This is a genomic window from Corynebacterium sp. 32222D000AT, from assembly GCF_053546955.1.
Genome location: NZ_JBPPVW010000009.1, coordinates 1 through 54,923, shown reverse-complemented (window position 1 = coordinate 54,923; position 54,923 = coordinate 1). Strand labels below are relative to the sequence as shown.

Sequence of the window (54,923 nt, the reverse complement as noted above, 5' to 3'; positions counted from 1 at the left end):
ATCGCCGCCGGCCGCCTCCAGCCCTTGGTCGTCGAAAAGGTCAACGGCGTGGCCGCCTTCCAGGCTCCGGAGGCCGAGGCGCTGCGCGCCGCCGGCGCGGGCCTGAGCCCCCGCGGCCTGCGGATCGCCGCCACCGCCGCCGCGCCCCGCACCGGTGCGCCCCGTGGCAGCCGCCGGGCCCAGCAGAGCCCCCGGTCAGGATCCGTGCCGTCGCGGCGGGGCCGGCGGGTGACCGACGTGCTCGCCAGCTTCGACGACGACGCGGTCGAGGCAGACAAGGGGCAAGAGGATTACTAACTTAAGGAGGCGAGATGCCCGAAGGTGATTCCGTCCTGCAGCTATCCAACCGCTTGCAGTTCATGCGCGGCCGGGAGGTCACGCGCAGCTCCCTGCGGGTGCCGCGGTATGCCACCGTGCGCTTTGACGGGGAGACCTGCGAGCGCGTGTGGCCCTACGGCAAGCACCTGTTCATGCAGTTCGGGCAGCGCCTGCTGCACACGCACCTGAAGATGGAGGGGCAGTGGGCCATCCATTATGTGGGGCAGCGTTGGCACAAGCCGGGCCATAGCGCGCGGGTGGTCCTGCAGCTGGCGCACCACCCGCGCGATATCGAGCTCGTCGGCCACTGGCTGGGCCTGGTCGAGGTGATGGCCGCTGATGACTACGCCGGCTGGGTCGCCGGCCTGGGCCCGGATATTTTGGACCCGGATTGGGAGGGGGCCGGCGGGCGCGACGACGCGCTGCGCCGGCTGGCGGCCCGCCCGGAGCGGTCAATCGGGACCGCTCTGCTGGACCAGTCCAACGTGGCGGGCATCGGCAACGAATACCGCGCCGAAATCTGCTTCCTGGCCGGCCTCCACCCGGCCACGCCCGTGGGGCGGGTGGACCTGGAGGCCGTCATCGATATTGCCCGGCGCATCATGTGGGCCAACCGCGACAGCCCCATCCGCGTGACCACCGGCGTGCGCCGGGCGGGCGAGACCACCTACGTCTTCGGCCGCAACCGGGCGCGCTGCCGGCGGTGCGGCACCCGCATCGAGAAAGGATTCCTGGGCGGGCCGGACCAGGGCGGCGACGAGGGGGAGCTCGAACGGGTCATCTGGTTCTGCCCGCACTGCCAGCCGAAATACTAGGGCAAGCGGCGCGCGGTGCGGGGCCGGCGCGGCGGCCGCGAGCGCGCTAGGATCGCGGGTATGCGTTTGCTACTCAATATCATCTGGTTCTTGTTCGGCGGCCTGTGGCTCGCACTGGCCTATTTCATCTTCGGCGTTCTGGCCTGCATCTTCATCATCACCATCCCGGCTGGCGTGGCCAGCTTCCGCATGGCGGCCTACGCGATTTGGCCGTTCGGCCGGGCCGTGGTCCAGCCGGTGGGCGGATCCAGCGGCATGTCGACGTTTTCCAACGTCGTCTGGTTCATCGTCGCCGGCGTGTGGCTGGCGCTGAGCCACCTGACCACGGCCGCGGCCCAGGCGATCACCATCATCGGCATCCCGCTGGCTATCGCCAACCTCAAGCTCATCCCGATCACCTGCTTCCCGTTCGGCAAGCAGATCGTGCCGAACGACCGCATCCCCGCCGGCTTCGAGCCGATGATCCGGATGTAGTTAGCGGTCTAGCCGCGGTGGGCGCGGTACCACTGAATGAGCGCGTCGGTGGACGCGTCGCCCGAGGCGGCGGGGTCCTCGCCGCGCACGGCGGCGGCCAGGTCGTTGGCTTGCTGCTTGCCGAGCTCCACGCCCCACTGGTCGAAGGAATTCAGCCCCAGGATGACGCCCTGGGTAAAGACGATGTGCTCGTAAAGCGCGATGAGCGCACCGAGCGCGTGCGGGGTGAGCTTCTCGGCCAGGATGGTGGTGCTCGGGCGGTTGCCGGGCATGACCTTGTGAGGGATAAGCTCGGTAGCGACGCCCTCCGCGGCGAGCTCCTCGGCGGTCTTGCCGAAGGCCAGCACCTTGGTCTGGGCGAAGAAGTTGCTCATCAGCAGATCGTGCATGGAGCCGGTGCCGTTAGCCGTCGGGAAATCCCGGTGCGGCTGGGCGAAGCCGATGAAGTCCGCCGGAACCAGGTGGGTGCCCTGGTGGAGCAGCTGGAAAAAGGCGTGCTGGCCGTTGGTGCCCGGCTCGCCCCAGTAGATCTCCGAGGTGGCCGTGTCCACCGCCGAGCCGTCGCGGCGCACCGACTTGCCGTTGGATTCCATGGTTAGCTGCTGCAGGTAGGCCGGGAAGCGGGAGAGATCCTCCGAGTAGGGCAGCACCGCGTGGGACTCGGCTCCTAGGAAGTTGGTGTACCAGATCCCCAGCAGCGCCATCAGCACCGGGACGTTGGTGCTCAGCGGTGCCTCGGCGAAGTGCTCGTCCATGGCCCGGAAGCCTTCCACAAAGCGCATGAAGTCCAGCGGCCCGATGGTGCACATCAACGACAGCCCGATGGCCGAGTCCACGGAGTAGCGGCCGCCGACCCATTCCCAAAAACCGAACATGTTCTCCGTGTCGATGCCGAACTCGGCGACCTTCTCCGCGTTGGTCGACACCGCCACGAAGTGCTTGCGGATAGCCGACTCGTCGCCGTCGAACTGCTCCAGCAGCCAGCGCCGGGCCGCGTGGGCATTAGCCAGGGTCTCCTGGGTGGTAAACGTCTTCGAGGCGATGATGAACAGCGTCGACTCCGGGTCGAGGCGGTCCAGGACCGCGTCCAGGTCGGCCGGGTCGACGTTGGAGACGAATTCCGCGCTAATCCCGGCTACCTCGTAAGAGCGCAGCGCGCGGGCCGCCATGGCCGGGCCCAGGTCTGAGCCGCCGATGCCGATGTTGACGACCTTCTTGATGGTGTGGCCGGTGTGCCCCAGCCACTTGCCGGAGCGCAGCGCGGTGGCGAAATCGCGCATCCGGCCCAGGACCTCGTGGACATCGGCGGCGATGTCCTGGCCGTCGACAGTGAGGTCTTCTTCGGCCGGCAGGCGCAGCGCGGTGTGCAGCACCGCGCGGTCCTCCGTGTTGTTGATGTGGGCGCCGGCGAACATGGCCTCGCGCACCTGCTCCACGCCGGCGGCCTCCGCCAGGGCGATGAGGGCGCCGAGGATTTCCTGGTCCACCAGGTTCTTCGACAGATCGACGTGCAGGCCCGCGGCGGCGAAGGAGAGGTTATCCGCGCGGGATTGTTCCGCCCGGAAGAGCTCGCGGAGGTTCAGGGCGGTTTCCCCGTCGGCCAGCTGCTCAAGTGCCTTCCACTCGGCAGTGCTGGTGATGGTCGAACCAGTGGCGTAGGCGGTGTTGGAATAATCCATGACGATTGGCTTCTGCGGCCTTTCTTCCGGTGTCTAAACGCGTGCTAAGTGCTAACCACAACCGTAGTCGAAGACTTCTGCGGGCGTGGTTAGAGGATGAGAGCGGCCGTCCAGCCCGCCACGAGCAGCGGGATGTTGAAGTGGAGGAAGGTGGGGATGACCGAATCCCGAATGTGGTCGTGCTGGCCGTCGGCGTTCAGGCCCGCGGTCGGGCCGAGCGTCGAGTCGGAGGCCGGGGAGCCGGCGTCGCCCAGCGCGCCGGCCGTGCCGATGATGGCAACGGTCGCGGCGGGGCTGAAGCCCAGCGACATGCACAGCGGGACGTAGATAACGGAGATGATGGGCAGGGTGGAGAAGGAGGAACCGATGCCCAGGGTGACCACCAGGCCCACCAGGAGCATGCCGCCGGCGGCCCAGAACTGGTGCTCGCCGAAGATCTCGGCGGTGGCGTTGACCAAGGTCTCGACCTCGCCCGTGGCGGTCATGACTGAGGCAAAGCCCTGGGCGGTAATCATGATGAAGCCAATCAGCGCCATCATCCGCATGCCCTGGGAGAACACGTCATCGGCCTGGCGCCAGTTGACCGTGCCGGAAATGAGCAGGATGCCCAGGCCGATCAGGGAGCCGACCAGCAGCCCGTCGGCCTCGAAGTCGAGCGCCTGCATGACGACCTGGACCGCGAAGGTCGCGATGATCGCGATGACGGAAACGGTCACCCGGTAGGGCGAGATATCCTGAGAGTCCGGGGCGTCGTCCGAAATTGGGGTATCGGCGTAGTCGCGCGGCTTGCGGTAGGTAAAGAAGATGGCGATGAGCAGGCCGACTAGCATACCCACGGCCGGGATGGCCATGATGGGCATGATGGACAGGTCGCTGGTGTCCAAGCCGGCCTCGGAGATGTTGAACAGCAGGATGTCGTTGAGGTAGATGGACCCGAAGCCCACCGGCACGAAGAAATAGGTGGTCACCAGGCCGAAGGTCAGGCAGCAGGTGATCAGGCGGCGGTCGAGGCGCAACTTGTTCATGACGGTCAGCAGCGGCGGGACCAAAAGCGGGATGAAGGCGATGTGGACCGGGATGAGGTTCTGGCTCATCACGGCCATGGAGATAAGCCCCAGCACCAGGATCCACTTGGTGGTGGCCACGGCGGCTTTGTTGAGCTCGCCGTCTTGGTTGCCCAGGCGCTTGACGAGGAAGTTGGCCAGCAGGCGGGGGAGCCCGGCCGAGGCCACGCCCATGGCGAAGGCGCCCAGCAGGGCGTAGCTTAGGGCGATCTTGGCGCCGCCGCCGAGGCCGTCCTGGAAGGCGAGCATGGTGTCGTCCAGCCCCATGCCGGCCATGAGCCCGCCGGTGAGGGCGCCCAAGAACAGCGCAACGACCACATGGACTCGCAGGAGCGCGAGGACGAGCATGACGATGACGGCTATTAAGACGGCGTTCATGCGTATAGATTACTGTACGGATTGCCCAAAACGGGCGCGGGGGTAGGGACGATTATCCCAGGCGGCCGCGGCCCATGCGCAGCAGCGCTGAAGCGATGGCGGGGCCTTCTTCGCCCAGCTCGTCACGGAACTGGTTGAGGATGGCGATCTCCCGCGTGTGCACCAGCCGGGTGCCGCCAGACCCCATGCGGGTCCGGCCGATGGCTTGGGAGACTGCGGTGCGGTGCTTGATGGCCTCCAGGATGATCTGGTCCATCCGGTTGATCTCTTCCCGGTATTTCTGGATTTCCTGATCCGAGAGGGGATCGTCCGTGCCCGAGGGCGTCCGGACCTCAAGGTTGGCGAGCTCGTTGTGTACCGCGTCTGACATAACCCAATTGTGCCACCTGGGCAGCCAAAAAGTAACTCCGCTCGGCTGTGTGTCGGGGCCGGCTAGTAGGTTGGTAGTCATCATGAATGATTCCTCGCCATTTCCCCAGCCCGCAGACCGCAACCCCTTCGGCCGGCCGGCCGCGCCCGCGGCCGCGTCCCAGCCCGGTCAGGCCCCGCAGCCTGACGTAGACCCGCTCGTCGAGGGCCTGAACCCGCAGCAGGCCGCGGCGGTGACCCACACCGGCTCGCCGCTGCTTATCGTCGCGGGCGCCGGTTCCGGCAAGACCGCCGTGCTGACCCGCCGGATCGCCTTCCTGATGCGCTCGCGGAACGTGGCGCCCTGGGAGATTTTGGCTATTACCTTTACCAACAAGGCCGCCGCGGAGATGAAAGAGCGCGTCGGCCAGCTGGTCGGTCCCGTCGCGGAGCGGATGTGGGTGGCCACCTTCCACTCCATCTGCGTGCGGATCCTGCGCGCCCAGGCGCAGCTGGTGCCGGGGTTGAATACCAACTTCACCATCTACGACGGGGATGATTCCCGCCGCCTTTTGTCCATGATCGCCAAGGACCAGCAGCTGGATATTAAGAAGTTCACCCCGCGGGTGCTGGCCAACCAGATCTCGAATTACAAGAACGAGCTCATCGGCCCGCAGCGCGCCGCGGAGCAGGCCGCGGCCACCAAGAACCCGTTCGACACGACCGTCGTCGGGGTCTACGCGGAATACCAGCGCCGCCTGCGCGCGGCCAACGCGGTCGACTTCGATGATCTCATCGGCGAGGTCGTCCGGATTTTCCAGCAGCACCCGCAGGTGGTGCAGTTCTACCGCCGCCGCTTCCGCCACGTGCTCATTGATGAGTACCAGGACACCAACCACGCCCAGTACGCGCTCGTCGCCGCGCTGGTCGGCCAGGGCAACGGCGCCGCTACGGGCGACGGGCAGGGGAGCCCGGACCAAGCGGCCCCAGCGCCGGAGCTGTGCGTGGTCGGTGACTCGGACCAGTCGATCTACGCCTTCCGTGGCGCCACCATCCGCAATATCCAGGAATTCGAGCGGGACTACCCGCAGGCCCGGACAATCCTACTGGAACAGAACTACCGGTCGACGCAGACCATCCTGAACGCGGCGAACGCGGTCATCGCCAAGAACGAAAACCGGCGGGAGAAGAACCTGTGGACCGCCCACGGTCAGGGCGAGAAGATCATTGGCTACGTCGCGGACAATGAGCACGACGAGGCCCGCTTCATCGCCGCGGAGATCGACAAGCTGGTCGACGGCGGGCGCAACCTCAACGACATCGCCATCATGTACCGCACCAACAACGCCTCCCGCGCGCTGGAGGATATCTTCATCCGCTCCGGGATCGCCTACCGCGTGGTGGGCGGCACGCGCTTCTACGAGCGCAAGGAAATCCGCGACATCGTGGCCTACCTGCGGATCCTGGACAACCCGGACGACACGGTAAGCCTGCGGCGCATCATCAACGTGCCCAAGCGCGCCATCGGGGACAAGGCCCAGGCCCAGATTGCGCTGCACGCGGAGAACCTCGGGGTCAGCTTCGGCAAGGCCCTGCTCGACGGGGCGGCCGGCCAGGTAAACGGCCTGGGCACGCGCGCGGTCAATGCCGTGGGCAAGTTCACCGAGATGATGGACGGCATCCAGTCCCAGCTGCCGGGCATAACCAACCAGGTCACCGGGCAGCCGGACCTGGGCGAGCTTATCTCCCTGCTGCTCGATGCCACGGGTTACCGGGCCGAGCTGGAAAACTCCAACGACCCGCAGGACGGCGCGCGCCTGGACAACCTCAACGAGCTGGTCTCCGTGGCGCGGGAGTTCTCCTCGGAGGCGGCCAACCAGATGGCCTTCGACGGCTCCGATGCCGCGCCGGAGTCCGACCCGGCCGACGACGGGCAGGCAGCGCCGGGGTCCCTGCAGGCGTTTTTGGAAAAGGTCTCCCTGGTGGCTGACGCCGATCAGATCCCGGATGAAGACTCCGGCGTGGTCACCTTGATGACCCTGCACACGGCGAAGGGCCTGGAATTCCCTGTGGTCTTCCTTACCGGCTGGGAGGACGGCCAGTTCCCGCACATGCGCTCGTTGGGGGACCCGAAGGAGCTGAGCGAAGAGCGCCGACTGGCGTATGTGGGCATTACCCGCGCGCGGGAGCAGCTCTACGTCACCCGCGCTATCATTCGTTCCTCCTGGGGCAACCCGATGACCAACCCCGCCAGTCGCTTCCTCGCCGAGATCCCAGAGGAGCTCATCGACTGGCGGCGGGAGGAAAACGATAGCTCCCTCAACTCCGCGTGGGGTGATGATAGCTATCAGTACGGGCGCAACTTCGGTTCGTCCTGGTCCGGCTGGTCGCGCAAGTCCGGCTCCGCTGCGTCTTCCCCATCGCAACGGAAAAAGCCGGCGGCTGCTACGTCCATGCCGAAGAACAAGAATCTCAACCTGGCCGTGGGGGACCGCGTCAACCACGCCAAGTATGGCCTGGGAACGGTCATTAGCTCCGACGGTTCGGGCGCGCGGGCGACCGTCACCGTGGATTTCGGCTCTGCCGGGAAAGTCCGCCTGATGCTGATTGGCGGACTTCCCATGGAAAAGCTCTAGACGGAAATACCGCGCTCTGCGAACCAGGTAACCGGGTCCACGGGGCCGCCACCGCCGGGGTGGACCTCGAAGTGCAGGTGCGGGCCGGTGGACACGCCTTCGTTGCCGATGGAGGCGATCTGCTGGCCGGCGGTGACTCGCTCGCCGACGCCCACTAGCAGGGAGCTGGCGGCCATGTGGCCGTAGACGCTCACGGTGCCGTCGTCGTGCTGGATGCGGATCCAGTTGCCGAAGCCCTGCGCCGGGCCGGAGGAAATCACGGTGCCGTCCATCACGGCGTAGATCGGGGTACCTACCGGGTTGGCAATGTCGATGCCGTTGTGCATCGCGCCCCAGCGGGAGCCGAAGCCAGACGTCAGGGTGCCGGTGGTCGGGAATACGACGGTGTTGCCGTTGGCGTCCTGGGAGTGGGTGGCGCGCAGGCCGGAGTGGTCACCCTCGGGCGCGAAGGCGTCCTCGAGTCCCGGTACGGCAGACGGGTCGAGGACGATGTTGAGCCCGCCCTCGGTCTGGTTGACGGACGGGGTGATCGTGCCGTTGAACAACTGGGTAGTGGATTTAGCGAGGCCGAAGAGAGCATCGGTGAGGGCGTCGTGGTTGACGTCGCTGACGGTCGGCTCGGAGGAACCGTCCGACACGTTCACCGTCGCCGCGGGGGCGGCGCTGGCGGCCGTGGCACCAAGCGTGGCGGCCAAGCCGGTGGTCAGTGCCAGGGCACCGGCCATAGCGGCCCGGCGGGCGCGATGAGTGCGCTTCATAGACTACGTCCTTTATCAGCGTGAGGGTATGTGGTGGCGAGCCAGTCAGCGGGCAGTACCACGAGGGGCACGCTCCAGCACAGGGGCCGGCGGGGCCGCCGAAAGGCAACGAACTAAAAGTTAGCCCGGTTGGCGGGGGAGCGCAACGCCAAAAAGAGCAGGTAGAAGGCCACGTTTGTTCGAAAACAATCGAACATGCCAGCGTGTTGCGCGTGTTGTAATTGCGACTAAAGTTACAGATGTTTTTAATGTGGCGAACGTGGGGGTGGCACCTGGGGGTAGCAAAAAGCCCCTCGCTGCGCGGTGCAGCGAGGGGCGTTGCGGTGGGAAAGAAGTTGGCGGCTTCTAGGAGATGTTGATGCCGTGCTCAGCGAACCACGGGATCGGGTCGACCGGGGTGTTGCCGTCCGGGTGGATCTCGAAGTGCAGGTGGGAGCCGGTGGAGAAGCCGCGGGAACCCATGCCGGCGATCTTCTGGCCGGCGTGGACCTGGTCGCCGACGGCGACGTCGAGGGTTTCCATGTGGCCGTAGACAGCGATGGAGCCGTCCTCGTGCTTGATGCGGATCCAGTTGCCGAAGCCGGAGGCCGGGCCGGAGTCGATGACGATGCCGTCCATGGCGGCGACGATCGGGGTGCCGATGGCGTTAGCCAGGTCGATGCCGTTGTGCATGGCGCCCCAGCGGGCGCCGAAGCCGGAGGTGTAGGCGCCCTCGGCCGGCTTGACGATGGAGGGGGCGCGGGAGGCGGCGTCCGCGGCGATGCGGGCGTCGGCGGCCTCGATGGCCTTGTTGAGCTGCTCCGAGAGGTTGTCGACCGGCTTGGACTCGGCGATCGCCAGGATCTGCGGGGCGGCGTTTTCCACGGCGGCTGCGCCGTTTTCGGCCAGCTCGTTGGAGTCCGTGGTCAGGTCGTAGTCGACACTCTGGGCCTTGGTCTCGTGATCGGCGTTAGCCTGCAGCTGAGCAGCTGCGGCGCCACCAACGCCCGCAGTGGAGGCCGCACCGGCAGCCACGGTTACCAGGGCGATGCGGCCCTTGGCAGTTTGCGAGGTAGTGGTCTTGCGGTGGCGTCCCACGCCAGCCCGCTGGGTCTTGCTTCGCATTAAACTTCTTCCCGTACTTGTCTTAAATCGTGTAACGCTGCTTCCGCGTTACTTAATCTCGCTCAAGGTTACACGATTGTGACCTTCTTGTTACCAACGTCTGGTAACAATAGCGGTTCGCACAGGGCCAAGCAAGCTAAATCGATGTTATAAAACCGCCGTGAGGGGGTTTTCACACGTCAATGCAGGAAATTTCTAAGTCACATCGCCGGGGGAGTGGGTCGAGCATTGATGACTCCCGCCCCTCCCGTAACACTACCGGAACCCACCGGCGGGCCGATAGCGGGGCGGAAGTTTGTTTCGGCGGGCCGTTACGGGCAAGTACTAAGAGATACTGAAAACCCGAAATCTCTAAAGTTCTACGTGAGGGTTAATACAGTATATATAGGACCCCGACGCGCCCTGCCGCCGGTGTCCCGTCGGGGCAGGGGATTCGCCGCCGGTGGGCCGTGCCAACCCGAAAAGGTGCCGGTGGCGTGGCAAGGTAGAGGCGATGAATAAGAACACCAGCCCCCACTCGCGGTCGTCGTCGGGCCCGCGCAGCCAGGCCCGCGGACGCACCAGCCCCTCCAGTGCCGCCCAGCCGGCTGCCCGCGTGGCCTCCCGCGCTGGTGCGCAAGCTCGGTCCCGCACCGCGCCGAAGGCGACGGGGACCAAGGCCCGCCTCATCCGCATGCTGCTGACCGTCGGCGTGCCGAACCTGGCCGTCATCGGCACCATCGTGGTCATCGCGCTGGCCTCGGTGTTGCTCTCCAGCGCGCCGCTGGCCTGGCTGCCCTCGATCATCGGTGAGGCCTGGATGGTACTCAACCTCGTGCCGGTGCACGCCGGGGGCAACACCATCTCCGTGCTGCCCTTCCTTCCCGCCATCGGACTGGTGTGGTTGTTGGCTGGGCGCATCCACCGCGCGGTCAAGCACAAGGTCAGCGTCAACGACCTGTTGCTGCTGCTGGCCTGCGCCGTGGGTGTGCCGGTCCTGATAACGCTCGTGGCCTGGTTCATGCTCTGGGACGCCGGCAAGGTCTACGATCTTGCCGCCCCGAACCTGGCCGTCGCCGTCCTGCGCGTCGCGGTCATCCACCTCGTCGCGCTGGCACTTGGTATGGGCCCGCGCCTGTGGACCGCGCTGCTGAAGCGCTACGGCCTGCCGGTCACGGTGGTGGCTAGCGCCCGGGTGGCCTTCCGCTTCATCGGCGCGCTGCTCATGGCCGGCCTGGCCCTGCTGCTGGTCGTCGGTCTGTTCGGCTGGCAGCGCCAGGGCGAAATCCTTAACTCCTACCCGAACCTGCCCGCGGCGGGCGCGGCCGCCCTCTACGGCCTGAGCCTGCTCTACCTGCCCAATGCCGCGCTGGTGGCCGGGGCGAACCTGCTGGGGGCGGAGTTCCACATGGGGCAGGCCAGCGTCTCACTGTTTAGCATCCACCTGGTGCCGCTGCCGCCGCTGCCGCTAGTGGGCGTTATCCCGGGCAGCGCGCCCGCCTGGGCGTTGGTCTTGCTCGTCTTGGCCGGCGCGGCCGCCGCCTGGGCGTGGCGGGGCAAGAACCCCAGCCCGCGCACGGCGGTGGAGGCCTCCGTGCTGGCCGGCCTCAGCGTGGCGCTGCTCGCCGCGTTTACCACCGGCGAGGTCGGCGTCTACGGCGCGACCGGCATCATGGTCGCCATGGCCGGCGCCCTGGCCGTCGTCTGGGTCCTGGTCATCGGCCTGGCCGCCTGGGGCATTAGCCTGTGGCAGAACAGCCGAGCCAAAGCACCGTCTGCCGCGCCGGCTGCCGCGCCGGCTGCCGATGCCGCCTCCCCGAGCGCCGATGAGGCACCCGCCCGTGAAGCGGACGCCGCCGAGATGGAGTCCGGCGCAGAGGCCCCTAGCCGGGCGGATAGCGCGGATAGCGCGGACGCTGCGGAAGAAGTTGGCTCCGGCGCGGACACCGCTGCCGACGCAGACGTAGCTGCCGACGCGGCGGTTGTGGAACCTGACGACGCCGACGACGCGGAAGACGCGGCGCAGTCCGAACCGGATGCTGCTCCGGAGAGCATCGACGCCGAGGAAGCCGACGCCACCGCTCGGGCGGGCGGGGACGCCGAGCAGGCGGAGCAGCCGGCTGCCTCGACCGGGGCGGAAGCGGCCGAAGGTAGTGCCGATGAGGGGCTGGATGAGGCTGCTGATCCGGCCGATGGGGTGGCGCGTGGGGGAAGTCAAAAGGACTGAAAGTTCCGCGGGCCTACCCTATGGGGCTAGTCTGTTAGGCGTGACTTCACCCGCAGATGCTTCTGTTGATTTCATTGACTCCGACAATCAGGCCCAGCCGGCGGGCGTGACTGACGCCGCGGCATCGGGGCCCCTGCGCGTCGTCGTGCTGGTCTCCGGCACCGGCTCACTGCTTCAGGCGATTCTGGACTCGCAGGACGAGTCCTACCGCGTGGTCAAGGTCGTCGCCGACAAGCCCTGCCAGGGCGTGGAACGCGCGGAAGCAGCCGGCATCGTCAGCGAGGTCGTGCCGCTGGGGCAGGACCGAGACGCCTGGAACCGGGAGCTTGCCACCGCGGTGGGCCAGCCCGACGTGGTGGTCTCCGCCGGGTTCATGAAGATTCTGGGGAAGGACTTCCTCGACCAGTTCGCCGGCCGCATTATTAATACGCATCCCGCACTCTTGCCCGCCTTCCCAGGCGCGCACGGTGTCAGGGATGCGTTGGCGGATGGGGTGAAAGTCACCGGCTCCACCGTTCACTACGTTGATGCTGGCGTGGATACCGGCCAGATCATCGCCCAGGAGCCCGTGCGGGTGCTGGCCGATGATGACGAGGCCAGCCTCCACGAGAGGATCAAGGTCGTGGAACGGCAGCTGATTGTCCGCGTGCTGCGCGCTGCGGTGCGCGGCGCGGACGCCGCCGCGGGCGGTATAACCTTTGATTGCTAAATTTTGGTGTCTATTTTTCTGTCAGGAAGGCAAGACGAATCCATGAGCGACGAACGCAAGCCCATCAAACGCGCGCTGATTAGCGTCTACGACAAGACCGGGCTGGAAGACCTGGCTCGCGCCCTAGCCGATGCCGGCGTGGAGATTGTCTCCACCGGCTCCACCGCCAGCCGGATCGCCGACCTGGGCATCGACGTGACCCCGGTCGAGAAGCTGACCGGTTTCCCGGAGTGCCTGGAAGGCCGCGTGAAGACGCTGCACCCGCGGGTGCACGCCGGCATCCTGGCCGACACCCGAAAGGAAGACCACCTCGCCCAGATCAAGGACCTGGACATCGAGCCCTTCCAGCTGGTCGTGGTGAACCTGTACCCGTTCGCGGAGACGGTGGCCTCCGGCGCGGATTACGACGCCTGCGTGGAAAAGATCGACATCGGCGGGCCGTCCATGGTGCGCGCCGCGGCGAAGAACCACGCCTCGGTCGCCGTCGTGGTCAACCCGAACCGCTATGACTCCGTCATCGACGCGCTGTCCAACGGCGGCTTCGACCAGCAGGAGCGCTTCCAGCTCGCCGCCGAGGCCTTCTCCCACACCGCCCAGTACGACGCGGACGTTGCCGGCTGGTTCCGCACCCAGGGCGCGGACGCGGATTCCGGCACGACCGCCCTGCGCTACGGCGAGAACCCGCACCAGGCCGCCCGCGTGGTGCGCAACCGCGACGGCAAGGGCCTGGCCAACGCCGAGCAGCTCGGCGGCAAGGAGATGAGCTACAACAACTACCAGGACGCCAACGCCGCCTGGCGCGCCGCCTGGGATCACGAGCGCCCGTGCGTAGCCATCATCAAGCACGCCAACCCCTGTGGCATTGGCGCCGACGACGAGAACATCGCGGCCGCACACAAGGCCGCCCACGCCTGCGACCCGATGTCCGCCTACGGCGGGGTCATCGCCGCCAACCGCGAGGTCACCCTGGAGATGGCCGAGCAGATCAAGCCGGTCTTCACCGAGGTCGTCATCGCCCCCAGCTACGCTGACGATGCCCTGGAGCTGCTGCAGACCAAGAAGAACCTGCGCATCCTGCGCGCCGAGCGCGACGAGGCCGCCGAGGAGGAACGCCCGATCTCCGGCGGCGTGCTGGTCCAGGACGTCGACGCCTACCAGGCCGAGGGCGACCAGGCGGAGAACTGGACCCTGGCCGCCGGCGAGGAGCTCGACTCCGAGGCCCTGTCCCAGCTGGAATTCGCCTGGCGCAGCGTCCGCGCGGTCAAGTCCAACGCCATCCTTTTGGCCCGCGACAACGCCACCGTCGGCGTGGGCATGGGCCAGGTCAACCGCGTGGACTCGGCCAAGCTGGCCGTCGAGCGCGCCAACACCCTGGGCGAGGACGGCGAGGAGCGCGCCCGCGGTTCTTTCGCTGCCTCCGACGCCTTCTTCCCGTTCGCTGACGGCCTGCAGGTGCTCATTGATGCCGGCGTGACCGCCGTCGTCCAGCCGGGCGGCTCCATCCGCGACGAGGAAGTCATCGCCGCCGCCGAGGCAGCCGGCGTGACGATGTACTTCACCGGCACCCGCCACTTCGCCCACTAGAGCTGCCCGAGTAGCTCCCTGAGCGGGCCCGCCTGCGGCCGTTTATGTGTACAGGCCGGGCCCGCGGGCTAGGTACGTGTTAGATTTACTAATCGCAGACCTAGACAAGGGAGAAACATGGCGCACACGCAAGGAGCGGGACCCGGCCCGGGGAATGATCCTCAGGAGCCGGTCACCGCGGAGCTGCCGGTGGTCAGCGCGGGCGAGGAGCCACGCCGCGCTCCGGGACGAGGCGCGCTCATCGGTGCCTTCGGGATTCTTGCGGCCATCATCGTGGTCGCTATTATCGCTGCGCTGAGCCTCCAGCGTGGGTGGCTGGGGATGTCGTCCACCGACGAGGACGAGCCCGCGCCCGCGCCCGCGGCCAGCTCGTCCAGCCTGGCCGAGACCTCGGAGACCTCTTCGGAAACGAGCAGCTCCGCCGCCGCCTCTTCCGCCGCGGAGTCGAGCTCGTCTGCATCGTCTTCGGCTTCGTCCTCCGCGCGCTCATCGGGGTCCCGCTCGAGCGACCGGGCGGCCGCGGCCGCGCCGACGACGCGCGCCAGTGAGCCGACCCGCGAGACACCGGCGCCAGAGGGATACCGCTCCGCCGCGCCTGGCAACAACCAGACCTCTGCGTCCTTTGCGGACTCGGTCTATTCCGCTTTTAGCGCAGCTTTCGCCCAGTCCGGCGATCCGAACACGCCGGTGGAGGCCTACAGCCCTGTCACGGGGCAGTGGTACAAGATGCAGTGCACCGGCGACACGACCGCGGTTATTTGCCGCGGCGGTGACGGCGCGGTGGTGAATATCTCGTGAACAAGCGCTCGGCCGCCACCGTCTCCGGTCTCGCCGCCAGCGCCCTGCTGGTAGCCTGCGGCGGCGAGGTTGAGGATTCGACGCCGCCGACGCGAAATACCACCGCGGCACGCGCTGCGGCTTTCCCTGACGGCCTCGACGAAAAAGCGCTCAAGCGCGCGGTAGCCGCCGCCACCGATAAATTCGGCGGCGACGTCGGCGTCGCGGTGGCCACCCCCGACGAGCTCATTAGCGCCGGCACCACCACGGGGTTTGCGGCCTGGTCGACGGCAAAGGTGCCGATTGCCATCGCCGCCTGCCAGGCCGGCACCGCGGGCCCTGACCTCGTCGAGGCCGCCATCACCTATTCCGACAACGACTCCGCGCAGGCGCTCTGGGGAAGCCTGGGGCCGGCCGAGACCGCCGTGGAGCAGACCCAGGCGGTGCTGCGCGAGGGCGGCGACACGGTCACTAAGGTCCAGGGCAAGCTGACCCGGGACGGTTTTACCCCCTTCGGCCAGACCGAGTGGGGGCTGGAAGAGCAGGCCACCTTCGCCGCGCAACTGCCGGAGGTTGATGACGCGGACGCGGTCATCGAGGCCATGCAGACCCCGGACCCCCTGCAGGATTACGGGCTGCGGGCTATCCCGGGCGCGGCCATCAAGGGCGGCTGGGGGCCGGATGATGACGGCTTCTACAGCGTCGTGCAGCTCGGCCACGTGAAGCTGGACGGCAAGGAGGTGGGCATGGCGGTATTCTCCCGCCCCGCAGACGGCACCTATGAGGCCGCCCAGGAGCAGCTCGACTACCTGGTCTACCTGCTGACCGGGGAGAAGACCGACTCGGCGGCCTAGTCTCCTCCCGGGTGCAGGACGTAAAAGGCTTAAGGCCTAGTCTGTAGGGAGGAAAGACGAGCTTTAAGGAGGCCCACACGGCATGACGCAGCACTATAACCTCTACGAGAGCCTGGGCCTTAACCCGGGCGAGTCCTCGGACCAGCTTAACGCCGAGCTCAGCGCCGCCCTGCAGGCTCTCGAGGACCAAGGCGCCGGGATGTCCGACCCGCGCTTCCACGAGACCGCCACCGCCCGGGCCATCCTGGGCGAGGAGCGCCGGCGCGCCCAGTACGACGCCCGGCTCGCCGATAGCGCGGCCCGCCCGATGGGCATCGGGGACCTCATCCACCTGGCCGACCGCGGTCAATTCCCGGTCGCCCCGGAGGAGAAGCCGCGGTATCAGACCCTGTCCACCGTCACCCGCCGGATCGCCGAGGTTGAGCCCACCGGGGCGCCGCTGGCGCGCTTTGGTGCTGCGCCGGGAGTGGTCAAGACCGTGCTGGCCATTGCGGCCGTCGTGCCGGCGGTGCTGCTGGTTGGCTTCGTGTGCATGGCCGTCATCTTCGCCGTCGACAGCGCCGGCAGCACCGCCTATAGCCGCGGCGGGGTCTTCGACGAGTTCGCGGCGCTGCTGGACACGTCCTTCAACAGCCTCTACCTGCTGGTGCTGGCCGTCTTCGTCCTGGTGAACATCCTCTGGGCCGGGCGCGTGCTCCGCGACGTGCTGTATCCCGCCCGCGGCGGCCAGAACGTGCTGCTGGCGGTGGAAACCCTCGGCTTTGCGGTGGTGGAGCTTTTCGTGATGGTTGGCTTCGGCGCCGCGGACTGGGTCATGTTCACGCTGCCATTTGTCGCCCATATCGCCGTCGGTGCCCTGCTGTTTAGCGGGGCCGTGGGACGCTGGTGCAAGGGCGAGATCCAGACCCGCGAAGTGGTCGAGGGGCCGCGGGACTAGCGCTTCTTTTTCTTCTTCCGCCGGTCGGCCGCAGCGGCGGCGGCCGCGGAGATGGAGTCTGAGCGGGACTCGAGCAGCTTCAGGGTGGCCGCGACGCGGTCATCGGGAAGTTCGGCGCCGAGGACGGCTAAGGAGGCATCGGCAAGCATGACGGCGGTCTCCGGCACGGTCTGATCCGAGGCCGCGAACGGGGGAGTGCCGTCGTTGCCGCGCATCTCAATAACCGACAGCGCGATGTGGAACGGCAGGGTGATGCGCGGGTCCTGCTCGCCGACCAACGCCGCGGCGAAGGTCTGGAAATGGTGCTCCAGGCGCGCGCGGGACTGGTGGTACTCGGCGAATTCCTCCGAGTTCGCCACCGGCAGCTGGTAGAGCCGGCCGACGTTCCAGCCGCTGGTCAAAAGCAGGCGGGACTCCGCGGCCACCAGCGCCCACAGGCGCAGCTCCGGGGTGGTCTCCAGCTGCGCGAGATCATCGGCCAGGTCGAGGGAGGGCTCGATGGTCGAGTTCAGCAGCGTCAGAAAGATCTCGGTCTTCGACGGGAAATGGTAGTAGAGCGAGGCCTGCCGGATACCGACGGCTTCGGCGATCTGGTGGGTCGAGGTCGTGGCGAAGCCCTGGGTGGTAAACAGCTCGGAGGAGGCGTCCAGGATCTCTTCGCGCGCGGTGCTACCCCGACGTCGCGGAGAATTCTTCCGCGGCCTGCCAACTGCACCAGCCATAGACCTAAAACACCTTCCCTTTCGCCTGAGAGCAGGACATCAACGAACCGAAGAACATATCAACCTTATATCTTAAAGGCCATCGCGCTAGGACGCGCGGGCGGCAATACCCTGTAATGTTGCCGACACCGTCCGGCACGCCGAGCCGTAGGCCGTGCGGTCCAACGGCGGCAGGTCCGCCAGGCGCTGCCTACGGGTGCCCGCGTGGTTGAGCCAGGCCCGCAGGTAGAGCTCCAGGCCCGTGCGCCAGGCCAGCGTCAGGGCCTCGCCCTCGGCGGGAGTCAGCAGCTGCTTCTCCGTGCCGATGGCCAGCCGGTCCGCCGTCGGCCGCGGCGCGGGTGCCGCCCAACGGGCCACAGACGCGATGGGCACCAGCAGGAAGTTATGGATGTCCACGGCCGCATCCGGGTCCGGCAGGCCGTTGACCAACTGCAGCGCCGGTGGCTGCGTGCCCAGCGCCTGGCGCAGCAGCGCTGCCGATGCCTCCTCCGGCAACGTCAGGCCCGCATCCGCGCGGTAGATCAGCGCGTCTTCTACGGCACGCGGCTCGATATCGACCGAGGACAACAGGTCGTCCAAGTCCAGGTTAGCCGGGCCCAAGTAGTCCACGGGCAGGCCCGGCAGGCCGTCGCCGCGGGCGATGGGGCCGGTCAGGCGGACCGGGGAGTCGACCGCGGGGGAGTAGACCACGCCGTGGATCACGCGGGAGTACCACGCGGCCAGCTCTTGCGCGTCCGCCCGGTGGTGGAGGGCGTTGCGGGCCAGCTCGTGGGACTCCGCAAGGATGCCGCGCGCGGCGGGCAGGGACTCGCAGCGCCCCGCCTCCTCGGCGAGTTCGACTAGTGACGGGTGCAAGGCCATAAGCAACGCGCCTTTCTTATGCGGGGTGGATGAAATCTGTCTACAGTCTAACGGGTGGTGGGAGCGGGGTTGCGCTCCGGATACGCCAAACGCCGCCGCGGCGACCCTGCCCGGGGAGGGCGGGGTGCCGGCGACGGCGTTTGGTTTAAGATTCTTTTACCGTGTCACACTTGCCAGCGGCAAAAGTGCGCTGTTGAAACCCTGCTACTTGATTGTTTAGCGGGTGGTGAACGGCAGGAGAGCCATTTCGCGAGCGTTCTTGACCGCGGTAGCAACCTGACGCTGCTGCTGCGGGGTAAGACCGGTGACGCGACGCGAACGAATCTTGTGGCGGTCAGAGATGAACAGACGGAGGGTCTTGGTGTCCTTGTAGTCCACCTTCTCGATGCCCTCTGCCTTCAACGGGTTCTTCTTCGGACGGCGAGTCTGCTCCATCCGGAACTTCTTGTGGTTATTGCGCTTCATTGTTGCAATTCCCCTTTACCAGCTGGACTTACGAACGCCCGGCAGCTCACCGCGGTGAGCCATGCCGCGCATGCGGACACGGGACAGGCCGAACTTGCGGAGGTAACCGCGCGGACGACCATCGTGGGCGTCACGGTTACGGATGCGGGACTTGGAAGCGTCGCGCGGCTGACGGTTCAGCTCGAACTGTGCCTCCAAACGGTCCTCGTCCGAGGTGTTCGGGTTCTTGATGATTGCCTTGAGCTCAGCGCGACGCTCCGCGTAGCGGGCGACGATTTCCTTGCGCTGCTCGTTCTTAGCGATCTTGGACTTCTTAGCCATTGATTATCGCTCCTCGCGGAATTCGACGTGCTTGCGGGCGATCGGATCGAACTTCTTCAGAGTGATGCGATCCGGGTTGTTGCGCTTGTTCTTACGGGTCACGTAGGTGTAACCGGTGCCCGCGGTGGACTTCAGCTTGATGATCGGACGAATATCGTTACGTGCCATCTTTAGATCTTCTCCCCACGTGCTCGGATCTTGGCGACGACGGACTCGATGCCGTCGCGGTCGATGATCTTCATGCCCTTGGTAGAGACATTCAGGGTGATGGTACGGCCCTCAGAGGGCAGGTAGTACCGACGACGCTGCACGTTGGGGTTCCAACGGCGCGAGGTGCGGCGGTGCGAGTGCGAGACCTGCTTGCCGAATTGCGGCTTGCGGCCCGTTACCTGGCAAATAGCCGACATGGGTCTTCTTTCTCCTAGCCGCCCACATCTTGGCTAACCAAAACCACGTGATCGAGCGCCTCAAAGGCTTGCTCCGCTCGGAATGTGAGGATGAGCGATTAAAAAATCACGCCGTTTCATTGCAGTAGACGGGGCGTAAACGTACATTGTGACAACAGCAAGGGAAAACCTTACCTCCTAGCGTCCGAATTTCCTAATCGCCTCGTGCGAGCCTTCCTCCGGCGACAGTTCACGGCGCCTTCGGGGCTTAGACGCTCCCGCTATACCTCTATCTCTTTCTATCCCTTCTTCCCTTCTTCGAAATTAGTTTGCCGGCGCTTCTGCGCACTCTTTCGGCGCGCAGCTCCTTGCAGCTCCTCGCGGGTTCTGTCGCCCGGGGAGGCCTGCAGCATGGGTCGGCTGCACAAGCCTGCTGTACGGCGGTGGTGGGCGGGGTGATTGTGATTGCTGTGGCGGCATGTGGTTTGACGCCTTGGGAGATTTGGGAAAAGGGCAGGTCGGCTGTATGATAATTCGAGTTGCTATCGCGCGGGCTGGCTCCGCCGGTAGCTGTTTGTCCGTTAGAAAACCCAACTCGGGCACGATCCCCGCCGCCTAGGCCTAGTTTTTAGGCTCCGGCGATAGTGAGGAACCGACCCGAAGTTTCAACCCTGAGGGAATTCGCATGAAGAAAGATATCCACCCGGATTACCACCCGGTGGTCTTCCAGGACGCCGGTACTGGTACCCGCTTCCTGACCAAGTCCACCGCCTCCTCCGAGCGCACCGTTGAGTGGGAGGACGGCAACGAGTACCCGCTCATCGTGGTCGACGTTACCGCCGAGTCGCACCCGTTCTGGACCGGTGCACAGCGCGTGATGGACACCGCCGGCCGTGTCGAGCGCTTCAACCAGCGCTTCGGTGGCATGGCTCGCCGCAAGAAGAAGAACGCGTAAGGAGGGTAGAAGAAAATGGCAACTCCTAAGTTCAAGATGTCCCGCGCGAACACCCGCTCGCGCCGCTCCCAGTGGAAGGCCGACAACGTCGACCTCCAGGAAGTCACCATCGACGGCCAGACCGTGCGTATCCCGCGCCGCCTGGTCAAGGCCGCTAAGCTCGGCCTGGTCGACGTGGAGCAGTTCTAAGAGTTTTTAGGACGATAAGGCTGGACCGGTAGCTGCCCGGCCTCTCACGCCCCGAGCTACCCCGAATAAGGGTAGCCGGGGCGCTTTTCTTATTATCTTTCCCTCAGGTTTGTGGGGGCGTTGCGTTGTTTTTGCAGCTAAGTGTACCCCTGTTCGATCCTTAATTAGGCTCAGAACCTTAATAAAATTACAATAAAATTACTTTTACTTTCTGGGTTTCTGGAAAGACTCATCTTAGGACATAATTGAGCCATGAAAATTCTCGTGGTGGACGACGAACAGCCGGTGCGTGAATCGCTTCGCCGTTCGCTGAGCTTCAACGGCTACCAGGTCATCTTGGCCGCGGACGGCGTTGAGGCGGTCGAGACGGTGCACCGGGAATCCCCGGATTTGATGATCCTCGATGTGATGATGCCGAACATGGACGGCCTGGAGGTGTGCCGTTCACTTCGCAGCGAGGGTTGGGAGCGCCCGATCCTCGTGCTGACCGCCCGCGACGGCGTTTCCGACCGGGTGGCAGGGCTGGACGCCGGCGCGGATGATTACCTGCCCAAGCCCTTCGCGCTTGAGGAGCTGCTAGCCCGCGTGCGCTCACTGGCGCGGCGCGCGGCGGCCGAGCCCATCCAGGCCACGCCGGAAAAGGAATCGAAGCTGGCCTTCGAGGATCTCTACCTCAATGCCGATACCCGCGAGGTCTGGCGCGGCAAGCGCATGATCTCGCTGACTCGCACCGAGTTCGCGCTGCTGCAGCTGCTGTTAGCAAACCCGCGCAAGGTGCTCGCCCGTGACGTGATTTTAGAAAGCGTGTGGGGCTATGATTTCCCCACCTCGGGCAACGCGCTGGAGGTCTACATTGGCTACCTGCGTAAAAAGACTGAGGCCGAGGGTGAGCCGCGGCTTATCCACACCGTCCGTGGCGTCGGCTACGTGCTGCGAGAGAACACCCCGTGAGTTCTCGGAAGCCGGTGTCTCGGGCGCAGGCTTCCGCTCCGCCCGACAAATCCCCCGATGAGCCGACCGTCTACACGGGAAGCTCACGCCCGTGGGCCTCTCGCACCTCCCTGCGCTGGCGACTAGCCATCCTGACCGGGCTCATCGTCGCGGTGGCTTCGGCGATCATGTGCGCCGGTTCCTACGGGGCGGTGGCGGCCTGCCTCCGTGCCGCCGACGACGAGGCCTTGGAATCCTACGCCCAGGCCATGCTCGTGCGCACCCAGTCCAACGACGACCCTGAGTACCTGCGACACGAGATAGAGAATTTTAAGGCCGTGCACCCGCAGGCTAAGCTCACGGTCTCCCCGGCGAGCGACGGCCCGTCCTACGGCGACGACCAAGCCCTGCCGACGGACGCCGTCACCGCGGAGCGGGAGGGGGACATGCACATGGTCTCCCTGCGTGCCAACGACGGCTCCTGGGTGGTTCTGACCGATTCCCGCGCCGATACCGAGGACCTCATCGACATCGTGGCCACGGTGTTGGTCGCGGTCTTCGCCATCGGCATCCTGCTCGCCATCGCCGGCGGCGTCTGGGTCTCCCAGACCGGCCTGCACCCCATCCAGCGGCTCAAACGCGCCATCGACCACGTGGCCAGCACCGGAGACCTGCGCCCGATTTCCGTCGTGGGCACCGACGACGTGGCGCAGCTGGCCGTAGCGTTTAACCGCATGCTGGATGCGCTCCAGGAATCGCGCATCAAGCAGTCGCAGTTCGTCGCGGACGCCGGGCACGAGCTCAAGACCCCGCTGACCTCTATGCGCGCCAACATCGAGCTGCTGATGATGCTCAACAAGTCCAACTCCGCAAACAGCCTCAGTGAGCAGGACCGCGCCGAGCTGGAGGCCGACGTGCTGGCACAGATGTCGGAGCTATCCGAGCTCATCGGGGACCTGGTCGACCTAGCCCGCGAGGACGCCATGGACAAAGAGATGGAGCCGGTCGCGCTGGACAAGGTCGTGGCCTCCTCTCTGAAGCGGGCCCGCCGGCGCCGCCCCGACGTCGAGTTCCAGGTCCAGCTCGAGCCCTGGACGCTCATCGGGGATCCCTTCGCGCTAGGCCGCGCGGTGCTCAACCTTTTGGACAACGCAGCCAAGTGGTCGCCGGCCGCGGGCACGGTCCGCGTGCGCCTGCAGCGCGTCGACGAAAAGACCGCGCGCTTGCGCATCGACGACTCCGGCGTGGGCATCCCGGAGGCCGAACGCGAGAAGGTCTTTGAGCGTTTCTACCGCTCCGCCGAGGCCCGCAAGATGCCGGGCTCGGGCCTGGGCCTGGCCATCGTGCGCCAGGTCGTCGAGCGCCACAAAGGCACCATCACCATCGGCGACTCCGATGACCACGGCACGCGCATGGACATCCTCTTCCCGGGCAGCCCTCCGGCTCCGGACTGGCCGGCTGACGATGCCATGTCCCACCCCGACCCGGCCACCGCCGGGTTGGACGGTTCCTCGGCCTCGGAGCGGCGCGGGCGCGAGTTCGCCAAGCGCTGGTTCAACCAGCGCTAGCAGCGCCCGCCCCCCGCTAGCGTTGCCCGCCTTAACGTGCCGCACTAGCCGCAGGCAGCGGACACAATCCCGTGCCCTGGGCGGTGGCTGAATTGTGGACTTGTCACTAAGATCGAGGCCCATACAGCAACCTGTCAGACACTCTTAAGCTGTTAGCAGTCGAGTGTCAGAGGCACCAAAGGTCAGGGAGGGATACTACGGCCATGAACAACAACAATCCCCATAACGCCGAGCCCACCGGCTCGTCGAGCCCCTACGGTCAGCAGGGGCAGCACCAGTCGCAGTCGCAGGGCTGGAACCAGCCGCGCACCTCGGACGCGCAGCCCACGGAGACCACCCAGTCGTGGCAGTCGGCCGACGCGCAGTGGGGCCAGCCGCAGCCGCATGCTCAGCCGCAGGCCCAGACTCAGCCACAGCCGCAAGCACAGCCACACCCGCTGGCGCAAACCCAGGCCCAGCCGCAAGGCCAGCCCGGGGCGCCTGGCGCCGTCGCCGAGCAGCCCAAGAAGAAACGCTCCGTGGGCCTGGGCACCGCGCTGGCCATGATGCTGGTCGCAGCCGTAGGCGTGGGCGGGCTTACCGGCGCGGTCGTGGGCAGCTCCGACAGCAAGGATTCGACGTCCACCGTCAACGAGGTCCTCAACCGGCCTGCTAACAACGAATCCGCCCCGGCGCCGGCCGAGGGCTCCATCGAAGAGGTTTCCCAGAAGGTCCTGCCCGCCGTCGTGGCCATCCAGGTGGTCACCCGGGCCGGCGCGGCCGAAGGCTCGGGCTCTGTCATCTCCCCGGACGGCTACGTGTTGACCAACCACCACGTCGTCGAGGGCGCGGAGGGCTCGTCAGCCGGCGCCATCCAGGTCACCATGAACGACGGCTCCCGCAAGGACGCGGAGGTCGTGGCCTCCGACGCCAACACTGACGTCGCCGTCATCAAGATCAAGGACGCCGAGAACCTGCCGTACCTGGAGTTCGCGAACTCCGACCAGCTCAACGTCGGCCAGCAGGTCGTGGCCGTGGGCTCCCCGCTGGGGCTCAACGCCACGGTGACCTCCGGCATCGTCTCGGCCGTCAACCGGCCCGTGCGCGCCTCCCAGGCCGGCGGCGAGCCCTCGCTTATCGATGCCGTCCAGACCGACGCCGCCGTCAACCCCGGCAACTCGGGCGGCCCGCTGGTGGACATGAACGGCAACATCGTCGGCATGAACTCCGTCATCGCCTCCCTGTCCTCCTCAGCCGGGCAGGAAGCCGGCTCCATCGGCCTGGGCTTTGCCATCCCCTCCAACTTCGCCAAACGCATGGCGGACCAGCTCATCAACAACGGCGAGGTCAAGCACCCGATGCTGGGCGTGCAGGTCGACGGCCGCAACCTCACCCAGGGTGCGCCGGTGGTCAAGGTGGAGGAGGGCAGCCCGGCCGCGGAGGCCGGTATCGAGGCCGGCGACGTCATCACCCGCCTGGGCGATCGCCCCATCGAGGACTCGGATACCCTCATCGCCGCGACCCGCTCCCAAGACTTCGGGGCGACAGTGACCCTGGAAGTGATGAATCCGGACACTGAGGAGACTCGACAGGTAGAGGTAACGCTGTCGAGCGAGTAGATTAAAGCGCAAAGCCGCACCACCGTTAAGGAGAACAATGCCTGTAGACGCCAGCGAATCCGACCGCACAGCCACGCTCGCCGATAGCCGCGACAACCTTCGCGACATCGCCGGTCCGGACGACGCCTACCTATTGGCCCAAGAGCGCGAGGAGTCCATGAACGCCCAGCGCCGCGCGCTCATCGTCATCGTGACGGACCACCCCGAGCAGCACGCCGAAGATAACCGGCGCCTGTGCTCGGAGCTGTTGGCCGAGGCTAACTTCCGCGTCGATGGGGCAGTGGTGGTGCGCTCCAAGAAGTCGAAGATTCGCCAGGCGATCGAGACGGCCGTGGTCGGCGGCGTGGACCTGGTGCTGACCGTCGGCGGGACCGGCGTGGGCCCGCGCGACAAGACCCCGGAGGCCACCCGCACTGTGCTGGACCAGCTCGTGCCGGGCATCGCCCAGGCCCTGCGGTCCTCCGGCCAGGCCTGCGGCGCTGTCGATGCCTGCACCTCCCGCGGCATCGCCGGCGTGTCCGGGTCCACGGTGGTCGTCAACGTCGCCGCCTCCCGCGCGGCCATCCGCGACGGCATGGCGACCCTGACCCCGCTGGTGCACCACCTGGTCGACCAGCTGCAGAAGTACTCGGTGGACTAAGCGTTAAAGAGCGATGACTGATTCACATTCCCGGCGCAGGAAGCGGCGGCGCGCGGTGCGCCCCAGCGACTGCCCCGATTACGACCGGACGGCGGACCGGGCACCGTTCGTCTCCGCCTTTGACTCGGCGGACTCGGCCGGCTCCGCAGACGCAGAAAGGGCCGTCGAAGTAAACGACGGCCCTGCGGACGACGGGCTGCGCGGGGAGGCTTTCTACCGCGAGCAAATCCCGCCGCACTATTAAACCTGCGCGCTAGGCGCGGTGCTTGCCCGAGGCATTGTCACCGGCGGCGCCGGACGCGCCGGAAGCGCCGGTCGTGCCGGGCGTGCCTGGGGTATCGGCGACCGAATCCTCGGCCAGTTCGCTGGTCTGGCCGGTGACCTTGTCGCTGACGTTGTTCTGTGCGGCGAGCAGGTCGCGGATTTCGATGAGCAGGTCGTCGGTGGTGGGGGTGGCCTCCTCGGGGGCGATGCCCTGGCGGCGCTTGGCGGCCTCGGCCAGCTTGTTCATCGGCATGACGATGAGGAAGTAGACCACGGCGGCGATGATCAGGAAGTTGATGGCCGCGGTGATGACTGCCCCCAGGTCAATGCGGGTGGTCGGGTCGTCAGCCTTGATCTGGAACGCCAGCCCGCCGACCTCGGCGGAGCCGAAGGAGTTGATCAGCGGCTGGATCAGGGAGTCGGTGACAGCCGTAACGATGGCGGTAAAAGCGGAGCCGATGATGACGGCGATTGCCAGTTCAATCACGTTGCCGCGGAGGATAAAGTCTTTAAAGCCCTTCAACATGCGGAAGTCCTTTCGATGGTTAGCCTGCTCGGTCTCCGGTGACCACCACGGTGAGCGGATAACTCAGCGAAGCGGCTGCCACTTTCTTCGCGGCGGGGGCCGGCAGTGCAATTAGAATAGTAGCCGCCTGAGAGCCTGCGGTCTCTCCCGCGGCGGCCGTGGAGACGATTTTTCCTTCCTGCGCCACGACGGTCTCCGCCGCGCCGGGGCCGGCGAGCTCGCCGCCGTCACCTGTCCCACCGTTGCTGACCACGCTGACCGTATCCCCGTGCGTCAGTAGCGCGGCGATATCCGGCTCCGCGAGCTTAATCGGCACCAAGTGGTAGTCCTGGCCCGCCGATTCCCCCAACGCGTGGGTAAGCTCCTCGCCCAGAAGGCGGGATTCCGTGACCACCTCGCCGGCCGATCCGGCCGCCACGACCACCCGCCCGGCCAGCTCCGCCGGGTCAGTCTCCGCGGCCACGCCGGCCGGGATCGCATCGCGCGGCAGGGAGCGCCACTCGATGTCCTCGGCCGCCAGCTCCTGGCCGGCCGCGACCTCCCGGGCAAAGACCGGCACCCGCGGGTTTTCCTTCCAGCCGCTCAGCCCCACCAGCCCGGCGGCGACCACCAACGCGCCGGCCACCAGCTTCTTCAACAGCGTCGCGCGCGGGTGGCCCGGGGTGGCCAACGTGTGTCTCAGGGAAGAAAAAACAGCTAAACTCCGCATGCCTTTATAGACTGCGCCCGGCCCGCCGCTGGTTCCCGGGCGACCGATTTAAGCGGCGCGGAAACTCAGCGACTAGAACAGTTCCACGCCGGCGTCGGTGAGCGCGCCATCGCAGGGCACGTCGTGGGCATCGGCCGGCAGCCGGTCCACGACCTCGCTGGAGCGCACCACGGCCAGCTTCAGCGGTCCGCCCGCCGGCAGGCTAACCAGCGCGCGGTCGTAGTAGCCCGCGCCCTTGCCCAGCCGGAAGCCGCGCCGGTCCACCGCCATCGCCGGCACTAGCACCACGTCCAGCCCCGCCAGCACCGTGGAATTGAACTGTGGCCCCACCGGCTCCGCGATGCCCAGCGCCCCCGCCCGCGTGGCCTCATCGCCGTGGTAGCTCGCCCACAGCAGTGTGCCGTCGGGCATCGATAGCGGCAGCCACACCTGCTGGCTGGCCGCCGCGACCGCTGTCAGCCACGCCTTCCCGCCCGGCTCGCTGGCCAGCGGGGCGTAGGCGGCCACGCGCGGGCGCCCGAGCGCGCGCAGGAAGTTGTCGGTGTGGGCGATGAGGGAGGTATCGTCAGCCGGGGCGCGGCGGGCGGCGCGGAAATGCTCGCGCAGGCTCTGCTTGTCGGCGTCGGGGGAGGGCAAATTCATAACTTAAATACTAATAGGGCGTATCGGTGCCCGAAACGGCTAAGGCGAGAAGGTAAGGTCAGATCCATGTCTAACGAGCGCGAGAATACCCCGCACGGGGTCAAAACCGTAGTGGTTCCGGCCGCCGGCATGGGGACGCGTTTCCTCCCGGCCACCAAGACCGTGCCCAAGGAGCTGCTGCCAGTAGTGGATACACCTGGCATCGAGCTCATCGCCGAGGAAGCCGCCTCCGTCGGCGCGCAGCGCCTGGCCGTTATCACCGCCCCGAACAAGCAAGAGGTTATGCGCCACTTCGAGCGCTTCCCCGACCTGACCGAGACCCTGGCCGGCCGCGGCAAGGACGAGCAGGTCGCCAAGGTGCAGCGCGCCGCGGATCTTATCCACCCGATTGCCGTCGAGCAGGCCGAGCCGCTGGGCCTGGGCCATGCCGTCGGCCTGGCCGAGTCCGTGCTGGACGAGGACGAAGACTTCTTCGCCGTCATGCTGCCGGACGACATCGTCCTGCCCGCCACCGTCATGGAGGACATGGCGCGCGTGCGCGCGGCCCTGGGCGGGTCAGTCCTGTGCGCCTTCGAGGTCGATCGCGAGGAGACCTACAACTACGGCGTCTTCGACGTGGAAGACACCAACGCGCCGGGCGTGAAGAAGGTCGTCGGCATGGTCGAAAAGCCCGATCCCGCCGACGCCCCCTCCAACCTCGTGGCCACCGGCCGCTACCTGCTGGACCGCAAGATCTTCGACGCCCTGCGCCGGATCGGCCCGGGCAAGGGCGGCGAGCTGCAGCTGACCGACGCCATCGAGCTGCTCATCCAGGAAGGCGAGCCCGTGCACGTGGTGGTCCACCGCGGCAAGCGCCACGACCTGGGCAACCCCGGCGGCTACATCCCCGCCAACGTCGACTTCGGCCTGCGGGACGAGAAGTACGGCCCGGCGCTGTATAAGGCGATCAAGCATATTATTGCGGAGTACGAGCAAGAGACCGGGTTGGCAGAGAATTAACCGGGGAAAGGCGGCGCGTTGCTATGCGTTCTGTGGAAGAGCAGCTGGAGTTTGTCACCGATGCGGCGGTCACGCCCGAGCCGGTGCGGATCGCCATCGCCAACGCTTTGGGGCTGAAGTGCGCCGAGGAGGTCCAGGCGCACCAGCCGCTGCCGGGCTTCCCGCAGGCGGCCATCGATGGCTACGCTGTCCGTGCGGTTGATATCGGCGGCGAGCGCGGCCTCGGCCGGCGCGACCCGGACGCGGAGGAGGCCCCGGAGCCGGAGACCGAGCGTTCCCTGCCCGTGGTGGGGGAGGTCCCGGCCGGTTCCCGGCAGCCGCTGCGCCTCCAGCCGAAGCAGGCCGTGCGCGTCTACACGGGCGCGCCCTTGCCCACGCTTGCCGATGCCGTCCTTCCCCTCGAGTGGACCGACCGCGGGCGCAAGCGCATGGTCGCCCACCGCCCGGTGCGCTCCGGCGACTTCGTGCGCCGCGTCGGCGACGACATCCAGCCCGGCGACGTCGCGGTGTCCGCCGGCACCATCCTGGGCCCGGCCCAGATTGGGCTTCTGGCCGCGGTGGGGCGCTCGAAGGTGCTGGCGTACCCGCGCCCGCGCGTGACCGTGATTTCCTTCGGCCGCGAGCTGGTGGACATCGACCGCGAGCCGGGCCTGGGCCAGGTCTTCGACGTTAACTCCTACGCGCTGGCGGCCGCCGCCCGCGAGGCCGGCGCCGAGGTCACCCGCGTGGGCATTGCCGAGGGCGAGCCGCGGCGCATCCGGGAAAACCTGGAGACCCACATCGCGCGCAGCGAGGTCATCGTGATCTCCGGGGCCGTCGGCGGCGCCGGCTCCGCGGCCATCCGCGAGGTGCTCGACCAGCTCGGCGACATCGACACCACGCGGGTGGCCATGCACCCGGGCTCCGTGCAGGGCTTCGGCCTGCTGGGCGACGAGCGCATCCCGACGTTTTTGCTCTCGTCCAACCCGGTCTCCGCCCTAGTGGTCTTCGAAGTCTTCGTCCGCCCGCTCATCCGGCTGGCGCTGGGCAAGCGCAACGCCGCGCGCCGCGTGGTGCGCGCCCGGGCCGTCAACCATATCGACTCCCGCCTGGGCCGCCGCGGCTATATCCGCGCCCGCCTGATGCGTGACGCCGACACCGCCGACTACCTGGTCGAGGGCCTGTCCGGCGCGGGCGGGGCGCCGGCCCACCTGCTGGCCGGGCTGGCCGAGGCCAACGCGCTCATCCGCGTCCCGGAATCCGTGACGGATATCCGCCCCGGCGACGTCGTCGACGTCATGTTCATCACCCAGCGCTCATGATCGACCCCTTCGGCTGGGCGCGGCACAGCTGGCAGCGCCACACCGGGGCGCGGGAGTCGCGCGCCATTGAACACCCCGGGTGGCCGGAGGTCACGGAGACCGTTCACATCCGCCCGAACGCCGGCTTCCCGCGCGGGGCGGAGGTGCGCCTGCGGCCGCTGCACCGCGCGGACGGGGCGGACTGGCGCGCGCAGCGCCTCCACGATGAGGCCTACCTGCGCCACGTCGAGCCGACGATGCCCACCAGCTGGGCCGCCGCCCACAGCTCCCAGGCCTGGTGGAACCACCTGTGGTACCTGAACGCGGCGGCGCGCCAGGGGGTGGTGGTGCCCTTTGCCATCGAGTGCAACGGGCGGTTTGCCGGGCAGATCACGCTGGGCAATATCCAGCACGGCAGCGTGAGCGAATGCTGGATCGGCTACTGGGTCTTTTCCGAGATGACCGGCGGGCACCTGGCGACGGTGGCCTGCGCCTTGGGCACCGACCACGCCTTCCGGCGGGTGGGCATACACCGGGTGACGGCCACGTTCCTGCCGAACAACGCCGCCTCCGGGCGGGTGCTATTTAACAACGGCTTCCGCGAGGAGGGCATCGCGCGCCGCAGCCTGCACATCGACGGCCAGTGGCGCGACCACCACTTCGTCGCCCTGGTGCGCGACGACTTCCCGGATAGCTGCGTTTCCCGGCTGCGGGAGGGCGGCGTGCTGGATTAGCTCGCCGGATTGGGCGTGGCGCAGGCCGGCCAGGCGGCCGCGGCGAAGTACTGTGGTTGTGACAATCGTCAAACTATGAAAGAGGTAGCGCGTAGTGTCTCCTGGCCTCATTCTCATTCTGATCCTGGTGGTCTGGCTCTTCGTCCTGGCGCCGTGGCTGCTGCGGGGCCAGCGCCCGGTCAGCCATACCGGGGACGGCTTCGAGGACACCCGGGTGCTCTTCGAAGGCGACCAGGGCAAGGTCGCCGGCCGGCGCAAGCCGCGGGTGACCGCGCAGGACGTGCACCGCACCAACGCTGACGACGACTACGAGATCGTCGACGCCGAGCCGGCCAGCCTGGCAGTGCCGGTCTCCGCGCAGGAAGAGACTATCGACGGCGAGGTCGTGGATTCGCCCCTGCTCGACGATGCCCCCGACGAGACCACCGCCAACGCCGAGGCCGACTCGGGCGAGGGGGCCGCTGAGGCCGGCGACGCGGCAGCGGCGGAGGCTGACGCCGAGGAGGCCGCGGAGTACTTCGACCCGCCGCAGGTCGACGAGGTCGCCGCCGACGCCTACCCGCTCGACGCCTCCTACACCTCCCCGGTGGATCTGATGTACCCCGGCGCCGTCGATGCCGACGCCGCCGCCACCGCCTCCGCCGCCGAGGAGACCGCGGAGGCCGCAAATAACGCGGAGGACGCGGACATCAACGGCGACGACGAGCTATCCGCCGAGGAGCTGGAATTCGCCAAGCGCCGGCTGGGCCGCGGCGGCTGGGACCCGGAGGCCGACGAGGCCGCGTCCACCGACCGCTACCAGCGCCGCCAGCGCACGCTGCTGGGCCTGGCCGTCGCGGTCGTGGCCACGGTCGCGCTGGGCATCATCGTCGGCGGCTGGGGCTGGCTGCCCGCCGCCGTGGTGGGCGTGCTTTCCGTGGTTTACCTGGTGGCCCTGCGTACCCAGGTGCGCCAGGAGCAGGCCCTGCGCCACCGCCGCGTCCGCCAGCTGCGGCGCGCCCGGCTGGGCGTGCGCAACGCCGCCGACGAGGAGCTGTCCATCCCGCGCAGCCTGCGCCGCCCGGGCGCGGTGGTCCTCGAGGTCGACGACGATAGCCCCGACTTCGACCACCTGCCGGTCTACTACCACGACGACGACACCACCGGCGACCGCGCCCCGGTCCGCCGCGACGACTTGGCCGCCCGCCGCGTCAGCTAGCCCCGAGGCCTAGTCCCAGAGCCCCGAGCACCCGCGCCGGTGCGAGCCCACCAGGTGGGTATCGACCATCCCGATGGCCTCCATCAGCGCGAAGCAGGTGGTGGGCCCGACGAACTTAAATCCCCGCTTCTTCAGCGCCTTCGACATCTGCGTCGATTCCTCTGAAGTGGTGGGGATTTCTTCTACCACCTCGGGCCGTGGAGTATCTGCCGGCCGGAAGGACCAGATGAGATCGCTCAGGCCGCCCTCGGCGCGCAGCGCGACGGTGGCGCGGGCGTTGTCGATAGCAGCCTGTATTTTGCGGCGGTTGCGGATGATGGTGGCATCGCTCGCCAGGCGCTCGACGTCGTCGGCCCCGAAGGCCGCCACTGCGTCCGGATCGAAGCCGGCGAAGGCCGCGCGGAAGGCCGGCCGGCGGCTCAGAATAAGCCGCCAGGACAGGCCCGCCTGGAAGCCCTCCAGCACGAGCCTTTCGTAAAGCTCCGCCTCCGAGTAGACGGGCAGGCCCCATTCGGTGTCGTAGTAGTCGCGCAGAAGCGCGTCCGCAGCCGCCCACGGGGTGCGCGCGAGCCCGTCGGGGCCGGTAATCGGTCCGGTGCCAGTGGTATCCATCGGTAGTGTCTCCTAGAAAATAAATGTGCGTGGTTGCTACCCCTTTAGACTCCCGCCGGGCCCGGTTGGGTTCCCGACCCGGCTTCTAGCTCCAGCAGCCATCGCTTGGCCGCCAAGCCGCCGCGGTAGTTGCCCAGGGTGCCGTCGGAGCGCACCACGCGGTGGCAGGGCACGAACAGCGGCAGGGGGTTGCGCGCGCACACGTTGCCCACCGCGCGCACGGCCGCGGGCTGGCCGGCCCGGGCGGCCAGCTGGCCGTAGCTGAGCGTCTCGCCGTAGCGCACGCGCGCCAGCTCGCGCAGCACCGCCGCGGTAAAAGGCGGCTGTTCGGAGTGGTCCAGCGGCACGTCGAAGGGCTCGCGCGAGCCCGCGAAATAGGCCCGCAGCTGCGCGGCGGCCTCCTCTAAGACGGCGGTGGTGCCCGGGGTAGCATCGGCCGGCAGTTCGTCGCCGGGCAGCGCCAGTTGGGTGAGGGCGGCGTCGGAGCCGACGAGCGCGAGGCGGCCCAGCGGGCTATCGAGCAGGTACACGTGAGTCATCGCGGCGCCTTTCTTTAGCAAAGTTGTGGTACCAAGGTAGTCTAATGCTCATGAATAAACCCGCCGTTAGAGATGCCGCGCTGCTCCTGCTGCGGCTGATCCTCGGCCTCGTCTTCGTCTGCCACGGGGTGACCAAGCTGTTTATCGACGGCATGGACGAGACAGTCGGGCAGTTCTCCGCCCTGGGCGTGCCCCAGCCGCAGATTCTGGCCTGGCTGACCGCGGTCGGGGAGCTAGCCGGCGGCACGCTGATGGTCATCGGCCTGCTGACCACGGCCGCCGCCGTGGTGCTGATGGTCCTAGTCGGCGGGGCCTTCTACTTCGCCCACTGGGGCAACGGCTTCTTCGCCACCGACGGCGGCATCGAATACGTCAGCGTCTTGTTCGTTTCCCTGCTGATGGTCGTCGTCTTCGGCGCGGGGCGGGCCAGCCTGGATGAGGTGCTCAACCGTGTTGACGCATGAGCAGGTCCAGGCTGCCATCTCGGCGCGCCTGGACGGGGAGGGCCACGGGCTGGACGATAACGTCGTCGACGCCCACATCGCCGAGTGTGCCGAGTGCCGTGCCTTCCAGGACAAAGCGGCCCGGCTGAGCCGTTCGCTGAGCTTCGTGGAGCCGGCCGATGCGGGCATGGCCCCGCCGCAGGACCTGTCCGATCTCATCTTGGGCGGCGTGGAATCGGAATGGCAGCGCACCGCCGGGCGCCGGCACGCGGGGCTAGCGATGGCGCGCATCCTCCTGGTGGTCATCGGCATCATCTGCGCCGCGTGGGCCGTCGCGATGGTCGCGCAGTCCTCCGGCATGGTGCCGGGCACAGGCGAGGTCCTCGACCCGACGGCGGACCCGGACGGCGCCTCGGCGCTCATCGAGGGCGCCGCCCTGCGCCTAGGGCTGGCCTCCGGGCTTATCTTCGCCGCCTGGCGCCCCCGTCTGGCCCCGGGCCTGATGCCGCTGACGTGCACGCTGTTTGCCTTCCTGTGCGGCTTCGCGATGCGCGACATCGCCCTGGGCAGCCTCGTCATGGACCAGGTCTACGCGCTGCTGGCCACCGGCCTGTCCACGGCGGCACTGGGCTGGGCCTGGGCCGCCGACCGCGGGGTCAGCCTGCGCGGGGCCTGGCGCGTTTTGGGCGCGGACCCGAACTAGCCCCGGCAGCACGCCTGGCCCCGGCCAGCCCCGGCTAGGTCCGGCTAGGTCCAGCTGGGCAGCCACATCATGGACTGGTACCAACTCTCCGGGACAGTGAACCCGTAGAGAATGGGCGCGAAATAACAAAACATCGCCACGACGGCGGCCACGTAGACGACCACGGCCACCGTGCCCCACCGCAGCGGGCGGGCCCAGCCGGCCACCGGCCCGCGCCCGGCCAGCTGCCCGGCTATTAGCGCCAAGCCAACGATGACGAAGGGGATAAGCGCGGCGGCGTAGAAGAAATACATCTGCCGGTCGTAGGCGGCCAGCCACGGCAGGAAGCCGGCGGCGAAACCGATAAGCACCGGGGCGAAGCGGCGGTCGCGGCGCACGAACCAGCACCACGCCGACCACACCAGCACCGGCACGATGAGCCACCAGATAATCGGTGTGCCGAACAGGAAGAGCATCTGACGGCACTCGATGCCGCCCGTGCACGTCAGCTCCGTATGCGAGTGGTAGAGGATCGGGCGGGCGCCGACCAGCCACGCCCACGGCTTGGAATCCCACGGGTGCGAGTGCCCGCCGGAGGTGGTCAGGGAGGCGTGGAATTCCAACACCGAGAGGTGATAGTAGAGCCAGCTGGCGAGGGCATCGGGAAGCAGGTGCAGCCAGGAGCCGGCCTCGATGGTGCCGTCGGTGGCCGCGTGGCGGTAGACGGCGGTCTCGCTGGTAAACCAGGCCCGCCAGGACCACACGTACAGCGCCGCCGGCACCACCACCAGCGAGGCCAGCGCGGCCGGGGTATCGCGCACCAGGGTGCCCAGCACATAGCGGCGCACACCGTAGCGGCGGCGCAGCCACAGATCCGCGAAAACGCTGGCCAGGCCGAAAAACATGAGGTAATACAGCCCGGACCACTTCACCGCCAGCGCCAAGCCCAAAAAGACGCCGGCGCTGAAGCGCCACCAGCGGAAGCCGAAGCGGGGGCCGAAGGCGGCATCGTTCAGCAGGCCCGCGCGCCAGGCATCGTCGAGGCGCTGGTGGACCTGCTTGTGGTCGTGGACTAGGGCCCAGGCCGCGGCGACGATGAAAAAGACCTGGAAGATGTCCAGCATGCCGAAGCGGGAGGAGACCAGCAGCACGCCGTCGCAGACCGCGATGAGGCCGGCGATGGTAGCCACCACCGTCGAGTTTGACAGCTGGCGGGCCAGCGCCATGATCAGCAGGACGGTGCCGACGCCGAAGAGTGCGGCCATCGTGCGCCAACCCAGCGGCGTGTAGCCAAAAATCTGCTCCGAGACCGCGATCAGCTGCTTGGCCAGCGGCGGGTGCACCACCAGTCCGTAGCCGGGGTTCGACTCGATGCCGCCGACGAAGAGGTTATCCCAGCTGCGCACCATGTCCCAGGCCTGCGGGACGTAGTGCTTCTCGTCGAAAATCGGGGTGCCGCTGGCGGTGGGGTACTGGAGGGCGACAAAGCGCGTGATGAGGGCCAGCGCGGCGATGACAAGCGTGGTGACCGTGTCCGCCCGGGTCCACGTGACGGGCCGCGGCAGGGCGGCCGGCCGGTTGTGGGCGCCGCGCGGGACGGCGGCGGGCTGGGCGGAGGAAGTACGGATACTCACCCCAGATAGTTTAGGGTACGGCCCTGTGCCATGCTATTAGGTATGAGCTTTGAGTTTTCGCTGGAGCCGCTGCCGCGCGGCGTCGTGCTGGCCGCCACCCCGTTGGGCAACCCGGGGGACGCCAGCGCGCGCCTTCTGCAGGCGCTGGGGCAGGCCGACGTCGTCGCGGCGGAGGACACCCGCCGCGTGCGGGCGCTCGCCCAGGCCCTGGGCGTGGAGATTCGGGGCAAGGTGGTCTCCAACTTCGACCACAACGAAGACGCCCGCGCCGCCGGGCTTATCGATGCCGCCCGCTCCGGCACCGTCCTCGTCGTCACCGATGCCGGCATGCCGATTGTCTCCGACCCGGGGCACTCCCTGGTGGTCGCTGCCGCCGAGGCCGGCGTGCGGGTGACCTGCCTGCCGGGCCCGTCCGCGGTGACCACCGCACTGGCGCTGTCCGGGCTGGGCGTGGGGCACTTCATCTTCGACGGTTTCGCCCCGCGCAAGGGCGGGCCGCGGCGCAAGTGGCTCGAGTCGCTGCGCGGCCAGGAGCGCGCCGTGGTCTTCTTCGAGTCCCCGCACCGGCTGGCTGAGACGCTCGAAGTGGCCGCCGAGGTGCTGGGGGAGGGCAGGCCCGCGGCGGTCTGCCGCGAGCTGACCAAGACCTACGAGGAGGTCAAGCGCGGCACGCTGGGTCAGCTGGCCGAGTGGGCGGGCGAGAACGCGCGCGGCGAGATCACCGTGGTCATCGAGGGCGGCAGCGCCGCCGCGGCGAGCGTGGACGAGCTGGTGCCCAAGGCCCAGGAGCTCGCTGCGGCGGGGCTGCGGCTCAAGGCGGCCTGCAAGCAGGTCGCCGGCGAGGCGGGGGTGTCGAGCCGCGAGCTCTACGATGCCGTCTTAGCCGCCCGCGACTAGCCGCCCGGAACGGGCGTTTCGGGGACCGTCTCTGCGGGCTCGCCGACCGCGGCCCGTCTCCCCACGGCCAGCCTTCAGGGGCCGCCCCCGCGGCTGGCAGTTCCCTGAGACCGGCGGCGAATAAATACTGTGTTTTTGGTCTACTTGCAGGGAAAATAACTGTTCACAGTAATTCTTAATCCAATTGTTATAGAAACGTGTTGTGTCACCGTCGGAAAACTTAAAGACTAGCGGATATGCCGGACGGCGTTGTGGTCACGGCGCGGCGAAAATCGGGGATAAAGCCCGGAGATTAAGGTAAAAACGCGCTCCGCAATTTGAAAGACTTTCTGGTTTAGAACAACCTGGATTGCATGACAAATTCGGAAAACAACGTGCCTGAAGGGGCGGATCCGCACGATCCGGACGTGCTGGATTCCAAACCGGTAGATCAAAAATACGAAACCGTTGATGAGGCGCTGGACGGCCAGTCGGCAACCAGCCAGCTGGCTTCCATGCTGGACAACAAGAGCCTTTCCTCCGAAAAGCACGAGGAAGAGCCTGTTGAGATGGCCGCCGAAGGTGACGCCAAGATCGACTGGACCGTGACCGGCATTGCCGGGGCGTTGGTTCTGGCTATCGTCATCTGGGGCCTGGCCGGCGCCGACAGCTTCGCTGAGTTCTCCGGCAAGGCCCTGAACCTGGTCGTCGATAACTTCGGCTGGGCCTACGTGCTGTTTACCACCATCTTCGTGGTCTTCGTCGTGGCTATCGCGGTCTCCAAGTTTGGTGCCATTCGCCTGGGCCATATAGATGAGGAGCCGGAGTTCTCCACGCCGTCGTGGATCGCGATGATGTTCGCGGCCGGCATGGGCATCGGCCTGATGTTCTACGGCGCGTCCGAGCCGCTGGCCTTCTACCGTGACGGGGTTCCGGATCACAACCCGCACGAGGTCGACACCGCTATGGCAACCGCCATGTTCCACTGGACGCTCCACCCCTGGGGCATCTATGCCATCGTGGGCCTGGCTATTGCGTACTCCACCTTCCGTATTGGTCGTAAGCAGCTGCTGTCCTCGGCCTTCGTGCCGCTCATCGGTGAGAAGGGCGCGGCCGGCCCGGTCGGCAAGCTGATTGATATCCTGTCGATTTTCGCCACCGTCTTCGGCACCGCCTGCTCCCTGGGCCTGGGCGCCCTGCAGATTCAGGCTGGCCTGTCCGCCTCCGGCATCATCGAGGATCCGGGCAACGGCGTGGTCATCGGCATCGTTCTGGTTCTGACCCTGGCCTTTATCCTGTCCGCTCTGTCGGGCGTGGGCCGCGGCATCCAGTACCTGTCCAACGCCAACATGGTCATGGCCGCGCTGCTGGCGATCTTCGTGTTCATCGTTGGCCCGACCGTCAACATCCTGAACCTGGTGCCGGGCTCCATCGGCGCCTACCTGGATAACTTCACCGAGATGATCGGCCGCACCGCCGAGTCCGCCAACGGCGAGGCCGGCGAGTGGCTCAGTGGCTACACCATCTTCTACTGGGCATGGTGGGTGTCCTGGTCGCCGTTCGTCGGTATGTTCCTGGCACGTATTTCCCGCGGCCGTTCCGTCCGCGAGTTCTGCGTCGGCGTCCTGCTGGTGCCGGCTGGCGTGTCCACCTTGTGGTTCGCTATCTTCGGCGGCTCGGCCATCCACGCTGAGCAGACCGGCAACTCGATTTCCGGCGAGAGCGCCGAGGAAGAGCTGTTCAACCTGCTCAACAGCATGCCGCTCGGGGCGATTGCTTCCATCATCGCCATGATTTTGTTGGCGACGTTCTTCATCACCTCCGCGGACTCCGCGTCGACGGTGATGGGCTCGATGTCGCAGAACGGCAAGTCCGATGCCCAGCCGTGGCTGTCGGCCATCTGGGGCGTGCTGACCGCCACCGTCGGCCTGACCCTGCTGCTGGTCAACGAGGACTCGCTGAATAACCTGCAGAACGTCACCATCGTGGCCGCCGCGCCGTTCCTGGTGATTGTCGTGCTGCTGATGTTCGCCATCGTCAAGGATCTGCGCAACGACGTCATCTACCTTGAGTACCGCGAATCCCAGGCCTTCCAGCGCAAGCTCGCCCGCGAGCGCCGCCTGCACCGCGAGTACCAGCGCGCACAGGAGAACAAGCGCCGCCGCGCCGAGCGCCTCAAGCTCAAGCGCAAGCACTAAATCTCTCGCGCACGCGACGAAAGCGCACCGACCCCTTTGCGGGCGGTGCGCTTTTTCTGGTTGAGGCACGCCGAGTAGGCGCTACGGAGTGGTTTCCGTGGCGCCTTTTCTTGTGCCTTTGCTTGTTGCCCGGCAGTCGTGGGGTTGGCTGGCCTTGTTCCTTGTGGCGGCCTCTCGCGGCTGGCCCCCGTGTCAGCCGTCAGCCGTCAGCCGCTGCTCCAGGGCGGGTCCCAGGTGACTGTGCCGTGTCTTCGGTTGACTCTTCCGTGTCTGGGGTAGGCAGGGTCGTCGTCGTTCCAGGAATTGTGGAACTCGCACAACAGCGTCAGGTTTTCTTGGTTGGTTTCACCGCCGCCGGCCCAGGGGCGGATGTGGTGGACCTGGCACTCATCCGCAGGCTTCCTACAGTTCGGCCAGGCGCAGGTGGTGGTTTCGGCTTTGGCCATGTCCTTCTGCTTCGGCGAGGCATGCCGTTGGTAGCGGTACTGGTTGACCGGCCCGCGCCTCGGATCCACCAGGGTGGCAAGACCGGCGTCCAGGAGGCATTGGCGGACGTAGTCGGCACCGGTCATGGTGGTGCCGTTGCTCAGCTGCAAGGTGATCTCGTCCCCGTCGCCGGCAAGGATGCGTACCCAGTCGGGAAGGGAGATGACCACGTGGGTGGTCTTGGGTTGTTTTTCAAGTCCTCCGCTGAACAAGGCTTCCACGTCAGGGATGGTCTTAATTGACGCCCAAAGGTTTTCCACCAGCTGCGGGTCCCCGGTAATGGAGAAGGTGCTGGGGCCGTCTTTGCGGCGGGTCACGCGCACGCCTTCGGCGGGTGGGGCCGGGCGGTTGAGTTCCAGGACTTTTTGGTTGGCAAGCCTGCGGAGTTGTGTGGTGGTGCCGGGGGTGTTGCACAGTTCGATGAGCATGGCCCAGGCGTCGCCCTGGTGGCGTACCCGGCGGAAGGCGTTGTCCAGGACTAGCAGGGTGTCGAGGTGGTGGCCGGATTCGGCGGCGGCTCGGCGGGCGGCGGCCTGCTTGCGCGTAAAGGACGTCTTCCCGAAGAAGGTCTGGCAGGCACGAAAGTGCGCGGCGGCGGCCACGTCGGACATGACAGCCTTCAAAGCGGGCAGGCTGAGCTGGCGGCACAGGTCCAGGTAGGAAATCCCGTCCGCGAAGATGGCGTGCGCTGCTTTGAGTGTGTCCATGGCTGTCGTTGTCATGACTCACACGCTAGGATCCCCTGACAACCCCTACAAGGGCCGGAATGCCGATCTGTGGATAACTCGGGGCAAAGTAACCATCCTGCGCACACCATCCACAGGCTGAAAACGGCCGTTTTTGCGGCGCCACCTGCCCAAAGGGAGAGAAATGGAGCAATGTGCCCAAGTGGGCATCGTTAAGCGCGGGACTGAAGTAGGAGGCCCGGGTGGAATTCGATAGGCTAGTAGGCATGACTGAGTCGGTAGTTGTAAACGTTGCCTGGCCGTATGCCAACGGCCCCCGCCATATCGGACACGTGGCGGGGTTCGGCGTCCCCTCGGATGTGTTCGCGCGCTACCAGCGAATGCGCGGCCGCAACGTGTTAATGGTCTCCGGCACGGACGAGCACGGCACGCCGCTGCTGGTGCAGGCCGACAAGGAGGGCATCTCGGTCCGCGAGCTGGCCGACCGCTACAACCGGCAGATCGCCGAAGACTTGGCGGGCTTGGGCCTGTCCTACGACCTGTTCACCCGCACCACCACCCGCAACCACTACGCGGTGGTCCAAGAGCTGTTCAAGGGCCTCTACGCCAACGGCTACATGATCAAGGAGACCACCAAGGGTGCGATCTCCCCGTCGACGGGCCGCACCCTGCCGGACCGCTACATCGAGGGCACCTGCCCCATCTGCGGTGCTGACGATGCCCGCGGCGACCAGTGCGACAACTGCGGCAACCAGCTGGACCCGGCCGACCTGATTAACCCGGTGTCCAAGATTAACGGCGAGACCCCCGAATTCATCGGTACGGAGCATTTCCTGCTGGACCTGCCGTCGCTGGCCGACGCGCTGCGCGAGTGGCTGTCCACCCGCGAGGACTGGCGCCCCAACGTGCTGAAGTTCTCCCTAAACCTGCTGAAAGACATCCGCCCGCGCGCGATGACCCGCGACATCGACTGGGGCATTCCGATCCCGGTCGAGGGCTGGGAGGAAAACTCCGCCAAGAAGCTCTACGTGTGGTTCGACGCGGTTATCGGCTACCTGTCTGCCTCCATCGAGTGGGCCCACCGCACCGGTAACCCGGACGCGTGGAAGGACTACTGGCAGAACCCGGAGGCGCGCCACTACTACTTCCAGGGCAAGGACAACATCACCTTCCACTCCCAGATCTGGCCGGCCGAGCTGCTGGGTTACGCCGGCCGCGGGGCCAAGGGCGGCGAGCAGCACGCGCTGGGCGAGCTGAACCTGCCGACGGAGATCGTCTCCTCGGAGTTCCTCACGATGTCCGGCTCGAAGTTCTCCTCGTCGAAGGGCGTGGTCATCTACGTCAAGGACTTCTTGAAGGAATTCGGCCCGGATCCGCTGCGCTATTTCATCGCCGTCGCCGGCCCGGAGAACACGGACACGGACTTCACCTGGGACGAGTTCGTCCGCCGCATCAACAACGAGCTGGCCAACGGCTGGGGCAACCTGGTCAACCGGACGGTCTCGATGGCGTACAAGAACTTCGGCGAGGTGCCGGCCCCGGCTAGCCTCACCGAGGCCGACAAGAAGATTCTGGAGCTGGCGGAGGAGTCTTTCGCCACCGTCGCGGAGGCCCTGGAGCACTCCAAGTTCAAGGTGGCCATCACGGCGGCTATGCACGTCGTCGGCGAGGCCAACGCCTACATCGCCGACCAGGAGCCGTGGAAGCTGGCCAAGGACGACAGCCAGCGCGAGCGCCTGGCGACGGTCCTGTGGACGGCCCTGCAGGTCGTCTCCGACTGCAACGTCATGCTCACCCCGTTCCTGCCGCACATCGCCCAGCAGGTCCACGAGACCCTGGGGCGCAGCGGCGTCTGGGCGGCGGAACCGCGCATCGAGGAAGTTGCTGACGACCTGCCGGTCGAGCTGGTCGGCGTGGGCCTGCCCCCGCAGGGTCACACGTACCCCATCATCACGGGAGATTACGACCAGCAGCAGGCCACCTGGGCCCGCGTGGACGTCGAACCGGGCACCGCGCTGGCTAAGCCGAAGCCGCTCATCGCCAAGCTGGATCCGGAGCTCGGCGAGACCGGCCCGGAGTGGGCGCCGGTCCAGAAATAACCGGGCTAGAAAATCGCGCGACTAGAAAATAGGCGCGCACCCCGAAGACTCCCGCTAGATGTCAGCGGGGGTCTTTACTGCTTGAAGTGGCGCTGCAGGTGCACCAGGCCCAGGCGCTGGTCGTTCTTGGTGTGGATATTCGGCATGCGGCCGGTCTCCTCGAAGCCGAGCTTGCGGTGCAGCGCCAGGGAGGCCTCGTTCGTGTCGACGATGTAGGTGATCATCGTGTGCACGTAGGGGTTGGCCCCGGCGTGCTCGACGACGGCACTGAGCAACGCGGTGCCGACCCCGCGCCCGGTGGCGGCGGGGGAGAGGTAGATGGTGTCCTCGACGGTGCCGTAGTAGATGCCCGGGATGACGAACTGGAAGTAGGCGGCGAAACCGATAACGCCGCTGTCGTCGGTGGCGACGAAGACGGGGTAGCCGTCGGCGTCCAAGTCGGCTATCCACTTGGCGCGGTCGGCGCCGGATTCCTGCCAGGTGACGAGGTTGTTGGCCGGGGTGGCGTTGGTGCCGGCGTTGAAGATGTCGGCGATGGCGTCGGCATCGTCGGCCGTGGCGCGGCGAATCTGGAAATCTGCCAAGGTTTTCGGCTCCTTAGTCTCTACTACGGGTGTTCCGTTAAGAGACAGTACCCCGCCTATAATGGCGCCATGTCGAAAAAGAAGCGCCCGACCCCGCAACCTGCTGAATTTATCCCGCACCTGGTGGATGCCCACACCCACTTGGCGTCGACCGGCGAGGCCGCTGAGCTTGTTGAGCGCGCCCGCGCCGCCGGTGTGGAGAAGCTGTGCACGGTAGGCGATGGCCTGGACGAGGCCGCCGCCGCGCTGCGCACCGCGCAGGAGTTCCCGGACGTCTACGCCGCCTGCGCCATCCACCCCACCCGCGCCCAGGAGCTGGACGCGCCCGCCCGCGAGAAGCTGCGCGAGATGGCTGCGGATCCGCGCTGCGTGGCCATCGGGGAGACCGGCCTGGACACCTACTGGATTAAGCACAGCCCGGAAGACACCGCCTCCCTGGAGGTCCAGGAGGAGGCGCTGCGCTGGCACATCGACCTGGCGGTGGAGACTGGCAAGACGCTGATGATCCACAACCGCGAGGCGGACGCCGATTTGCTCCGCGTGCTTGCCGATGCCCCCGCCCCGCCGCGCACCATGCTGCACTGTTTTTCCTCGCCGCTGGAGGTGGCCAAGGAGGCCATCGAGCGCGGCTATATCCTCTCGTTCGCGGGCAACGTGACCTTCAAGCGCAACGAGGAGATGCGCCAGGCCGCCGCGCTCGCCCCGGCCGGCCAGCTGCTGATTGAGACGGACGCGCCGTATATGACGCCGGAGCCCTATCGCGGGTCCCGCAACGAGCCGGCTTTTATCGGCCACACCGCGGCGTGCGTGGCGCAAGCGCGCGGCATGCGCGTCGAGGAGCTGGCAGAAGAGGTCTCGGCGACCTTCGACGCGGTCTACGGGCTGGCCTAAAGCCTAAGGTGTGGCGATCTTCACACGGGACGTTTCCGCAGGTAGTCGGTGGTGGCTGTGAATGCAGTGGTGGTTGGTGGCGCTGGGAAGGCTGTGTCCGTTTAGTTCTCGACTGAGCTGGGCTGTTATCGTACTGTTATTAAAAGTTGACGCCGAGGCCGCCAGCACGCGAATTGCGTGAACCGCGTGCGGCTAGGGCGCACCCACGTGGATAACACTATGGGTAAAACCAGCCGTGTCCCCAGCAGAAGAAAGCTCAGAGAGTTTAGAGTTCGATGACTACTTCCCACCAGATTAAGCGCATCAACAACACCCGTTCCCTGCCCCTGCGCATCGCCACCGGCGGCGTGCTGGGCACCCTGGCCGTCGGCGGCGTCGTGGCCGTCGGCGCCCAGAAGGACGTCACCGTCGACGTCAACGGGGAAGAGGTCGCGCTGACTACCTTCGCCAAGGACGTCGATGGCGCGCTGGACAGCGCCGGCATCCAGGTCGGCGACGAGGACGTGGTCTACCCGGCGCCGTCCGAGGGCCTGCGCGGCGGGGATACCATCACCGTGCGCACCGCGAAGCCGGTCGCCGTGACCGTCGATGGTGCGCAGCAGAAGCTGTCCTCGACCGCCGTGACCGTTGAGGACCTGGTCGGCCAGCTGGAAAACATCGCCCCGGGTGCGGCCATCCTGGCCGGCGGCTCCGAGGCGAACGCCTCCGACAAGGTCACCGAGAACATGTCGCTGGAGGTCGTCAGCCCGAAGATCGTCCGCATCAACGACGGCGGCAAGATCACCTACACCAAGATCGCGGCCAAGACCGTCGGCGACGTGCTGAAGGACCGCGGCATCGAGGTCGGCAAGGGCGACCAGGTCACCCCGGGCGTCGACGAGGCGCTGACCGAGGGAATGGAGATTAACGTCGACAAGATCTCCACGGACGAATTCGACGTCACCGAGGAATTCGACGCCGAGCCGAACTACGTCGACGATCCGGAGCTCGAGGAGGGCACCGAGGAGGTCCGCGAGGAAGGCGCCCCGGGCGAGCGCACCAAGACCTTCCGCGTGGTGACCAAGAACGGCAAGGAAGAGTCCAAGGACGTCATCAAGGAAGAGGTCCACAAGGAGCCGACCGCCGCCGTGGTCGCCCGCGGCACCAAGAAGGCCGCCTCCGCCCCGGCCGTGGCCGGCGGCTCGGTCTGGGACTCCCTCGTGCAGTGCGAGGCCGGCGGCGACTGGAACATCAACACCGGCAACGGCTTCTCCGGCGGCCTGCAGTTCACCCCGTCCACCTGGGCGGGCCACGGCGGCACCGAATACGCCCCGGAGGCCTGGCAGGCCACCCGCGAGCAGCAGATTGCGGTCGCCGAGCGCGTGCAGGCATCGCAGGGCTGGGGCGCCTGGCCGGCCTGCACCGCCAAGATGGGTCTGCGCTAAAAACCGCAGCGGGCATGGACTAAGATGGGTGCCCATGAGTGACACCCTCCTGGGCCCGCAAGAAATCCGCCAGCTGGCGCAGCAGCTGGAGGTAACCCCCACCAAGAAGTGGGGGCAGAATTTCCTGCTGGATCCGAACACCATCCGCCGGATCGTCGCCGCCGCAGAGGTCGGCCCAGAAGATCGGGTCATCGAAGTAGGCCCGGGGCTGGGCTCGCTGACGCTCGGGCTGGTGGGCCAGGCCGCCCAGGTCACCGCCGTGGAGATTGACCCGCGCCTGGCCGGGCAGCTGCCGAAGACCGTCGCCGAGCGCGATCCCGCCCACGCGGCGAAGCTCGCCGTGGTGGAAAAAGACGCGCTGAAAATCACCGCGGGCGAGCTGGGGGAGCCGACCGCGCTGGTGGCCAACCTGCCGTACAACGTCGCGGTGCCGGTGCTGTTGCACCTGCTCGCGGCCTACCCCTCCATCGAGCGCGTGCTGGTCATGGTCCAACTGGAGGTCGCCCAGCGGCTGGCGGCGCAGCCCGGCAGCAAGATCTACGGCGTGCCCAGCGTGAAGGCCGCCTTTTACGGCAAGGTGCGACAGGCCGGGACCATCGGGCGCAATGTCTTTTGGCCCGCGCCGAATATTGAGTCCGGCCTGGTGCGCATCGATTGCTACCGCCCGGCCCAGGCGCCCTGGCCGGTCACGGAAGAGGCCCGCGCGAAGCTCTGGCCGGTTGTCGATGCCGCCTTCGCCCAGCGCCGCAAAACCCTCCGCGCCAGTCTGGCCGGGCACTTCGGCTCCGCCAACGCGGCGGAAGAGGCGCTGCGGGCGGCGGGCATCGATCCGCGCCAGCGCGGCGAGAAACTCGCGGTGGAAGACTTCGCCCGGCTGGCGGGCATCGCCGGGCAGGCAGGGGAGGCGAACTAATGGGTGACTATGCGGTGCGGGCGCTCGCGCATGCCAAGGTGAACCTGCACCTGGGCGTCGGTCAAGCGCGCGAGGATGGCTACCACGAGCTGGTCAGTGTGTTTCAGGCCCTGGATATCCACGACGTCGTGGAGCTGAAAACCTGCGGTACCGTGCGGGCGGGAGAGCCGACCGTGGTGGGCATGGCCGTTGCCGGCGCTTACGCCCACGGGGTACCGGCCAACGAGCAGAACCTGGCGTGGCGGGCCGTGGAGCTGGTCGCGCGTGGCTTTCGGGATCGCGGCGTAGGCGAGCTGCCCGGCGTTTATATCGGGCTGAGCAAGGGGATTCCGGCGGCCGGCGGGATGGCCGGCGGCTCGGCGGACGCGGCGGCGGCGCTGCGGGCGGCCAACGAGGTCTTTGCCCGGGCCAGCGGGCGGGCCGGGCTGGGGGAGCCGGAGCTGTACCGGGCGGCCGAAGAGCTGGGGTCGGACGTGCCGTTTACCCTGATGGGCGGCACGGCGTTGGGTACGGGCCGGGGAGAGAGGCTCGCGGAGATGCTCACGCGCAGCTCTTACTGCTGGGCGCTTATTACCTCCGCGGAAGGTTTGTCGACCCCGGCGGTCTTCGGGGAGCTGGACCGGCTCCGCGCGGCCGGGCAGGGCGGCACCCCGCGCCTGGATGCGCAGCCGGTCGCGCAGGCGCTGCTGCGCGGGACGCCGGAGGCGCTCGCCGAGGTGCTGGCGAATGACCTGCAGCCGGCGGCGCTGAGCCTGCGCCCGGACCTGCGCCAGACGCTGCGGGTGGGGGAGGCCGCGGGCGCGCTGGCGGGCATCGTCTCGGGCTCGGGGCCCACGTGCGCCTTCTTGTGCGCGGACCCGGAGGCCGCGGCCGACGTGGTGGGGGAAGTCACCACGGAAATCCCCGGCACGCGGGGACTCGTAGCGCACGGGCCCGCCCGCGGGGCGCACCTGGTGGAGGCGGCAGGATCGGAGGATTAGAGGACTTCCATCTCCGTGACCGGGGTCTCCAGCTCGACGCGCTTGACGACTTCCTTCTTGAACAGGTCGATGATGACCAGTTCCTTCTGGTTGGCGTCGGTGACATACGCGTAGCCGTTCGCCGCCTTCAGGATGGGGCCGGGGGCCTGCCATTCCTCGTTTTCTGTCCACGGAGAAATCGCCTCGATGCTGTCGGTGACCGCGGCCGAATCCGGGTCGATGACGTTGAGTTTGCCGTCGGTGGTCAGCACCAGACCCTCGCCGAGCGGGCCGCGGGCCAGGGAGCGGAACCAGTAGCTGCCATCCAAGTCGACGGTGCGGGCGGTGCGATCCTCGACGTTGATGAGGACCACGGAGGTGGGGCGCTCGTGCTCGGCGTTAGCGTCGGTCTTGTTGTCGGCCAGGATGATGTTGGATTCTTCCGAGCCGGCGGCGTTGCCGGAGCGCTGGTAGCCGTCCTTGCCGGCGAACGCGGAGACGTCGACCTTGTGGAAGTCGGATCCGTCGAAGACGACGGGGCCGTCCTCGCAGCCGAAGACAATATTGCCGTTCTGGGCGGCGGCCTCGCCGTGCACGCCGGGGCACTCGGCGGTCTCGGCGAGCTTCTTGCCGTCGGCGTCTAGGTGCACGATGGTGTGGCGCTCGTCCTCGGTGCCCTTGGTGACCACCACGGAGCCGTCCTTTAACGGCACGGCCACTCCGTGGTGCGGGGCGCCGGTATCGACGGTGTTGACGGGGTCGGCGGCGGTGCCGTCGGCGACCATGTCGTCGGTCTTGTAGATCTTGGCCGTACCGTCGCCGTCGGAGAAGAGCGCCGTGTAGCCGTCGTGGCTGACCACGTGGCCGGCGTGGGGGAGGTCGTCGAAGGTGGCGTCGCTAAGCGCGGGGTCCTGGACGAAGTAGTGGAAGTGGTCGCCGTGGGCCTGGCGGATGAGCCCCATGTCGAAGGCTTGGAACTTGTCGCCGCGGGTGACCAGGGCGTGGCGTCCGTCGCCGGCCGGGTTCAGGCGCTTGAAGCCGGAGGCCTCGTCGCGGCCGATTTCCTCGCCGGTCTTGGCGTCCAGGCTGATGAGCTCGTCGTCGGTGCTGAGCAGGATGCGGCCCGGCAGCTGGGCGACCTCTTCCTGGCCGGCGGCGGCCTCGACCCCGTCGTGGTGGTGCTCGTGCTCGGAGTGACCGGCGGCAGAGTGTCCGGCCTCGGAGGGCTGCGACTCGGCGCTGTCGTCGGGGCGGGAGCAGCCGGTGACCAACAGTCCGGCGGCGGTTAAAGCGGCAAGGGTGCGAATAGTCGATTTCTGCATACCGAAAGACTATTGCAAATAGTATTCAACTGCAATAAGGGGTGTGGTGGGCGGCGAAGTAAGATGGTGGGCTGTTATGGCGAACCTTTTAAACTTGGAACAAGTCAGCAAGTCCTACGGTCTGAAAACCCTGCTCGACGGGGTGTCGTTGGGCGTGCAGACGGGCGACCGCATCGGCATCGTCGGGGTCAACGGCGGGGGTAAGACGACCCTGCTGGAGGTCTTGAGCGGCATCGCGGAGCCGGACGCGGGGCGGGTCAGCCACGCCAACGATCTGCGCATGACGGTGGTGACCCAGCGCTTCGAGCTGGACGAGCAGCTGACCATTGCCGACTGTGTGGTGGCGCCACTCGGCCTGGAGACCTACGAGTGGGCCTCGAACGCGAAGGTGCGCGACGTGCTGTCGGGGCTGGGCATCGCGGAGCTGGGCCTGGAGACCCCGGTCGGGCAGCTCTCTGGCGGGGAGAAGCGCCGCGTGAGCCTGGCCGCGGCCCTGGTCAAGGACCTGGACCTGGTGGTTTTGGACGAGCCGACCAACCACCTCGACGTCGAGGGCGTGCAGTGGCTGGCCCAGCACCTTCTGGCGCGCAAGCTGGCGCTCATCGTGGTCACCCACGACCGCTGGTTCCTGGACACGGTGGCCACGCTGACCTGGGAGGTCCACGACGCCACCGTCGATGTCTACGAGGGCGGCTACAACGACTGGACCTTCGCGCGGGCGGAGCGGGCCCGGCAGGCCGACGCCATGGAGCAGCGCCGCCGCAACCTGGCGCGCAAGGAGCTGGCCTGGCTGCGCCGCGGCGCGCCGGCGCGCACCTCGAAGCCGCGCTACCGCGTCGAGGCGGCCGAGGCGCTGATCGCCGACGTGCCCGCCCCGCGCGACAAGGTCGAGCTGATGAGCTTTTCCAAGCAGCGCCAGGGCAGGGTGGTCATCGAGCTCGAGGACGCGACCATCGCCGCCCCGGACGGGCGGGTGCTGCTCGATCACTTCACGTGGCGCCTGGCCCCGGGTGAGCGCATCGGCCTGGTGGGCGTGAACGGCTCCGGCAAGACCACCCTGCTGCGCGCGTTGGCTGGCGACTACGAGCTGGCTGCCGGCAAGCGCATCGAAGGCCAGACCGTGCGGCTGGGCTGGCTGCGCCAGGAGCTCGACGACCTAGACCCGCAGCGCCGGCTCATCGACGCCGTCGAGGACGTGGCCACCTACGTCCAGCTGGGCAAGAAGGAACTGTCCGCCTCCCAGCTGGCCGAGCGCTTGGGCTTTAGCCCGAAGCGCCAGCGCACCCCGGTTGGGGATCTCTCCGGCGGCGAGCGCCGCCGCCTGCAGCTAACCCGCGTGCTCATGGCGGAGCCGAACATCCTGCTGCTGGACGAGCCGACCAACGACTTAGACATCGACACCCTCCAGGAGCTGGAGTCCCTGCTGGACTCCTGGCCGGGCACCCTCGTGGTCATCTCCCACGACCGCTATCTCATCGAGCGCATCGCTGACAACGCCTACGCGCTGTTCGGGGACGGGAAGCTCACGCACTTGCCCGGTGGCATCGACGAGTACCTGCGTCGCCGCGCCGAGCAGGAAGCCGCCGCCGAGCGCGCGGTCATCAACCTGGGCGACGGCGAGTCCCCGGCGCCGGAGAAGAAGGGCCTGTCGCAGGCCGAGGAGCGCACCATCACCAAGAAGATGAACGCGCTCGAGCGCAAGATCACCAAGCTGGACCAGCAGATAGACCAGGTCAACCAGGAGATGGCCGAGGCCGCCGAACAGGTCGATACTGAGCGGCTGACGGCGCTGGATACGACACTGAAGGGGCACCGGCAGCAGCGCGAGGAATTGGAAATGGAATGGTTGGAATGGGGCGAAAAGCTGGAAGCGTAGCGTTGGACCACGCGCGCGACGTCTTCTCCCGGCTCAACGCCTGGGGCGCGCTGGCCGCCGCGATCTTCTTCGTTATCGGGCTGACCCCGTCCATCCTGCCGCGCACCTGGTACTACCAGGGTCTTATCTGCGGCCTGGCGGCTGGCCTGGGCTACCTGGTGGGGCTCGGCCTCGAGTGGCTGTGGACCCGGATCGTGCGGCGCTACCTCGCGCCGCGCTACCGCTGGCTCGACGCGGAGACGTGGTCGCCGCGCCAACGGACCTTCACCGCCTACGCCTTCTACGCCGTGCTGGGCATCTGGGTGCTGGCGGTGACCTTCTACTCGGTGCGGTGGCAGCGCGACGTCGCCGATAACTTCTCGGTGCCGGCACTTAGCCTGCCCAAATACCTGCTGGTCCTGCCGGTGGCGCTGGCCGTGTTCACCGCGCTGGTCGTCGTGGCCCGCGGGCTGCGGAACCTGGTCCGCGCGCTGGGGAAGGCTATCCCGGGCAACTGGCCGCGGCGCCGCCGCCAGCTCGTCGCCGCCGTGGTGGTCGCCGCCCTAGGCGTCTACCTGCTCGACAGCGTGGTCCCGGGCGTCATCGTGCGCGCCGGGGAGAAGATCTTTACCGCCCAGAACGCCGACCCAGACCCGGCCACGCGCGCGCCCGCCAACCCGGAGCGCTCCGGCTCGCCTGACTCCGTCATCGACTTCGACGGGGTGGGGCTGCAGGGCTCGCGCTTCTTGAACGCCGGGGCCTCGCGCGCGGAACTCGAACGCGTGACCGGGCGCCCGGCGAAAGAACCCATCCGTGCTTATGCCGGCCTGGGCAACGGCGCGACGAATACGGAACGCGCCCGCCTGCTCATCGAAGAACTGGAGCGGACCAACGCCACCGAGCGGGAGGCCATCCTGCTGGTGATGACCACGGGCACGGGCTGGGTTTCGTCCTATTCCGCCCAGGGCTTCGAGCTGCTTTACGGCGGGGACACCGCGGTGGTCGCCGCGCAGTACTCGGCTATGCCCTCGGCCTTCCACTTCCTGGCCGGCGGCGAGCAGGTCGAGCGCGCCGGGCAGGAATTCATCACCCCGATTGTCGACTGGTGGAACACCCTGCCACGCCAGGACCGCCCGCGGCTCTACCTCTACGGCGAGTCGCTGGGCACCACCGGCATCGAGGCGGCCTTTTCCGGGCTCCGCGACATTGCCAACTCTGTCGACGGCATCCTGCTGACCGGCCCGCCGCACTTCAACCGGCTGCGCACCCAGTTCGTGGAGCGCCGCGACCCCGGCACCACGGAGATCAACCCGGTCTACGCCGGCGGTCTGGTGGTGCGTTTTGCCACCACCAGCGCCCAGGCCCGCGAGTGGGCCAGCCTGCCGGAGCAGGAGTGGGGGCCGACCCGCATGCTGTATATTCAGCACACTTCGGACCCGGTCAGCTGGTGGTCGCCGGGCCTGACCTGGCGCGAGCCCGACTGGATGAGTGAGGACACGCAGGCCAGCCGCGACTCCGCGATGTCCTGGTTCCCGGTGATTACCTCCCTGCAGGTCGCCGCGGATCTGCCGGGGGCGAAGAACGTCCCGGACGGCGCCGGCCACAACTACGGCGAGTCCGTCATCGACGGCTTCGTTTCCATCGCCGGCCCGCAGCTCGCCGCCCAGCGCGATCTCGGCGAACTGCACCGGCAGTTCGCTGAGCTGGACGTCGACAAGTACTAGCGGCCACTAAGGCGCAAAGGATTACAAAGCGGTATCGATCCGCCGCCACGGGCCGGATCGCCTGGCGAAAGCCGGGCGGGGCTGGCAAGGTCGGGGTTATGCGCAACCAGCGAAACCGTAAGTTTTGTACCGTCCTGGCCGCCGTCGCCGTGACCTTCGGCGGGACGCAGGCCGCCCAGGCCCAGGTGCTGCCGCAGCCGGCCGACCTGTCCTCCCAGGCAGGCGCCCAGGTCGAGCAGCTGTCCTCGCAGATCCCGCAGGTGGAGCTGCCCGCCCAGGCCTACGAGGCCGCCGACCGCTTTGGCATCCAGCTGCCGGCCTTCATCGCCCCGCCCAAGGGCGCCGCCTTTGCCCAGGTCCGCTCCGACCTCGGCGCCGCCACCCACGCCCACCTGGTCAAGCAGGGCCACCACCCGAACCAGAACGCCGCCGGCATCGCCCAGCAGTGGGCCGACGAGGCCGCGGCCGGCAAGGTGAGCTTCGACGGCAAGGTCGGCCACGGTGCCGCGGCTGCCGATGCCGGCGAGGGCTCCGTTCACCGCCTGACCGAGCAGGAAGCCCGCGAGCGCACCGCCTGGCTCAACCGCGACGTCCCGGTCACCCGGATCGACGACGGCCGCGGCTTCGGCGTGGCCACCGCCACCGACGGAAAGTTCGTCTACGTGGCCGAGTTCTTCCTGCGCTAGCAGGAACTACAACGCACCACAGGGCGCAGGGAAGCCCCGGGATCCGTGTGATCAGCGCCTCCTCGGCGAGCTAAGGCCCCATCCACCCAGACGGGTAGGATGGGGCCATGATTTTCATCAACGTTCAATTCCACGTCAAGCCCGAGTACGCCGAGACCTTCCTCGATGAGATCGACTGGTACACCCAGGCCTGCAACGCCGAGGAGGGCTGCTTGGACTTCAAGTGGTTCCGGGATCCGGAAGACCGTCAGAAGTTCCTGCTGCTGGAGACCTACGCCGACGGCAAGGACGTCGACCACGTCCAGTCCGAGCACTTCGAGCGCTCCTGCCGCGAGTTCCCGCAGTACCTGGTCGAGACCCCGGACATCATCAACTTCCACATCGAGGGTAAGGAGTCCTGGGACAAGATGGCAGAGTTTAAGGTCGAGGACTAGACCTCGCACTTAGTTGTCGTGGCCTTCTCCCCGTGGGCATAGCGCAGCAGCCCGTAGTAGAAGGCCAGGGCATATTGGTCGGTGCCCACGCCCGCCACCGGATGGATCCCGTCTTCGCGCAGGTAGTTCGGGTCGTGCTGGGCGTGTGAGCACCAGTCCGCCAGGTAGACGTTGTCGTATTTTTTCACCGCGGCGATGGTCTCCTGCCGCGCCGTGGTCATCCAGTCGCGGTCGCCGTAGGGGGTGGCGATGAGCACCGTGCGCTCTGGCCCGATGATCTTCATCATCTGATCTATTTCATCATCTAGCTGCGGGCCGTTGGTGCCGAATCCCAAAAAGACCGTGTCCCGCAGCTGGCCCGAGTCCGCGAGCTGCTGGATGGCCGGCAGGCCTTGGTCGTAGTGCCGGGAGACCGCCGCGTCGATATAGATGCCGGGGAAGCGGTCCTGCAGCGACTGGCTGGAGGCCAGCATCACGGAATCACCCACGGCCGTGATCTCGTCGCCGCTGGGCATGGGGTGCACCATGTCCGGGCTCTTCTTGTCCGCCGAGGTCTTGTCATTCGGGGCACCAGCGGCGTCCCCGCCGCCCTGGCCCGCGTTTTTCTCGCTGGGTGCCTGGGCGTTGTTGGACTGGTTCTGGGCCGCCAGGTCATCCAGTTCCTGCTCGAAGGAGGTCTTGTCGCCGGAGTGGCTAAGGCCCCAGGCGATGCCGCCGAGGGAGCTGAAGACCAGCACGGGGACCAGCGGCCACGCCGCCACCTTCCACGCCGAGCGCAGCGTGGGCCAGTCGGGGCGGGCGGACCAGAAATCGCGGGCGGTGGTGCGGTAGCCGCGGCGGCGCAGCGGGTTCTCAATGCACCGGTAGCTCAGCTCCGCCAGCCCGGCGGAGAGCAGCAGGGCGACGACGCCCACAGACCACGCATTGGCGTTGCCGGCAAGCTCCCGCAGGATGATGACGATGGGCCAGTGCCACAGGTACAGGGAGAACGAGCGCTTGCCGGCCCAGCGCATGACGCGGTTGGCGAACAGCGCGTTGAGTAGCGGGCGCTCGGCCAGGATGCCGCAGATGATCGCCACCCCCAGCACGCTGGAGGCCAGCAGCCCGCCGCGGTAGGTCAGTGCCAGGTCGTCGGCCATGAACAAAAGCTGCGCGGCGTAGGCGACCAACGCCACCAGGCCTACGGCCTCGGCCACGCGCCGCCCGGACGCGGAGTAGTGCGGCCACGCGGGCGCGTCCGGGTTGGGGTTGCGGGTGGTGATGATGAGCGACAAGCCCGCGCCGGCCAGCAGGCCGAAGGCGTGGGTGTCGGTGCCGTAGTAGACGCGGGTCGGATCCTCGCCGGGGGTAAAGATCCAGGCCATCGCCAGCGCGGAGGCCACCCCCAGCGCCACGCTGACCCCTAGCGCTAGGCGCCGCGGCTGGCGCCTGCCCAGGGAGAACAGCCCCAGGATAATCAGCGGCCAGAGCAGGTAGAACTGCTCTTCCACGGCCAGGGACCAGTAGTGTGCAAAGACCTGGACCTCGTTGTCGGCGAAGTAGGACTGGGAGGTAGCTATCTGGACCCAGTTGTTGGCGAAGAACAGGGTGCCGAAGAACTGCTCGCGCAGGTTGACGGCGATATCGCCGCCGATCGCGCCGACGAGTGCGGTGCAGATCGCCAGCACGGCCACGGCCGCCGGCAGGATGCGGCGAAAGCGGCGGACCCAAAAATCGCGCAGGCTGATCCCGCCGGTGACGTCGAATTCCCGCACCAGCAGCGAGGTAATCAAAAACCCGGACAGGACGAAGAACATATCCACGCCCAGGTAGCCGCCCGGCAGCACATCACCAAAGAAGTGGTAGACGATGACCGCGGCGACCGCGAGGCCGCGCAGCCCGTCGAGGGCGGGCACGTAGCGCAGGCGCGCCGTGTTGTTCTTCCGGGCCGGCTTTTTCGACGCGGCGTCGCGGCCGCCGCCTATCTCCCGCGGGCGCGGCGACGCAGGGGAGGAGCCCGCCTTGCCGCCCGCCGGCAGCGCCGCCGGCGCGGCCTTGGCCACGCGGGACTTAGGGGCAGCGGCAGCCTTAGGTGCGTAGCCCACCACCTGGGGAGCGGCCTTGACCACCGGGCGGCGGGGGTTTGCCGGCTGCGCCGAACGGCCGGCGGGCAGCGCCTTGCGCTCTGGGTGGGGCCCGAGCTCCCGCTGGGCCGGCGGGGGCGCGGAGGCGGGGTTGGGGGGGGGGGGGGGCCCCTGTTTTTTAAAAA

55 protein-coding genes (1 of these 55 running past the window's edge) are annotated in these 54,923 nt (G+C 67.4%); 34 read left to right on the top strand and 21 right to left on the bottom strand.

Annotated features, from left to right (window positions below; genetic code table 11):
* The 3 genes in view from ACEE23_RS07150 to ACEE23_RS07140 are tightly spaced (at most 60 nt apart) and all read left to right on the top strand, a layout consistent with a single transcriptional unit that may run on beyond the window.
* Positions 1-297 carry the 3' end of an ATP-dependent helicase gene (locus tag ACEE23_RS07150; protein ID WP_448873561.1) on the top strand. The gene continues 4,497 nt to the left of window position 1, outside the view, so only the last 297 of its 4,794 coding nucleotides appear in the window; the start codon falls outside the window, past its left edge; the stop codon is at positions 295-297.
* A 14-nt stretch (positions 298-311) separates the two neighbouring features.
* Positions 312-1,133, top strand: a complete 822-nt coding sequence (locus ACEE23_RS07145) for a DNA-formamidopyrimidine glycosylase family protein (RefSeq protein ID WP_448872576.1) — start codon at positions 312-314, stop codon at positions 1,131-1,133.
* Between the two features lie 60 nt (positions 1,134-1,193).
* Positions 1,194-1,607 (top strand): YccF domain-containing protein, encoded by a 414-nt coding sequence (locus tag ACEE23_RS07140; RefSeq protein WP_070767908.1) that lies wholly within the window; start codon positions 1,194-1,196, stop codon positions 1,605-1,607.
* Positions 1,608-1,615: 8 nt separating this feature from the next.
* Here the strand turns inward: ACEE23_RS07140 and pgi are convergent, their stop codons facing one another.
* The 3 genes from pgi to ACEE23_RS07125 all read right to left on the bottom strand — a co-directional run bounded on the left by pgi (position 1,616) and on the right by ACEE23_RS07125 (position 5,098).
* On the bottom strand, positions 1,616-3,286 hold the full coding sequence (gene pgi / locus ACEE23_RS07135) for a glucose-6-phosphate isomerase (RefSeq protein WP_448872574.1): 1,671 nt from the start codon (positions 3,284-3,286) through the stop codon (positions 1,616-1,618).
* 89 nt (positions 3,287-3,375) lie between these two features.
* Positions 3,376-4,728: a Na+/H+ antiporter family protein gene (locus ACEE23_RS07130; RefSeq protein WP_448872572.1), complete on the bottom strand. Its 1,353-nt coding sequence runs from the start codon at positions 4,726-4,728 to the stop codon at positions 3,376-3,378.
* A gap of 52 nt (positions 4,729-4,780) precedes the next feature.
* Positions 4,781-5,098, bottom strand: coding sequence for a chorismate mutase (locus ACEE23_RS07125; protein WP_296204472.1), 318 nt, complete (start codon positions 5,096-5,098; stop codon positions 4,781-4,783).
* An 82-nt stretch (positions 5,099-5,180) separates the two neighbouring features.
* Here ACEE23_RS07125 and pcrA point away from each other — a divergent pair, with 82 nt between their 5' ends.
* The gene (gene pcrA / locus ACEE23_RS07120; RefSeq protein ID WP_448872569.1) at positions 5,181-7,712 is read left to right on the top strand and encodes a DNA helicase PcrA; all 2,532 of its coding nucleotides are present in this window, start codon (positions 5,181-5,183) and stop codon (positions 7,710-7,712) included.
* On the opposite strand, the gene ACEE23_RS07115 is transcribed toward pcrA, so the two are convergent.
* Positions 7,709-8,470, bottom strand: a complete 762-nt coding sequence (locus ACEE23_RS07115) for a M23 family metallopeptidase (RefSeq protein ID WP_448872567.1) — start codon at positions 8,468-8,470, stop codon at positions 7,709-7,711. The genes pcrA and ACEE23_RS07115 overlap by 4 nt on opposite strands.
* A gap of 345 nt (positions 8,471-8,815) precedes the next feature.
* Positions 8,816-9,574, bottom strand: a complete 759-nt coding sequence (locus tag ACEE23_RS07110) for a M23 family metallopeptidase (protein WP_448872565.1) — start codon at positions 9,572-9,574, stop codon at positions 8,816-8,818.
* Between the two features lie 493 nt (positions 9,575-10,067).
* On the opposite strand from ACEE23_RS07110, the gene ACEE23_RS07105 reads away from it, so the two are divergent.
* From ACEE23_RS07105 to ACEE23_RS07080, 6 genes are all read left to right on the top strand, one after another.
* Complete coding sequence (locus tag ACEE23_RS07105) at positions 10,068-11,780, top strand: cell division protein PerM (protein WP_448872563.1); 1,713 nt, start codon at positions 10,068-10,070, stop codon at positions 11,778-11,780.
* 40 nt (positions 11,781-11,820) lie between these two features.
* Positions 11,821-12,489 carry a phosphoribosylglycinamide formyltransferase gene (gene purN, locus ACEE23_RS07100; RefSeq protein WP_448872561.1) on the top strand — a complete coding sequence of 223 codons (669 nt, stop codon included), beginning with the start codon at positions 11,821-11,823 and terminating at the stop codon, positions 12,487-12,489.
* Between the two features lie 42 nt (positions 12,490-12,531).
* On the top strand, positions 12,532-14,073 hold the full coding sequence (gene purH / locus ACEE23_RS07095) for a bifunctional phosphoribosylaminoimidazolecarboxamide formyltransferase/IMP cyclohydrolase (RefSeq protein ID WP_448872559.1): 1,542 nt from the start codon (positions 12,532-12,534) through the stop codon (positions 14,071-14,073).
* 117 nt (positions 14,074-14,190) lie between these two features.
* Entirely contained in the window at positions 14,191-14,871 is a 681-nt protein-coding gene (locus ACEE23_RS07090) for a hypothetical protein (protein ID WP_448872557.1), read from the top strand.
* Entirely contained in the window at positions 14,868-15,704 is an 837-nt protein-coding gene (locus tag ACEE23_RS07085; protein WP_448872555.1) for a hypothetical protein, read from the top strand. Before ACEE23_RS07090 ends, ACEE23_RS07085 begins: the two co-directional genes overlap by 4 nt.
* 82 nt (positions 15,705-15,786) lie before the next feature.
* Complete coding sequence (locus tag ACEE23_RS07080) at positions 15,787-16,641, top strand: hypothetical protein (protein ID WP_448872553.1); 855 nt, start codon at positions 15,787-15,789, stop codon at positions 16,639-16,641.
* Here ACEE23_RS07080 and ACEE23_RS07075 read toward each other — a convergent pair.
* The 6 genes from ACEE23_RS07075 to rpmB all read right to left on the bottom strand — a co-directional run bounded on the left by ACEE23_RS07075 (position 16,638) and on the right by rpmB (position 19,417).
* Complete coding sequence (locus ACEE23_RS07075) at positions 16,638-17,363, bottom strand: TetR/AcrR family transcriptional regulator (protein ID WP_296204451.1); 726 nt, start codon at positions 17,361-17,363, stop codon at positions 16,638-16,640. The genes ACEE23_RS07080 and ACEE23_RS07075 overlap by 4 nt on opposite strands.
* 87 nt (positions 17,364-17,450) lie before the next feature.
* The gene (locus ACEE23_RS07070; RefSeq protein WP_448872551.1) at positions 17,451-18,224 is read right to left on the bottom strand and encodes a hypothetical protein; all 774 of its coding nucleotides are present in this window, start codon (positions 18,222-18,224) and stop codon (positions 17,451-17,453) included.
* 216 nt (positions 18,225-18,440) lie between these two features.
* Positions 18,441-18,689 carry a 30S ribosomal protein S18 gene (rpsR, locus tag ACEE23_RS07065; RefSeq protein WP_070767894.1) on the bottom strand — a complete coding sequence of 83 codons (249 nt, stop codon included), beginning with the start codon at positions 18,687-18,689 and terminating at the stop codon, positions 18,441-18,443.
* 15 nt (positions 18,690-18,704) lie between these two features.
* On the bottom strand, positions 18,705-19,010 hold the full coding sequence (gene rpsN / locus ACEE23_RS07060; protein WP_070767893.1) for a 30S ribosomal protein S14: 306 nt from the start codon (positions 19,008-19,010) through the stop codon (positions 18,705-18,707).
* 3 nt (positions 19,011-19,013) lie between these two features.
* Positions 19,014-19,178 carry a 50S ribosomal protein L33 gene (gene rpmG / locus ACEE23_RS07055; protein ID WP_005279910.1) on the bottom strand — a complete coding sequence of 55 codons (165 nt, stop codon included), beginning with the start codon at positions 19,176-19,178 and terminating at the stop codon, positions 19,014-19,016.
* A gap of 2 nt (positions 19,179-19,180) precedes the next feature.
* Positions 19,181-19,417 (bottom strand): 50S ribosomal protein L28, encoded by a 237-nt coding sequence (rpmB, locus tag ACEE23_RS07050; protein WP_070767892.1) that lies wholly within the window; start codon positions 19,415-19,417, stop codon positions 19,181-19,183.
* Between the two features lie 664 nt (positions 19,418-20,081).
* Here rpmB and ACEE23_RS07045 point away from each other — a divergent pair.
* The 7 genes from ACEE23_RS07045 to ACEE23_RS07015 all read left to right on the top strand — a co-directional run bounded on the left by ACEE23_RS07045 (position 20,082) and on the right by ACEE23_RS07015 (position 25,520).
* Positions 20,082-20,351, top strand: coding sequence for a type B 50S ribosomal protein L31 (locus ACEE23_RS07045; RefSeq protein ID WP_070767891.1), 270 nt, complete (start codon positions 20,082-20,084; stop codon positions 20,349-20,351).
* A gap of 15 nt (positions 20,352-20,366) precedes the next feature.
* On the top strand, positions 20,367-20,540 hold the full coding sequence (gene rpmF / locus ACEE23_RS07040; protein WP_070767890.1) for a 50S ribosomal protein L32: 174 nt from the start codon (positions 20,367-20,369) through the stop codon (positions 20,538-20,540).
* A gap of 252 nt (positions 20,541-20,792) precedes the next feature.
* Positions 20,793-21,491, top strand: a complete 699-nt coding sequence (locus tag ACEE23_RS07035; RefSeq protein ID WP_448872545.1) for a response regulator transcription factor — start codon at positions 20,793-20,795, stop codon at positions 21,489-21,491.
* The gene (locus ACEE23_RS07030; protein WP_448872543.1) at positions 21,488-23,038 is read left to right on the top strand and encodes an ATP-binding protein; all 1,551 of its coding nucleotides are present in this window, start codon (positions 21,488-21,490) and stop codon (positions 23,036-23,038) included. Before ACEE23_RS07035 ends, ACEE23_RS07030 begins: the two co-directional genes overlap by 4 nt.
* Before the next feature lie 203 nt (positions 23,039-23,241).
* Complete coding sequence (locus ACEE23_RS07025) at positions 23,242-24,636, top strand: S1C family serine protease (RefSeq protein ID WP_448872541.1); 1,395 nt, start codon at positions 23,242-23,244, stop codon at positions 24,634-24,636.
* 37 nt (positions 24,637-24,673) lie between these two features.
* The gene (locus tag ACEE23_RS07020) at positions 24,674-25,276 is read left to right on the top strand and encodes a MogA/MoaB family molybdenum cofactor biosynthesis protein (protein ID WP_448872539.1); all 603 of its coding nucleotides are present in this window, start codon (positions 24,674-24,676) and stop codon (positions 25,274-25,276) included.
* 13 nt (positions 25,277-25,289) lie between these two features.
* Positions 25,290-25,520 (top strand): hypothetical protein, encoded by a 231-nt coding sequence (locus ACEE23_RS07015; RefSeq protein WP_448872537.1) that lies wholly within the window; start codon positions 25,290-25,292, stop codon positions 25,518-25,520.
* Between the two features lie 9 nt (positions 25,521-25,529).
* Here ACEE23_RS07015 and mscL read toward each other — a convergent pair whose 3' ends face one another.
* The 3 genes from mscL to ACEE23_RS07000 form a co-directional block, all read right to left on the bottom strand.
* A complete protein-coding gene (gene mscL / locus ACEE23_RS07010) occupies positions 25,530-26,066 on the bottom strand; it encodes a large-conductance mechanosensitive channel protein MscL (protein ID WP_448872535.1) in 537 nt (178 codons plus the stop codon).
* 19 nt (positions 26,067-26,085) lie between these two features.
* Positions 26,086-26,775, bottom strand: a complete 690-nt coding sequence (locus tag ACEE23_RS07005; RefSeq protein WP_448872533.1) for an SAF domain-containing protein — start codon at positions 26,773-26,775, stop codon at positions 26,086-26,088.
* Between the two features lie 72 nt (positions 26,776-26,847).
* On the bottom strand, positions 26,848-27,417 hold the full coding sequence (locus ACEE23_RS07000; RefSeq protein ID WP_448872531.1) for a 5-formyltetrahydrofolate cyclo-ligase: 570 nt from the start codon (positions 27,415-27,417) through the stop codon (positions 26,848-26,850).
* A 66-nt stretch (positions 27,418-27,483) separates the two neighbouring features.
* Between ACEE23_RS07000 and ACEE23_RS06995 the strand changes: the two genes are divergently transcribed.
* The 4 genes from ACEE23_RS06995 to sepX all read left to right on the top strand — a co-directional run bounded on the left by ACEE23_RS06995 (position 27,484) and on the right by sepX (position 31,628).
* Positions 27,484-28,416 carry a UTP--glucose-1-phosphate uridylyltransferase gene (locus ACEE23_RS06995; RefSeq protein ID WP_448872529.1) on the top strand — a complete coding sequence of 311 codons (933 nt, stop codon included), beginning with the start codon at positions 27,484-27,486 and terminating at the stop codon, positions 28,414-28,416.
* Between the two features lie 23 nt (positions 28,417-28,439).
* On the top strand, positions 28,440-29,717 hold the full coding sequence (gene glp / locus ACEE23_RS06990; RefSeq protein ID WP_448872527.1) for a molybdotransferase-like divisome protein Glp: 1,278 nt from the start codon (positions 28,440-28,442) through the stop codon (positions 29,715-29,717).
* Positions 29,714-30,430: a GNAT family N-acetyltransferase gene (locus ACEE23_RS06985; RefSeq protein WP_448872525.1), complete on the top strand. Its 717-nt coding sequence runs from the start codon at positions 29,714-29,716 to the stop codon at positions 30,428-30,430. Before glp ends, ACEE23_RS06985 begins: the two co-directional genes overlap by 4 nt.
* Positions 30,431-30,524: 94 nt before the next feature.
* The gene (sepX, locus tag ACEE23_RS06980) at positions 30,525-31,628 is read left to right on the top strand and encodes a divisome protein SepX/GlpR (protein ID WP_448873559.1); all 1,104 of its coding nucleotides are present in this window, start codon (positions 30,525-30,527) and stop codon (positions 31,626-31,628) included.
* 9 nt (positions 31,629-31,637) lie between these two features.
* Here sepX and ACEE23_RS06975 read toward each other — a convergent pair whose 3' ends face one another.
* Positions 31,638-32,240, bottom strand: coding sequence for a DNA-3-methyladenine glycosylase I (locus ACEE23_RS06975; RefSeq protein WP_448873007.1), 603 nt, complete (start codon positions 32,238-32,240; stop codon positions 31,638-31,640).
* Positions 32,241-32,284: 44 nt separating this feature from the next.
* Entirely contained in the window at positions 32,285-32,779 is a 495-nt protein-coding gene (locus ACEE23_RS06970; RefSeq protein WP_448873557.1) for a methylated-DNA--[protein]-cysteine S-methyltransferase, read from the bottom strand.
* Between the two features lie 50 nt (positions 32,780-32,829).
* Here ACEE23_RS06970 and ACEE23_RS06965 point away from each other — a divergent pair, with 50 nt between their 5' ends.
* Positions 32,830-33,243 carry a DoxX family protein gene (locus ACEE23_RS06965; RefSeq protein ID WP_448872874.1) on the top strand — a complete coding sequence of 138 codons (414 nt, stop codon included), beginning with the start codon at positions 32,830-32,832 and terminating at the stop codon, positions 33,241-33,243.
* Positions 33,230-33,925, top strand: coding sequence for a zf-HC2 domain-containing protein (locus ACEE23_RS06960; protein WP_448872876.1), 696 nt, complete (start codon positions 33,230-33,232; stop codon positions 33,923-33,925). The genes ACEE23_RS06965 and ACEE23_RS06960 overlap by 14 nt, the downstream gene beginning before the upstream one ends.
* Positions 33,926-33,969: 44 nt before the next feature.
* On the opposite strand, the gene ACEE23_RS06955 is transcribed toward ACEE23_RS06960, so the two are convergent.
* Positions 33,970-35,469, bottom strand: a complete 1,500-nt coding sequence (locus ACEE23_RS06955) for a dolichyl-phosphate-mannose--protein mannosyltransferase (RefSeq protein WP_448872896.1) — start codon at positions 35,467-35,469, stop codon at positions 33,970-33,972.
* Between the two features lie 111 nt (positions 35,470-35,580).
* On the opposite strand from ACEE23_RS06955, the gene rsmI reads away from it, so the two are divergent.
* Together rsmI and ACEE23_RS06945 are read left to right on the top strand one after the other, a co-directional pair.
* Entirely contained in the window at positions 35,581-36,435 is an 855-nt protein-coding gene (rsmI, locus tag ACEE23_RS06950) for a 16S rRNA (cytidine(1402)-2'-O)-methyltransferase (protein ID WP_448872878.1), read from the top strand.
* A 353-nt stretch (positions 36,436-36,788) separates the two neighbouring features.
* Positions 36,789-38,612 (top strand): BCCT family transporter, encoded by a 1,824-nt coding sequence (locus ACEE23_RS06945; RefSeq protein WP_448872880.1) that lies wholly within the window; start codon positions 36,789-36,791, stop codon positions 38,610-38,612.
* Positions 38,613-38,818: 206 nt separating this feature from the next.
* Here the strand turns inward: ACEE23_RS06945 and ACEE23_RS06940 are convergent, their stop codons facing one another.
* A complete protein-coding gene (locus ACEE23_RS06940; RefSeq protein WP_448872882.1) occupies positions 38,819-39,820 on the bottom strand; it encodes an HNH endonuclease signature motif containing protein in 1,002 nt (333 codons plus the stop codon).
* 230 nt (positions 39,821-40,050) lie between these two features.
* Here ACEE23_RS06940 and metG point away from each other — a divergent pair, with 230 nt between their 5' ends.
* Complete coding sequence (metG, locus tag ACEE23_RS06935; RefSeq protein ID WP_448872884.1) at positions 40,051-41,883, top strand: methionine--tRNA ligase; 1,833 nt, start codon at positions 40,051-40,053, stop codon at positions 41,881-41,883.
* Between the two features lie 74 nt (positions 41,884-41,957).
* Here metG and ACEE23_RS06930 read toward each other — a convergent pair whose 3' ends face one another.
* Positions 41,958-42,467, bottom strand: a complete 510-nt coding sequence (locus ACEE23_RS06930) for an N-acetyltransferase family protein (RefSeq protein ID WP_448872886.1) — start codon at positions 42,465-42,467, stop codon at positions 41,958-41,960.
* Positions 42,468-42,536: 69 nt separating this feature from the next.
* Here ACEE23_RS06930 and ACEE23_RS06925 point away from each other — a divergent pair, with 69 nt between their 5' ends.
* The 4 genes from ACEE23_RS06925 to ACEE23_RS06910 all read left to right on the top strand — a co-directional run bounded on the left by ACEE23_RS06925 (position 42,537) and on the right by ACEE23_RS06910 (position 46,675).
* Complete coding sequence (locus ACEE23_RS06925; RefSeq protein WP_448872888.1) at positions 42,537-43,358, top strand: TatD family hydrolase; 822 nt, start codon at positions 42,537-42,539, stop codon at positions 43,356-43,358.
* A 275-nt stretch (positions 43,359-43,633) separates the two neighbouring features.
* Positions 43,634-44,782, top strand: coding sequence for a transglycosylase family protein (locus tag ACEE23_RS06920; RefSeq protein WP_448872890.1), 1,149 nt, complete (start codon positions 43,634-43,636; stop codon positions 44,780-44,782).
* A 34-nt stretch (positions 44,783-44,816) separates the two neighbouring features.
* On the top strand, positions 44,817-45,695 hold the full coding sequence (rsmA, locus tag ACEE23_RS06915) for a 16S rRNA (adenine(1518)-N(6)/adenine(1519)-N(6))-dimethyltransferase RsmA (protein WP_448872892.1): 879 nt from the start codon (positions 44,817-44,819) through the stop codon (positions 45,693-45,695).
* Positions 45,695-46,675 carry a 4-(cytidine 5'-diphospho)-2-C-methyl-D-erythritol kinase gene (locus ACEE23_RS06910; RefSeq protein WP_448873555.1) on the top strand — a complete coding sequence of 327 codons (981 nt, stop codon included), beginning with the start codon at positions 45,695-45,697 and terminating at the stop codon, positions 46,673-46,675. Before rsmA ends, ACEE23_RS06910 begins: the two co-directional genes overlap by 1 nt.
* Here ACEE23_RS06910 and ACEE23_RS06905 read toward each other — a convergent pair.
* Positions 46,672-47,976: a hypothetical protein gene (locus tag ACEE23_RS06905; protein ID WP_448872932.1), complete on the bottom strand. Its 1,305-nt coding sequence runs from the start codon at positions 47,974-47,976 to the stop codon at positions 46,672-46,674. The genes ACEE23_RS06910 and ACEE23_RS06905 overlap by 4 nt on opposite strands.
* Positions 47,977-48,052: 76 nt before the next feature.
* Here ACEE23_RS06905 and ACEE23_RS06900 point away from each other — a divergent pair, with 76 nt between their 5' ends.
* The 4 genes from ACEE23_RS06900 to ACEE23_RS06885 all read left to right on the top strand — a co-directional run bounded on the left by ACEE23_RS06900 (position 48,053) and on the right by ACEE23_RS06885 (position 52,675).
* The gene (locus ACEE23_RS06900; protein WP_448872930.1) at positions 48,053-49,852 is read left to right on the top strand and encodes an ABC-F family ATP-binding cassette domain-containing protein; all 1,800 of its coding nucleotides are present in this window, start codon (positions 48,053-48,055) and stop codon (positions 49,850-49,852) included.
* Complete coding sequence (locus tag ACEE23_RS06895) at positions 49,828-51,555, top strand: alpha/beta-hydrolase family protein (protein ID WP_448872928.1); 1,728 nt, start codon at positions 49,828-49,830, stop codon at positions 51,553-51,555. Before ACEE23_RS06900 ends, ACEE23_RS06895 begins: the two co-directional genes overlap by 25 nt.
* A 98-nt stretch (positions 51,556-51,653) precedes the next feature.
* Positions 51,654-52,241: a hypothetical protein gene (locus ACEE23_RS06890; RefSeq protein ID WP_448872926.1), complete on the top strand. Its 588-nt coding sequence runs from the start codon at positions 51,654-51,656 to the stop codon at positions 52,239-52,241.
* A 107-nt stretch (positions 52,242-52,348) separates the two neighbouring features.
* Entirely contained in the window at positions 52,349-52,675 is a 327-nt protein-coding gene (locus ACEE23_RS06885) for a putative quinol monooxygenase (RefSeq protein WP_296204898.1), read from the top strand.
* Here the strand turns inward: ACEE23_RS06885 and ACEE23_RS06880 are convergent.
* Positions 52,672-54,759, bottom strand: a complete 2,088-nt coding sequence (locus tag ACEE23_RS06880; protein ID WP_448873553.1) for an acyltransferase family protein — start codon at positions 54,757-54,759, stop codon at positions 52,672-52,674. The genes ACEE23_RS06885 and ACEE23_RS06880 overlap by 4 nt on opposite strands.
* Positions 54,760-54,923: the final 164 nt, after the last annotated feature.

Coding starts and splice junctions, on each gene's coding strand:
- pcrA (WP_448872569.1), top strand. CDS start 5,181: ATGAATGATTCCTCGCCATTTCCCCAGCCCGCAGACCGCAACCCCTTC.
- rpmG (WP_005279910.1), bottom strand. CDS start 19,178: ATGGCACGTAACGATATTCGTCCGATCATCAAGCTGAAGTCCACCGCG.
- ACEE23_RS06890 (WP_448872926.1), top strand. CDS start 51,654: ATGCGCAACCAGCGAAACCGTAAGTTTTGTACCGTCCTGGCCGCCGTC.
- ACEE23_RS06975 (WP_448873007.1), bottom strand. CDS start 32,240: ATGGATACCACTGGCACCGGACCGATTACCGGCCCCGACGGGCTCGCG.
- pgi (WP_448872574.1), bottom strand. CDS start 3,286: ATGGATTATTCCAACACCGCCTACGCCACTGGTTCGACCATCACCAGC.
- ACEE23_RS07145 (WP_448872576.1), top strand. CDS start 312: ATGCCCGAAGGTGATTCCGTCCTGCAGCTATCCAACCGCTTGCAGTTC.
- mscL (WP_448872535.1), bottom strand. CDS start 26,066: ATGTTGAAGGGCTTTAAAGACTTTATCCTCCGCGGCAACGTGATTGAA.
- ACEE23_RS06925 (WP_448872888.1), top strand. CDS start 42,537: ATGTCGAAAAAGAAGCGCCCGACCCCGCAACCTGCTGAATTTATCCCG.
- ACEE23_RS07075 (WP_296204451.1), bottom strand. CDS start 17,363: ATGGCTGGTGCAGTTGGCAGGCCGCGGAAGAATTCTCCGCGACGTCGG.
- ACEE23_RS07090 (WP_448872557.1), top strand. CDS start 14,191: ATGGCGCACACGCAAGGAGCGGGACCCGGCCCGGGGAATGATCCTCAG.
- ACEE23_RS07035 (WP_448872545.1), top strand. CDS start 20,793: ATGAAAATTCTCGTGGTGGACGACGAACAGCCGGTGCGTGAATCGCTT.
- ACEE23_RS07005 (WP_448872533.1), bottom strand. CDS start 26,775: ATGCGGAGTTTAGCTGTTTTTTCTTCCCTGAGACACACGTTGGCCACC.
- ACEE23_RS07140 (WP_070767908.1), top strand. CDS start 1,194: ATGCGTTTGCTACTCAATATCATCTGGTTCTTGTTCGGCGGCCTGTGG.
- ACEE23_RS06900 (WP_448872930.1), top strand. CDS start 48,053: ATGGCGAACCTTTTAAACTTGGAACAAGTCAGCAAGTCCTACGGTCTG.
- ACEE23_RS06910 (WP_448873555.1), top strand. CDS start 45,695: ATGGGTGACTATGCGGTGCGGGCGCTCGCGCATGCCAAGGTGAACCTG.
- ACEE23_RS07080 (WP_448872553.1), top strand. CDS start 15,787: ATGACGCAGCACTATAACCTCTACGAGAGCCTGGGCCTTAACCCGGGC.
- ACEE23_RS06965 (WP_448872874.1), top strand. CDS start 32,830: ATGAATAAACCCGCCGTTAGAGATGCCGCGCTGCTCCTGCTGCGGCTG.
- metG (WP_448872884.1), top strand. CDS start 40,051: ATGACTGAGTCGGTAGTTGTAAACGTTGCCTGGCCGTATGCCAACGGC.
- ACEE23_RS07025 (WP_448872541.1), top strand. CDS start 23,242: ATGAACAACAACAATCCCCATAACGCCGAGCCCACCGGCTCGTCGAGC.
- ACEE23_RS06945 (WP_448872880.1), top strand. CDS start 36,789: ATGACAAATTCGGAAAACAACGTGCCTGAAGGGGCGGATCCGCACGAT.
- rsmA (WP_448872892.1), top strand. CDS start 44,817: ATGAGTGACACCCTCCTGGGCCCGCAAGAAATCCGCCAGCTGGCGCAG.
- ACEE23_RS07115 (WP_448872567.1), bottom strand. CDS start 8,470: ATGAAGCGCACTCATCGCGCCCGCCGGGCCGCTATGGCCGGTGCCCTG.
- ACEE23_RS06920 (WP_448872890.1), top strand. CDS start 43,634: ATGACTACTTCCCACCAGATTAAGCGCATCAACAACACCCGTTCCCTG.
- ACEE23_RS07070 (WP_448872551.1), bottom strand. CDS start 18,224: ATGGCCTTGCACCCGTCACTAGTCGAACTCGCCGAGGAGGCGGGGCGC.
- ACEE23_RS07015 (WP_448872537.1), top strand. CDS start 25,290: ATGACTGATTCACATTCCCGGCGCAGGAAGCGGCGGCGCGCGGTGCGC.
- ACEE23_RS06905 (WP_448872932.1), bottom strand. CDS start 47,976: ATGCAGAAATCGACTATTCGCACCCTTGCCGCTTTAACCGCCGCCGGA.
- ACEE23_RS07110 (WP_448872565.1), bottom strand. CDS start 9,574: ATGCGAAGCAAGACCCAGCGGGCTGGCGTGGGACGCCACCGCAAGACC.
- ACEE23_RS07125 (WP_296204472.1), bottom strand. CDS start 5,098: ATGTCAGACGCGGTACACAACGAGCTCGCCAACCTTGAGGTCCGGACG.
- ACEE23_RS06995 (WP_448872529.1), top strand. CDS start 27,484: ATGTCTAACGAGCGCGAGAATACCCCGCACGGGGTCAAAACCGTAGTG.
- rpmF (WP_070767890.1), top strand. CDS start 20,367: ATGGCAACTCCTAAGTTCAAGATGTCCCGCGCGAACACCCGCTCGCGC.
- rpsR (WP_070767894.1), bottom strand. CDS start 18,689: ATGAAGCGCAATAACCACAAGAAGTTCCGGATGGAGCAGACTCGCCGT.
- ACEE23_RS06885 (WP_296204898.1), top strand. CDS start 52,349: ATGATTTTCATCAACGTTCAATTCCACGTCAAGCCCGAGTACGCCGAG.
- ACEE23_RS07105 (WP_448872563.1), top strand. CDS start 10,068: ATGAATAAGAACACCAGCCCCCACTCGCGGTCGTCGTCGGGCCCGCGC.
- rpmB (WP_070767892.1), bottom strand. CDS start 19,417: ATGTCGGCTATTTGCCAGGTAACGGGCCGCAAGCCGCAATTCGGCAAG.
- ACEE23_RS06895 (WP_448872928.1), top strand. CDS start 49,828: ATGGGGCGAAAAGCTGGAAGCGTAGCGTTGGACCACGCGCGCGACGTC.
- ACEE23_RS06970 (WP_448873557.1), bottom strand. CDS start 32,779: ATGACTCACGTGTACCTGCTCGATAGCCCGCTGGGCCGCCTCGCGCTC.
- ACEE23_RS06940 (WP_448872882.1), bottom strand. CDS start 39,820: ATGACAACGACAGCCATGGACACACTCAAAGCAGCGCACGCCATCTTC.
- rsmI (WP_448872878.1), top strand. CDS start 35,581: ATGAGCTTTGAGTTTTCGCTGGAGCCGCTGCCGCGCGGCGTCGTGCTG.
- purH (WP_448872559.1), top strand. CDS start 12,532: ATGAGCGACGAACGCAAGCCCATCAAACGCGCGCTGATTAGCGTCTAC.
- ACEE23_RS07020 (WP_448872539.1), top strand. CDS start 24,674: ATGCCTGTAGACGCCAGCGAATCCGACCGCACAGCCACGCTCGCCGAT.
- rpsN (WP_070767893.1), bottom strand. CDS start 19,010: ATGGCTAAGAAGTCCAAGATCGCTAAGAACGAGCAGCGCAAGGAAATC.
- glp (WP_448872527.1), top strand. CDS start 28,440: ATGCGTTCTGTGGAAGAGCAGCTGGAGTTTGTCACCGATGCGGCGGTC.
- ACEE23_RS07000 (WP_448872531.1), bottom strand. CDS start 27,417: ATGAATTTGCCCTCCCCCGACGCCGACAAGCAGAGCCTGCGCGAGCAT.
- ACEE23_RS07045 (WP_070767891.1), top strand. CDS start 20,082: ATGAAGAAAGATATCCACCCGGATTACCACCCGGTGGTCTTCCAGGAC.
- ACEE23_RS07130 (WP_448872572.1), bottom strand. CDS start 4,728: ATGAACGCCGTCTTAATAGCCGTCATCGTCATGCTCGTCCTCGCGCTC.
- ACEE23_RS06985 (WP_448872525.1), top strand. CDS start 29,714: ATGATCGACCCCTTCGGCTGGGCGCGGCACAGCTGGCAGCGCCACACC.